The sequence below is a fragment of the Vibrio sp. 10N.247.311.51 genome (assembly GCF_041467855.1).
Lineage (GTDB): Bacteria > Pseudomonadota > Gammaproteobacteria > Enterobacterales > Vibrionaceae > Vibrio > Vibrio coralliirubri.
Window position 1 is genome coordinate 1 of sequence record NZ_JBFSVK010000038.1, and the last position, 42,484, is coordinate 42,484.

At 44.2% G+C, this 42,484-nt stretch carries 35 protein-coding genes; 8 read left to right on the plus strand and 27 right to left on the minus strand.

Going from position 1 to position 42,484, the window contains the following annotated elements:
• Positions 1 to 454: 454 nt before the first annotated feature.
• The 8 genes from AB6E85_RS23590 to AB6E85_RS23625 form a co-directional block, all read right to left on the minus strand.
• Positions 455 to 1,231 carry a phosphoadenylyl-sulfate reductase gene (locus AB6E85_RS23590; RefSeq protein WP_372144441.1) on the minus strand — a complete coding sequence of 259 codons (777 nt, stop codon included), beginning with the start codon at positions 1,229 to 1,231 and terminating at the stop codon, positions 455 to 457.
• Positions 1,224 to 2,951, minus strand: a complete 1,728-nt coding sequence (gene cysI / locus AB6E85_RS23595; RefSeq protein ID WP_372144443.1) for an assimilatory sulfite reductase (NADPH) hemoprotein subunit — start codon at positions 2,949 to 2,951, stop codon at positions 1,224 to 1,226. Before cysI ends, AB6E85_RS23590 begins: the two co-directional genes overlap by 8 nt.
• On the minus strand, positions 2,951 to 4,816 hold the full coding sequence (locus AB6E85_RS23600) for an assimilatory sulfite reductase (NADPH) flavoprotein subunit (protein ID WP_372144445.1): 1,866 nt from the start codon (positions 4,814 to 4,816) through the stop codon (positions 2,951 to 2,953). The genes cysI and AB6E85_RS23600 overlap by 1 nt, the downstream gene beginning before the upstream one ends.
• 123 nt (positions 4,817 to 4,939) lie before the next feature.
• A complete protein-coding gene (locus AB6E85_RS23605; RefSeq protein ID WP_004735813.1) occupies positions 4,940 to 5,170 on the minus strand; it encodes a hypothetical protein in 231 nt (76 codons plus the stop codon).
• Between the two features lie 191 nt (positions 5,171 to 5,361).
• Entirely contained in the window at positions 5,362 to 6,033 is a 672-nt protein-coding gene (locus tag AB6E85_RS23610; protein WP_372144447.1) for a TIGR04219 family outer membrane beta-barrel protein, read from the minus strand.
• A gap of 135 nt (positions 6,034 to 6,168) precedes the next feature.
• On the minus strand, positions 6,169 to 6,390 hold the full coding sequence (gene pspG / locus AB6E85_RS23615) for an envelope stress response protein PspG (RefSeq protein ID WP_017059950.1): 222 nt from the start codon (positions 6,388 to 6,390) through the stop codon (positions 6,169 to 6,171).
• Between the two features lie 206 nt (positions 6,391 to 6,596).
• Positions 6,597 to 7,577 carry a tRNA dihydrouridine(20/20a) synthase DusA gene (gene dusA / locus AB6E85_RS23620; protein ID WP_371723620.1) on the minus strand — a complete coding sequence of 327 codons (981 nt, stop codon included), beginning with the start codon at positions 7,575 to 7,577 and terminating at the stop codon, positions 6,597 to 6,599.
• A 265-nt stretch (positions 7,578 to 7,842) separates the two neighbouring features.
• Entirely contained in the window at positions 7,843 to 8,763 is a 921-nt protein-coding gene (locus tag AB6E85_RS23625; protein ID WP_372144449.1) for a LysR family transcriptional regulator, read from the minus strand.
• Positions 8,764 to 9,099: 336 nt separating this feature from the next.
• Here AB6E85_RS23625 and AB6E85_RS23630 point away from each other — a divergent pair, with 336 nt between their 5' ends.
• The 3 genes from AB6E85_RS23630 (at position 9,100) to AB6E85_RS23640 (ending at position 13,717) form a co-directional block, all read left to right on the plus strand.
• On the plus strand, positions 9,100 to 12,429 hold the full coding sequence (locus AB6E85_RS23630; RefSeq protein WP_372144451.1) for a putative Ig domain-containing protein: 3,330 nt from the start codon (positions 9,100 to 9,102) through the stop codon (positions 12,427 to 12,429).
• A gap of 350 nt (positions 12,430 to 12,779) precedes the next feature.
• Complete coding sequence (gene zur, locus AB6E85_RS23635) at positions 12,780 to 13,238, plus strand: zinc uptake transcriptional repressor Zur (protein WP_017059941.1); 459 nt, start codon at positions 12,780 to 12,782, stop codon at positions 13,236 to 13,238.
• 17 nt (positions 13,239 to 13,255) lie between these two features.
• Positions 13,256 to 13,717: a chemotaxis protein CheX gene (locus AB6E85_RS23640; protein ID WP_017059940.1), complete on the plus strand. Its 462-nt coding sequence runs from the start codon at positions 13,256 to 13,258 to the stop codon at positions 13,715 to 13,717.
• Between the two features lie 141 nt (positions 13,718 to 13,858).
• Here the strand turns inward: AB6E85_RS23640 and pgi are convergent, their stop codons facing one another.
• Positions 13,859 to 15,511, minus strand: a complete 1,653-nt coding sequence (gene pgi / locus AB6E85_RS23645; RefSeq protein ID WP_048610687.1) for a glucose-6-phosphate isomerase — start codon at positions 15,509 to 15,511, stop codon at positions 13,859 to 13,861.
• Positions 15,512 to 15,837: 326 nt separating this feature from the next.
• Here pgi and AB6E85_RS23650 point away from each other — a divergent pair, with 326 nt between their 5' ends.
• Positions 15,838 to 16,257, plus strand: a complete 420-nt coding sequence (locus AB6E85_RS23650; protein WP_004735849.1) for a secondary thiamine-phosphate synthase enzyme YjbQ — start codon at positions 15,838 to 15,840, stop codon at positions 16,255 to 16,257.
• Between the two features lie 173 nt (positions 16,258 to 16,430).
• Here AB6E85_RS23650 and AB6E85_RS23655 read toward each other — a convergent pair whose 3' ends face one another.
• Genes AB6E85_RS23655 through AB6E85_RS23665 form a run of 3 tightly spaced genes read right to left on the minus strand, consistent with a single transcriptional unit; the run spans position 16,431 to position 20,143 of the window.
• On the minus strand, positions 16,431 to 17,636 hold the full coding sequence (locus AB6E85_RS23655; protein WP_372144453.1) for a BamA/TamA family outer membrane protein: 1,206 nt from the start codon (positions 17,634 to 17,636) through the stop codon (positions 16,431 to 16,433).
• Between the two features lie 23 nt (positions 17,637 to 17,659).
• Positions 17,660 to 18,745, minus strand: coding sequence for an alanine racemase (alr, locus tag AB6E85_RS23660; protein ID WP_065677853.1), 1,086 nt, complete (start codon positions 18,743 to 18,745; stop codon positions 17,660 to 17,662).
• Between the two features lie 6 nt (positions 18,746 to 18,751).
• Positions 18,752 to 20,143 (minus strand): replicative DNA helicase, encoded by a 1,392-nt coding sequence (locus tag AB6E85_RS23665; RefSeq protein WP_016767560.1) that lies wholly within the window; start codon positions 20,141 to 20,143, stop codon positions 18,752 to 18,754.
• Between the two features lie 175 nt (positions 20,144 to 20,318).
• Between AB6E85_RS23665 and AB6E85_RS23670 the strand changes: the two genes are divergently transcribed.
• Complete coding sequence (locus tag AB6E85_RS23670) at positions 20,319 to 21,236, plus strand: DUF481 domain-containing protein (RefSeq protein ID WP_016767559.1); 918 nt, start codon at positions 20,319 to 20,321, stop codon at positions 21,234 to 21,236.
• 162 nt (positions 21,237 to 21,398) lie between these two features.
• On the opposite strand, the gene rplI is transcribed toward AB6E85_RS23670, so the two are convergent.
• The 5 genes from rplI to rnr all read right to left on the minus strand — a co-directional run bounded on the left by rplI (position 21,399) and on the right by rnr (position 26,284).
• A complete protein-coding gene (gene rplI, locus AB6E85_RS23675; RefSeq protein WP_010434182.1) occupies positions 21,399 to 21,851 on the minus strand; it encodes a 50S ribosomal protein L9 in 453 nt (150 codons plus the stop codon).
• 38 nt (positions 21,852 to 21,889) lie between these two features.
• Positions 21,890 to 22,117 carry a 30S ribosomal protein S18 gene (gene rpsR, locus AB6E85_RS23680; RefSeq protein ID WP_000090472.1) on the minus strand — a complete coding sequence of 76 codons (228 nt, stop codon included), beginning with the start codon at positions 22,115 to 22,117 and terminating at the stop codon, positions 21,890 to 21,892.
• A 112-nt stretch (positions 22,118 to 22,229) separates the two neighbouring features.
• On the minus strand, positions 22,230 to 22,619 hold the full coding sequence (gene rpsF / locus AB6E85_RS23685; RefSeq protein WP_004741278.1) for a 30S ribosomal protein S6: 390 nt from the start codon (positions 22,617 to 22,619) through the stop codon (positions 22,230 to 22,232).
• 277 nt (positions 22,620 to 22,896) lie between these two features.
• The gene (gene rlmB / locus AB6E85_RS23690; protein WP_010434114.1) at positions 22,897 to 23,637 is read right to left on the minus strand and encodes a 23S rRNA (guanosine(2251)-2'-O)-methyltransferase RlmB; all 741 of its coding nucleotides are present in this window, start codon (positions 23,635 to 23,637) and stop codon (positions 22,897 to 22,899) included.
• A gap of 148 nt (positions 23,638 to 23,785) precedes the next feature.
• Positions 23,786 to 26,284, minus strand: a complete 2,499-nt coding sequence (gene rnr, locus AB6E85_RS23695) for a ribonuclease R (protein WP_372144456.1) — start codon at positions 26,282 to 26,284, stop codon at positions 23,786 to 23,788.
• 247 nt (positions 26,285 to 26,531) lie between these two features.
• Here rnr and AB6E85_RS23700 point away from each other — a divergent pair, with 247 nt between their 5' ends.
• Positions 26,532 to 27,941, plus strand: coding sequence for an amidohydrolase (locus AB6E85_RS23700; protein WP_372144458.1), 1,410 nt, complete (start codon positions 26,532 to 26,534; stop codon positions 27,939 to 27,941).
• A 143-nt stretch (positions 27,942 to 28,084) separates the two neighbouring features.
• Here AB6E85_RS23700 and motX read toward each other — a convergent pair whose 3' ends face one another.
• Both motX and AB6E85_RS23710 read right to left on the minus strand, forming a co-directional pair.
• Positions 28,085 to 28,720 (minus strand): flagellar protein MotX, encoded by a 636-nt coding sequence (gene motX / locus AB6E85_RS23705; protein WP_017063177.1) that lies wholly within the window; start codon positions 28,718 to 28,720, stop codon positions 28,085 to 28,087.
• Between the two features lie 298 nt (positions 28,721 to 29,018).
• A complete protein-coding gene (locus AB6E85_RS23710) occupies positions 29,019 to 30,335 on the minus strand; it encodes an adenylosuccinate synthase (RefSeq protein WP_010434108.1) in 1,317 nt (438 codons plus the stop codon).
• Between the two features lie 172 nt (positions 30,336 to 30,507).
• On the opposite strand from AB6E85_RS23710, the gene AB6E85_RS23715 reads away from it, so the two are divergent.
• Entirely contained in the window at positions 30,508 to 30,696 is a 189-nt protein-coding gene (locus AB6E85_RS23715) for a DUF2065 domain-containing protein (protein WP_010434105.1), read from the plus strand.
• A gap of 170 nt (positions 30,697 to 30,866) precedes the next feature.
• On the opposite strand, the gene hflC is transcribed toward AB6E85_RS23715, so the two are convergent.
• From hflC to tsaE, 8 genes are all read right to left on the minus strand, one after another.
• Positions 30,867 to 31,844 carry a protease modulator HflC gene (gene hflC, locus AB6E85_RS23720; RefSeq protein ID WP_010434102.1) on the minus strand — a complete coding sequence of 326 codons (978 nt, stop codon included), beginning with the start codon at positions 31,842 to 31,844 and terminating at the stop codon, positions 30,867 to 30,869.
• Positions 31,845 to 31,846: 2 nt separating this feature from the next.
• Entirely contained in the window at positions 31,847 to 33,049 is a 1,203-nt protein-coding gene (hflK, locus tag AB6E85_RS23725) for an FtsH protease activity modulator HflK (protein WP_019825650.1), read from the minus strand.
• A 27-nt stretch (positions 33,050 to 33,076) separates the two neighbouring features.
• Positions 33,077 to 34,384, minus strand: a complete 1,308-nt coding sequence (hflX, locus tag AB6E85_RS23730) for a ribosome rescue GTPase HflX (protein ID WP_017059928.1) — start codon at positions 34,382 to 34,384, stop codon at positions 33,077 to 33,079.
• A gap of 44 nt (positions 34,385 to 34,428) precedes the next feature.
• Positions 34,429 to 34,692: an RNA chaperone Hfq gene (hfq, locus tag AB6E85_RS23735; RefSeq protein ID WP_017059927.1), complete on the minus strand. Its 264-nt coding sequence runs from the start codon at positions 34,690 to 34,692 to the stop codon at positions 34,429 to 34,431.
• 193 nt (positions 34,693 to 34,885) lie between these two features.
• The gene (gene miaA / locus AB6E85_RS23740; RefSeq protein ID WP_048612708.1) at positions 34,886 to 35,818 is read right to left on the minus strand and encodes a tRNA (adenosine(37)-N6)-dimethylallyltransferase MiaA; all 933 of its coding nucleotides are present in this window, start codon (positions 35,816 to 35,818) and stop codon (positions 34,886 to 34,888) included.
• A 97-nt stretch (positions 35,819 to 35,915) separates the two neighbouring features.
• Complete coding sequence (gene mutL, locus AB6E85_RS23745) at positions 35,916 to 38,102, minus strand: DNA mismatch repair endonuclease MutL (protein ID WP_372144460.1); 2,187 nt, start codon at positions 38,100 to 38,102, stop codon at positions 35,916 to 35,918.
• Between the two features lie 102 nt (positions 38,103 to 38,204).
• A complete protein-coding gene (locus AB6E85_RS23750) occupies positions 38,205 to 39,920 on the minus strand; it encodes an N-acetylmuramoyl-L-alanine amidase (protein ID WP_372144462.1) in 1,716 nt (571 codons plus the stop codon).
• Entirely contained in the window at positions 39,914 to 40,378 is a 465-nt protein-coding gene (tsaE, locus tag AB6E85_RS23755; RefSeq protein ID WP_004735870.1) for a tRNA (adenosine(37)-N6)-threonylcarbamoyltransferase complex ATPase subunit type 1 TsaE, read from the minus strand. Before tsaE ends, AB6E85_RS23750 begins: the two co-directional genes overlap by 7 nt.
• Before the next feature lie 240 nt (positions 40,379 to 40,618).
• Between tsaE and queG the strand changes: the two genes are divergently transcribed.
• Positions 40,619 to 41,797, plus strand: a complete 1,179-nt coding sequence (queG, locus tag AB6E85_RS23760) for a tRNA epoxyqueuosine(34) reductase QueG (protein WP_372144464.1) — start codon at positions 40,619 to 40,621, stop codon at positions 41,795 to 41,797.
• The last annotated feature ends 687 nt before the right edge of the window (positions 41,798 to 42,484 follow it).

The window sequence follows — 42,484 nt, forward strand, 5'->3', positions numbered from 1 at the left end:
ATATTCATCAACGAGTGCCCACACAGATTGATAGGTTTAAATTGTTAAAGAGCTTCTCTTCGTTGTGACTTACATCACTTCGGAAGAGGCGGCCATTCTAGCGTTTTAATTCTCAGTGTCAAACACTTTTGAAAATTAATTTCTACTTTTAAAAAGTAGAAGCGAATAATCGCTTAAAGCTAGTTGCCTTACTAACATTCTTCGCTGAAGCCTTGTGGCGTCTACCGTGTCAGTGAGGCGGCATTATAGAGATGTTCCTCACATTGGCAAGTGTTTATTAAAGAAAAATGTAAAAATAACGGTTAGATGACGAATAAACACTCAAAGCCTTATTTGTGCAAGTTTAACTACAAAGTACCTACAGAATAACCACAGACTTATCCACAATTGCTCTAATTTTCATCCTAGAAAACAAAAAAACTGCCTTATGGCAGCTTTTTAAATGGCAATGAGTCTAAATCCCAGAGCCATATTGCTCTCCATCGTCTTCATGGAGACCACATTCTCGTTTTAGACCATTAAAACGAGTTTCTTCTTCAGTCATACCCGGTTCCCATTTCTTAGTCGTATGAGTATCTCCAACAGAAAGGTACCCCTGCTCGCGAAGTGGGTGGTAACTGAGACCATGCTCTTCTAAGTAATAATGAACATCTTTATTTGTCCAATCAATTACTGGCAAGAACTTAAACACACCATTTTGGATAGATAAGATAGGCAAGTTTGCACGCGATTGAGATTGCTCTCTTCTCAACCCAGAAAACCAAGTGCCAGCCTCGAGCTCATCCAGCGCTCTTCTCATCGGTTCAACTTTATTAAGCTTGTTGTACTTCTCTATCCCTTCTATACCTTGATCCCAAAGTTTGCCATATTGCGCTTCTTGCCAATTAGGGCTCTGCTGAGAACGAAAAACTTGAAGGTTTAGAGTCAACTTCTGACTTAACTCATCGATAAATCGATACGTTTCCGGGAATAGATACCCAGTGTCCGTCAAAATAACCGGAATATCTGGTTTTGCTTGAGTCACTAAGTGCAGCATCAACGCCGCTTGGATTCCGAAACTAGAAGACACAACATGTGTCCCTTCTAAATGTTCTAGTGCCCACTTAACTCTTTCTAATGCGGTTAGCTGCTCTAACTCAGTATTGATTTGTCCAAGACGAAGTATTTGCTCCGTCTTAGTCAATGCGAGTAGCTCTGCTAACTTCAGTTTTGAAGCGACAGAATTATGCATGCAGATCCCTCTTTGAAATGATCACCTCTTCGATGATGCCAGCTCGGATTGTAAAATCACCGAACCCTTCATTGTCGTTACGTTCCGTAGCCCAACGTCCCACCAGCGAATCAATCTCTTCTAAGATCTGAGCAGAAGTGATGTTCTCTTTATACATCTTCGGGATACGAGTTCCGGCTTTGTTGCCACCTAAGTGCATGTTGTAACGCCCCGGCGCCTTGCCGACTAAACCCAGTTCAGCCAACATTGCACGACCACAACCGTTTGGACAACCCGTGATACGAAGGATGATGTTATCTTCTTCTGGTAATCCATGTTTCTTCAGAATGTCTTCAACATCCGTTACAAACTCAGGAAGAAAACGCTCTGCTTCTGCCATTGCTAAAGGACATGTTGGGAATGCCACACACGCCATAGAGTTTTTACGCTGCTCGGAAACGGCATCATCCATCAAACCGTATTGATGTGCCAGCTTTTCAATTTTTGCCTTTTGGCTCTTAGGTACACCTGCAACAATTAGGTTTTGGTTCGCTGTCATGCGGAAGTCACCTTTGTGGATCTTCGCTATTTCAGCAACACCTGTTTTCAGCGCTTTTCCTGGGAAATCAAGTAAACGACCATTTTCGATGAATAATGCTAAGTGGTGCTTACCATCAATGCCTTCCGCCCAACCGATACGATCGCCACGGCCAGTAAACTCATAAGGACGACTTTCAGAAAACTCAACGCCTGCACGTTTTTCTACTTCTGCTTTGAATACATCAATACCAACACGGTCTAGTGTGTATTTGGTTTTTGCGTTCTTACGGTTCGAACGGTTACCCCAATCACGCTGAGTCGTTACCACTGCAGCTGCTACATCTAACGTTTTATCTAATGGCACAAAACCAAAGTCGTCAGCTTTACGTGCATAAGTAGAGGTATCACCGTGTGTCATTGCTAAACCGCCACCAACTAACACATTAAAGCCCACCAGCTTTCCGTCTTCAGCAATAGCAACAAAGTTAAGATCGTTAGCATGAACGTCCACATCATTTTGCGGAGGAATGACAACCGTCGTCTTGAATTTACGTGGTAGGTAGTTACTACCAAGGATAGGTTCTTCATCCGTTGTTTCTAGCTTTTCTCCATCTAACCAGATTTCTGCATAAGCACGAGTCTTCGGTAATAGATGTTCACTGATCTTTTTCGCCCACTCATAAGCTTCTTGATGAAGTTCAGATTCAACTGGGTTTGTCGTACACAGAACATTTCGGTTTACATCACCCGCTGTTGCAATGGAATCAATGCCAATGTTATTTAGCGTTTGGTGCATCAATTTAATGTTCGGCTTCAAGACACCGTGGAACTGAAACGTTTGACGAGTTGTTAGACGAATTGAACCGTAAGAGGTGCTTTCATCGGCGAACTTATCAATCGCCAACCACTGCTTTGGAGTGATGATGCCACCAGGCATACGCGCACGAAGCATTACGTTGTGTAACGGTTCGAGCTTTTGCTTGGTACGTTCGTTACGAATATCACGGTCGTCTTGTTGATACATACCGTGGAAACGAATCAACTGAAAGTTATCAGCAGTAAAGCCACCGGTTATACGGTCTTGGAGATCTTGTTCAATCGTACCGCGTAAGTTATTACTTTCACGCTTAAGACGCTCATTGTCAGCCAAAGGTCCAAGTACTTGACCTAGCACTTCTTGCTCTATTACTTGCTTGCTCATTAGTACACATCCCTTTGGTAACGTTTCGCTTTACGTAAATCATTAATATATTGTTCAGCTTGCTCTCGGCTCTGGTTGCCATGTTTTTCCGCTATCGTAACTAACGCTTCATGGACATCTTTCGCCATTCGAGTTGCATCTCCACATACATAGAGGTATGCGCCCTCTTGCAGCCATTGCCAAACCTGCTCTGCTTGTTCGATCAAACGATCCTGAACATAAACCTTTTCTTTTTGGTCACGACTAAAGGCAACATCTAGCTTGGTTAGCGCACCAGACTTAAGGTACTTCTGCCATTCAACTTGGTATAAGAAATCTTGAGTAAAGGTACGGTCACCGAAGAACAACCAGCTTTTGCCTTCAGCATCATTATTTTCACGCTCTTGAACGAAACTGCGAAAAGGTGCGATACCTGTACCCGGGCCGACCATGATGATTGGTGTATTGTCGTCTTGTGGTAGTTTGAAGTTATTGTTGTTCTCAACAAACACCTTCACTTCACCACCTTCTTCAAGGCGTTGAGCTAAGAAGCTAGAAGCCCCACCTAAGCGAGACTCTTCACCTTTTTGGTATTCAACCAGACCAACCGTTAAGTGAACTTCTTCATCTACTTCTGCTTGGCTTGATGCAATAGAGTAGAGGCGCGGAGTCAGCTTACGTAACAGGCCAATTAACTCATCAGCCGATAGCTTGGTTTTCTTTTCAGCGAGTACATCGACGATTTGTGTATTACCCGCATATTCACGAAGCTTGTCTTTATCTTCCACCAGCTTGATTAACTTCTTGCTGCCCGATAACTCAGCAAACTTAGTCACAAGTTGAGGATTTGAAGTCGTAATCTCAAATTTACTCACTAGCGCACTATGGATAGATAGATTGTCACCATCGACATCGACACTTTCGATACCCGACAACCCAACCTTAGAAAGGATCTGATTCGCGAGTTCTGAACTGTTTTCATACCATACACCTAGCGCATCGCCGGGTTGGTAGGTAATGCCAGATTCATCAAGATCGATCTCGATATGACGAACATCTTTACCCGAGTCACGACCGGTGATCTTTTGACTGGTTAATAGTGTCGCTGTATATGGATTCTGTTTGGTGTACTGCGAATGACCGGCAGCCGCTTGGCCTACTGGCAACTGAACGATGTCAGCCTCGGCACCTGTCGATAGCGTTTCTTGAACTTGTGATAACGCTTTAGCGCGCCATTCCGTTGCTGACTCTTCGTAATCAACATCACAATCAAGGCGATCGACAAATGATTTAGCACCAAGCTTAGCGAGGAAGTTATCGAAGTCTTTAGCCGTTTGGCAGAAGAACTCATAGCTTGAGTCACCTAAACCAATCACACCGTATTGTAGGTTTGATAATTTTGGCGCTTTCTTCGATTGAAGGAATTCATGCAACTCAATCGCGTTATCAGGCGCTTCGCCCTCACCATTGGTTGAAGCTACGAAAATGACGTGTGTCTCTTTGGCTAAGTTCTTACCTTTATAATCACTCGCATCGAAAAGCTCGACCGCGATTCCTAAGGCCTTGGCTTCTGCCTCTAACGATTCAGCGACGCCTTTAGCATTACCGGTTTGAGAAGCGAAGATAATGCTGAGCTTGCCCGCTGGCTTAGCCGCTACTGCAGCGGCCGCTTGAGCGATTGGCGCAGCAGCACCGACAGGCTGAGCTTGGCTCACTCCCCAAAGGTAACCACTGACCCATGCCAGTTGCTGTGAAGAAAGTTCAGAAACAGTTTGCTGAAGATGACCCAATTGTTGGTCATTAAGTGGTGCTGCTAGCCGAGGTAGCTCATTAGCCCCAGACTGTGCATTATTATTTTGTGAAGACTCTTTCTTATTTAAAGACATGGTCACGACATCCCTAATCATTGCGTGACGATAGATTAACCACTCCTTTTAATAACAAGAAAGAATAGAAAAGTATGTTTTATAACTTTTTGGAAGTAAAAACCGATTGAAACCTAAATTGTCTTACTGGTTTTCAATGCGTACTTGCTGAAAGCCAACCGCCATTGCCGACTTAGATGCTAGGTCTAAATCCGCATAATGACACTCTTCGCCATGAACATCAGTCAGCAGAACAAAGCCGCCGCCCATATGACGAAACTCCACAACCCAAGACCCTTCTTGAATTGAGGGCTCTATGATGGCTTCAACTAACAGGTTTTCTCTATATAAATTTCGTAATTCATTGAGTGTCATATTCCATCCCTTGCTTTGACCTCACTACATAGACCTTATAAGAATAGACGCTAATTAGCTCTCTGTATTAAGGATGGTCGAAAGTGATGAATGTGCTAACTAATTCCAGAAAGATATAATCAATAGATATAAAAAACGCCACTTAATAAAGTGGCGTTCTTAAAATTCGTTCTAAATTTGCTTTATATGGCCTAGAAGCGCACTTCAGCACCAGCAAACCAACCATCGACCATGACAAAACTTTTGCCTAGTTCTGAGCTAAAGAACTCATCCGAATCTAGGTCGATAACACGGTAACCACCACGCAGGGCAATTTCAGATTCTGATACAGGGATTCGATATTGAACACCCGCCATCAAGTCAGTGCTCTTGATACCACTGCTATCACCGAACTCCATCGTACCAATGATATCGAAGTTGGTGTCCGGCACATTGATCTCTGCGTTACCGTAGAAGCTCCACGTGAACTCATCAAACGTCGATGTTTTCGCCCCCGTCGCTTTTGGTTCAATGTAATTAGAGTTTGAGTATTGAGTAAACGTCACACCAGCATCGAAGTTCATCAACTTGTGCTCTAACAGTGTGTAGTAAAACGTGTAGTCGTACTTATCAAAAGCCAACGAGTCCGCATCAATAGAGGTATAACGGAAGCTAGCATTTGGGAGCATTGGGGCATTATGCTCAAATGCGAAATACAACGAAGGTGAGTTAGAGTCGTCATCTTGTTTAACTTCGTTTAGCTTTGTACTTCCCCACCACATATCGGCACCGACTTTAGCCGTGTAAGAAAACTCTTCGGCAGCAGACACTGCTGAACTTAAAGATAGCATTCCCACTAAAGCAATTAATGGCATTTTATTCATTTGAGATAGCTCCAATTCCATATCGTAGTGCTAATTGTATGCACATTCATAGATTATTGGGGAAAATTCTACCACACATCTTAAATTCTCAAACGATAAACCGCTGACGAGTAAAGATTTGACGGCACTATGACCTTAGTAACGTCTCTGGTTAGAACTGTGTACAAAGTTTTTGAAAAACCACACACCGATTGCAATCACGATCAACCAAGGCAGTAACTTAAACACGACGCCCATCATACCTAAGACCAACATGACTAATAACGCGACTCCGGTTGCAGCCAATACCGTCATAAACGTGATACCAGTGACAAGTAGAGTTGCGACGAAAATAAGAACAAAGATTAATTCAAACATAATGGTCTCCCTAATGAGTTAATGACCTATCTTTCCTACTTTCTAACATTGCAGCTTCCATACCAAGTATGCCAATCCAACAAAACCCTTATTTATCAGACAAATAAAAAGCCACACATCTTCATGCATGGCTTTTCGGAAACTTGTGGTGGTAAATTTAGCCTCTAATGGCGAATTTAGCCTTAAGCTTTTAACTTAGAGGGAGATTAAACATTTAACTCTTTAGGGATCTTAGCCAATGCCGTTTGCATCACTTCGATACCTGCACCTTTCTTATGTGCATTTTCACTGATGTAGCGACGCCATTGTCTTGCACCAGGCATGCTTTGGAACAAACCAAGCATATGACGAGAGATATGGCCAAGACTAGCGCCATTTGAAAGTTCACGTTCGATGTACGGGTACATCTCTTCGACAACCTGTGAGCGCTTCTTGATTGGCGTGTCTAAACCAAAGATCTGCTGATCGACTTCAGCCAAGATAAACGGGCTATGGTAAGCCTCACGACCGATCATCACGCCATCAAGGTGTTGCAAATGTTCTTTAGTTTGCTCAAGAGTAGTAATGCCACCATTCACGGCAATCACCAGATCAGAAAAGTCTTTCTTGATTTGGTATGCACGATCGTAATCTAGAGGTGGGATCTCACGGTTCTCTTTCGGGCTAAGACCACTCAACCATGCTTTACGCGCGTGAATAGTAAATTGCTCACAGCCACCTTTTTCAGAAACCGTCGAAACAAACTTAGTTAAAAACTCATAAGAGTCTTGGTCATCGATACCGATACGCGTTTTCACGGTAATTGGGATATCAGTGACTTCTTTCATCGCCGACACACAATCTGCCACCAACTCTGGCTCAGCCATCAAGCATGCACCAAAGCGACCATTCTGAACTCGGTCTGAAGGACAACCTACGTTAAGGTTCACTTCATCGTAACCACGCTCACCAGCAAGCTTGGCACAAGCAGCTAAATCAACCGGGTTTGAACCACCGAGTTGAAGTGCAAGAGGATGTTCTTGCTCGTTATATTCTAGGAAGTCGCCCTTACCATGTAAGATCGCGCCCGTTGTTACCATTTCCGTGTACAGAAGAGTCTGCTGAGAAAGCAAACGGTGAAAGTAACGACAGTGGCGGTCAGTCCAATCGAGCATGGGTGCAACGGATAAGCGGGATGATGGGTGCATATTAGATACCTCTTAGAAATTCAACGATATAGCTCATAGCACACCGCTTTATGTGTTAGCTGTTCTTATGTTGAGAGAATGAACGATCACCTTCAGCTCAACATAAGGCGGGGGATTATACAGCCCTACCAGCATTGCTTCAATCATAAGCAGGCTTGGCACGTTCCCTTTAATCCCAGGTCTAATTGCCAAATCATGAGTTCCTAAATGGTCTCAATAATTTCTATCTACACTAATGTCACTGGCACAATCGCAGTACCACTAACTAACCAGATAAAGCATTAATAGCGGCAGCTTTAACCTTTTCTCTCAACCAGGTAACTGATGGATCAAGACTCCTAGCTTTTGACCAATACACACACGCCTCAACTTTTTGCTCTAAAAAATCATTACCCAAGATTTTTAGATTAAATACGTCTAAGCTGTCAGTTACCATTTTACGAGTAAAAATAGCAAGGTTATTACTGCCTTGAGTTGAAGATAGTAACCCCCAATAACTCGCAACTTGTCTTTTCACTTTACGCTTTTGCAAAAGTTGGACACTAGAGGGCCGTAAGCTCTCGAAAAAACTGTGATTACCAGAGATACTTGAAAGTGTAACGTGCTGATGTTCTAGAAACTCACTCTCGCTTATTAGGCTTGCAGGAAATGCAGGATGATTTTTCCGACAAACAACAACTAACTCATCGTCATAAATCCTGTGAGAATGTATTGATGGTTCAGTTTCGGAAAAGCCTTCTATTGAGAGATCAATCGTACTTAGTCTTAGCATATCCTTGGTTTCTTTTGTACTGTGATTATCAACTAAAATCGTCACATACGGAGCTTCACTTTCAACCACCTTAAAAAGCTCGGGGATTAAAGTATGCTCAAATAGACTGATGGTTGATATTTTAAATACACGCTTACTCAAACTCGGATCAAATCTGGTCCTCGTTGCTGATAGTGCATCTAACTTTAAAATTGCATCAGCAATATCTGGATAAATTTCTAACGCAAATGCTGTCGGTCTAACGCCTAGCTTCTCCCTAACAAAAAGTGGATCATTATAAATATCTCGCAATTTTGAAATACTTTGACTAACTGATGGCTGAGTTATCCCTAACCGCTTCGCTGCCTTAGTATATTTTCTCTCTTCTACGACCGCAGCAAAAATAGCTAACAAGTAGTACTCATTAAAGTTCATACGCGTTACTGATATAAATATTATTATATTTTATGATATCAGTGATTTATCTTTAAAAAGTAGACTTTATACGCCTTTCCCCCACTACACCGCACTGATTTAGTTAAATAATTGATGCTCTGTTTTATTACGCCATGCTCTGTTACATCAATCAAAAGCGACACATCAAAGTTCACAAACTGAAGTTCCACCAACTAGATATAAATTTACTTATATCTGATAGTGCCAATTTTTCCCCTAAAAAACGTAGACTTCGCGATTTTATGAGGTGATTACATCTCATTTAAATATAGCCAAACCAAACACTAAGGCTCACCTACGAAGGACGTAAGAGTAATGAAAAAAATCAGCTTGCTGGCAGCGGCAGTTTCAATGGCGTTAACGGGTTGTGGGAGCGATGACTCAAACTCTTCATCAACACCAACACCAACACCAACACCAACACCACAGTTCACAATCACAGCCATTGATGGCTACCTAAATAATGCCGAAGTTTATATTGGAGATAACTGTGACTCGTTTGTAGGTCGAACCAACTCAAGTGGCCAACTAACACTCGAGCTTACGGATGAAATTGTTGATCAAAAGGTGTGCATTAAAGCCATTGCAAATGAAACGATTGATATGACCCGCGGCGTTGTTGTTGATGAATTTACCCTTGCTGCACCTTCAGTACCAGAAAGTTCTGACGAACCTATGATTGTCAGTCCAATGACTAACCTCGTTGTTGAACAAATTAAGCATGCCGAAGAAAATGGCGCCGAAATGACTCAAGAAGAAGCAGAACAAGCTGTTGTTGAATCTTTCAATACTAATGATGATGTGGTTTATACCTCTGAAGATATCTTTGGCGATTACGTTGCAGTAGCTGAAGGCGAAGGTGAAGAAGCAGAAAAAGCTCAAGCGGTCAACGTTGTTGGTGAAACGTTAGTTGACAATGACGATGTGCTTGACGTTGAAGAGCAGCTAAATGTTGTTTCAGATATTTCACAAGAAACGTCAGACATTATTGCCGATGAGACCCAAGAGCTAAGTGATGATTATTCTCCGATTGTTCATACTGGTGAAAACGGCTATGAAGGTATTGAGACTAACCATCGTCCTACCCAAGCTGAAGACACCAACATTCAACCAGTCGCCTTCGAACTTGGCCAATCACGTAGCTATGAATTAAGTGCACTTTTCATTGATGCTGATGGCGACGCCTTAGTGTATACCGTTGACGCACAAAAAGAAGCAGGCGCTGATATTACGAACGGTGGTACAACTTTAACGGTTACTCCCACTCAAGCTGGTGTGTACGATGTGTTGATCTACGCATCTGATGAAGCATCTCGTTCTTACCCATTAGTGCTAAATGTAACGGCAACAACACCCAATACTGCGCCAGTCTTGAATGAGCACAATACCGTACAGTCCGACCTTGATGCTTTAAATCTAACAGCAACCCAAAGAGTTGATGAACGTGTATCGATTAACGACTTGTTTATCGATACAGACAACGACGTACTGACTTACGACGTGACAGACGTGACAGGGAATGGCTTGAGCATCAATGCTGATAACGAAAGCACTGAGCTGCATATTATTGGAGCACCAGAACAAGAAGGTACATTTACATTCAACGTTACTGCGAATGATGGTTACCATTCAGTTAGCACTGAGCTGAGTCTAAATGTTGAGGAGGCGCCAAATGCTATTCCTGATTTAAACGAAAAAGAGCAGCAGCGCATAGCAGATGAGCTTACAGAGCTTAATTTGCAGGTAGGTATTGCTGTGAATAGTAATATTAGTCTTGAACAGCTATTTATTGATGATGATACGTTAGTGCTGACAGCGCAAAATACTATCGAAGGTGTTGATACAACCATTAATGATTCTACTCTTACGCTAACAGGCACTCCTGAATCTTCAGGTGATAAAACTCTTACAATCTCTGCTTCTGATAATGTGAACCCTCATGAATCGGCATCATTTACTGTACCTGTGGCAAAAGAGGATTCTTCAGAACCTACAGATCCAGTATTACCTGCTCCAACCCCTCGTTTTGAAGACAAGCACTTTATTGGCGGTGAGTGGCGCATGGGTGAGATTGGTGAAGATGAGCATGACCTAGAGATGGGTTGGGCTTCGCTGATGAAAGACCAAGATCAGCACTACTTCTGCTGGGAGAAAAGCAAGGATATTAAGACTCCTGAACAGCTTTCTGAACTAGAGTTACCTGAAAATAAAACACTTGTTATCGATCCAAACAGCGAGCATTGCTGGCCTATTGAAATCCAATCGGATGGCACATTACTTGGTGACGGAGAGACCTACACACCTGTTTATACATCAGAAAACAATGGGGACTACCAAATTGTTTATGAACTTGAAGGTGGTTTGTATTGGTTAGACTCTACTCAAGATTTGCCATTCAGCGCGATGCTACCTGTCCCAGATATGGATCAAACATTCTATCAAAGCATTGACTGGGAAAACGACTCTGATGTAGCACTACGCTTACGCAGTGCAAACTTCACAGTTAATCAACAAAATATTTATGCTGCAGACGTGACAAAGTCAGGAATATTTACTGCTCGTGACTTAGAAGCCTATGATGATTATTTATTGCCAATGGTTTGGGCTGGTACTTGGGAAATTTCAACGTCAGATGATGGTAAAGAGCTACTAAGTTACGATTCATTTAATACTGCAAACTATGAACAGCAATATATGCGCCAATTTAATGATGGTGAATTACGAATTCTTGTTGCTCAGCATGGAGATGAAGACGGAGAAAAGGTAGATATCGTTCTCGAATCACCCGATGAATCATTATTGCGTAGTATCAATGCGATATGGGACCCAAGCTCAACACAACCTAAGCCAACACCAACACTACCAGAGCTCCTTGACCCAAGCTTACTTGACGGCAAAACGTTCTATATGACTGAATACGGTTCATCTACTGGGAATGGGGATTTAGAGCATAGCGTTGTATGGTGTGATGCAGTCAAATTTGAAGATGGCATTTACTACTGGAATAAACGTAATCCATCGAACAATACCACTTGCCCCAAAGATGCTGACTTGATTGAAAGCGGTACATATACCATTGATGAAGAAAACTCAGTAATGGTTGTTCAAGCTGATATTTACTCAACAATTTATACCGTAATTGGAGATGCCAGTGACCTCTCACCGGGCGCTCTATCAGTCATTGCTCATGGCTCTCGTAAAGCTCACTTTACAGATAAAAGTGCGGTAGAAGATCGCCTAAATGCTCAATCAAGCTCAAATAATCAAACTGAAAACACTTTTGATTTTTACTTACCTACAGAACAAGAATACGTGTCTCAGCTCGGTCAGGTTAGTATCAGTTTGACTAACTATAGAGCAATCATTGAGTTTGAAAACGCAATGAATGGGGATGCTGTTACCTGTGAAGTGCTTGAAGATAACTTTGATAACTTTCGGTTAAGCGACGGTGCTGATGCTAGTTATTGGTGGGGTTGGGGAAGCAACCAGTGCTCCGACGATGCAATGGGCAATGCTTCGATTAGCTTCAGCCATTCCCTAACGTTAACTCCAAATAGTATTTATAGCTTTATTGGTAGCACGGAGAGTCGTTACCAAGAATCTGTAAAATACAATACCCGCTGGGATAGCACTCCAGTAAATTAACCATTTTTACTAACGCTATTTTATGTAAGGCCCAACATTTATTGGGCCTTTTAAGATCACAACGGTACATTTGTCTCGATAATCTATTATCTGAGTGAAAAGCCGATTCCACATCAACAGATATCTCACCATACGAGCTTTTACTCATACTTTTTTATAAACCCATTCACCAGATCTCTAATTCAACCTCATTAATCAGTTATGCCTTGAGTCACACTGTCATTTTGAGTTACCTTGTCTTATTCAAAGTCGTGGGTCACAATACGCTCTGTACCTGACTTTAATAGAAATCATTGGCTCCCAAAACGTAGTAACCTAGAAATAAGGTTTGATTAGGGATGTCCGATTGAATGGTGAAAAATTTGGACCACACATTAATAGAGCAAGTTGAAGGGATATGCGCATCGCGAGGCGTTAGATTAACACCTCAAAGAAAGCGAGTGTTTGAGCTCATCCTCTCTAATAAAAAAGCCTCCAGTGCTTATGAATTATTAGAGCAGTTGAAAGTCAGTGAACCACAGGCCAAGCCTCCTACAGTTTATCGCGCTTTGGATTTCTTGTTGGAACAAGGTTTCATTCACCGAGTTGAGTCAACCAATAGCTTCATATGCTGTTGTTCTTGCAATGCCAACAAGCATTTCTCCCAACTACTGATCTGCGATAAATGTGGCACTGTGATAGAACTGCAAGACGATGCGCTTGTCACCCTACTCGCCAGTAACGCTGAGAAGCATGGCTTTCAATTGACGAATCATGTCATTGAATCGCATGGCATTTGCCAATCTTGCTCCTCCGAGATGAAAGAATAAGATTATAGAAGAACATTATGCGCGCTGAATTTGTAAACCCGTTTTTAGCTTCTTTGATGAACGTATTAAAAACGATGGCTTCTCTAGAATTGAAGCCACAAAAACCGAGAGTTAAGAAAGATGAAATCGCTCGTGGTGATGTATCCGGCCTAATTGGTATGGTTGGTACACAATCTCGTGGCTCTATGTCGATCACCTTTGATGAAGGTCTCGCTCTCGAAATCATGGAGAACATGCTCGGTGAACGACCAAACGGCCTCAACGAAGAAGTGACCGATATGGTGGGTGAAATCACTAACATGGTGACTGGCGGTGCAAAACGTATTCTTGCGGAAAGCGGTTTTGACTTCGATATGGCAACACCAATCGTGGTTTCCGGTAAAGGTCATACGATTCGTCACAAGTGTGACGGAGCAATCATCATCATGCCTTTCTCATCTCAATGGGGTAATGCTTTCATCGAGATCTGTTTCGAATAGAAACAACCGCAGTAAAAAATACAAAAGGCTGACGTGCATGCGTCAGCCTTTTTTATTACCTGCGATTTAACCATTACTTGCTCTACAGACACAAAAACGCCAACCCGAAGGTTGGCGTTTTTTTTGGTGCTATCAACTCAATTAAGCTTTAAGCGCTTTAAATGCGTTGATTAGACCGTTCGTTGAGCTGTCGTGAGACGTTACTTGAGCATCGTCAGCAAGCTCAGGAAGAATTTGGTTTGCTAGTTGCTTACCAAGTTCTACACCCCATTGGTCGAAGCTGAAGATGTTCCAGATAACGCCTTGAACGAAGATCTTGTGCTCGTACATCGCAATTAGGTTACCTAAAGAGCGAGGGTTGATTTGCTTAACAAGAATTGAGTTCGTAGGGCGGTTACCTTCAAATACTTTGAAAGGTACTAGCTCAGCCACTTCTTCAGCTGTTTTGCCCGCAGCTAGGAATTCAGCTTCTACTGTCTCTTTTGTCTTACCGAAAGCTAGCGCTTCAGTTTGAGCAAAGAAGTTAGACATTAGCTTCTGGTGGTGATCAGATGCTGGGTTGTGGCTGATAGCAGGCGCGATGAAGTCTGATGGGATCAGCTTAGTGCCTTGGTGAATCAGTTGGTAGAACGCGTGCTGGCCGTTTGTACCAGGTTCACCCCAGATGATAGGACCTGTTTGGTACTCTACTGGGTTGCCTTCACGGTCAACAAACTTACCGTTCGATTCCATGTTGCCTTGCTGGAAGTAGGCAGCAAAACGGTGCATGTATTGATCGTAAGGTAGAATTGCTTCTGACTCAGCGCCGTGGAAGTTGTTGTACCAAATACCGATAAGCGCAAGGATTACTGGAATGTTGCTTTCAAACTCAGTTGAAGCAAAGTGGTTATCCATCTCGTGAGCACCTTCTAGTAGCTCAACGAAGTTATCGAAGCCAACAGATAGTGAGATAGAAAGACCGATTGCAGACCATAGTGAGTAACGACCACCAACCCAGTCCCAGAATTCGAACATGTTGTCAGTATCAATACCAAACTCAGCTACTGCTGTTGCGTTTGTTGATAGTGCTGCGAAGTGTTTAGCTACGTGTGCGTTATCACCCGCTTCAGCCAAGAACCAATCACGTGCAGAGTGCGCGTTAGTCATTGTTTCTTGAGTAGTGAATGTTTTAGATGCAACTAGGAATAGCGTTGTTTCTGGGTTTAGAGGCTTAAGTGTCTCAACTATGTGAGTGCCATCTACGTTAGAAACGAAGTGCATGTTTAGACGAGTTTTGTATGGCGTTAAAGCTTCCGTCACCATGTATGGACCAAGGTCCGAACCGCCGATACCGATGTTAACTACATCAGTGATCTCTTTACCTGTGTAACCTTTCCACTCACCAGAAACGATGCGGTGGGTGAACAATTCCATTTTTGCTAGTACTGCATTCACTGCTGGCATGACGTCTTTGCCATCAACCATTACTGGGTTGTCGCTACGGTTACGTAGAGCAGTGTGAAGTACTGAACGACCTTCAGTCTTGTTGATTGCATCACCACCGAACATTGCTTCGATTGCAGACTTAACTTCAGTCTCGTTCGCAAGAGCAAATAGGTGCTGCATAGTTTCAGCATCGATAAGGTTCTTAGAGTAATCCACTAAGATGTCAGAACCGAAACGAGTAGAAAAGCTCTCGAAACGCTTTGCATCTTGAGCAAACAGTTCTTTCATATCCATATCTTGAGCAGACTCAAAATGTGCAGTTAGAGCTTTCCACGCTTGTGTATGCGTTGGGTTGATATTTTTCAACATGGTATCTATCCCGATGTTACTGTAGGTTTTATTCTAAACGTCACCTGGGTGATGAATAGAACCCCCGATTAGGCGAAAGTTTATATTTTTCTGTGATGACCAAACCGCGTCACCACTGAAAGATTCTTTGTAATTTTTTTTCACGACGTATTATGCCGTATATGAAGAGCTGTACCTTGAGATAAATCAGGATTAGATTTCCTGATACAAGAATCGGTACTGACTCTAGCTCTAACATAATTAAATGTGAGCGATACCTGATAAATTCAAGTTCAAAAGATAGCGTTAAACCACTTTTTTTCCAAATACATTATAAAGGATGGCGTATGTGGATTCAGAAGACTATACACCTAAATGCACGAAAGCGTGGATTTCATCTCATTACTGATGAAATTGAACAACAGATACACGATATCAATTCTTTATCTGTTGGTTTATTACATCTTTTTATCCAACATACCTCAGCCAGCCTCACATTAAACGAGAACGCAGACCCTACCGTCCGTACTGATATGGAGTCGCACTTCAATAAGTTTGTTCCCGAGCGAGCGCCCTACTACAGACACACCTATGAAGGCGATGATGACATGCCTGCCCACATTAAAGCATCGACACTTGGCACCAGTGTGACAATACCGATTAGCAACGGTCGTTTAGCTTTAGGAACATGGCAGGGCATTTACTTAGGTGAGCATCGAGATTGTGGTGGCAGTCGTACTGTGATTGCGACTATTCAAGGTGAGTAATCATAATCACCCAAGAGCAATAAGCTCTTAATAATCATAATGATAGTAAACAAAAAAGGGTGACACGATTATGTATCACCCTTTAATAATAAGAAAAATTTAACGGCTAAAGCTTTGCCTAGTTTAGTTTAGTTTAGTTTAGTTTAGATAGGCTTAGAAAGGCTTAGAAAGGCTTAGAAAGGCTGGTTTATCATAACCCTAAAGGTCCCTTCGTCACCACCTCGCGCCAACTCAGCACGTACAACAATGCCTTCCACTTGGAAACGCACCGCGCCACCTAAGCTCCATTTCATGTCCGAGTGCAGTGTTTTAATATCGTACTCATCAGCAACGCGCCCGACTTCGGCAAACGCCACCCATTGCCACCAAGGCAAATCGTAGTAGTTAATCAGTGGGATATCACCCAAAGGTTGCCAGTCAGGAATCACTCGGTATTCAGCAGAGTAATGAACCGCAGAACGTCCGTGGTAGCGACCCCCGGTATAGCCTCGTAATCGATACAAGCCACCCAATCGAGCTTGTTCCGTTTCCGGTGGACGAGCACAATCTTGCCCAGAGCAGTTATCCCAGGTTGGTGTATCAGCAGTATAGAAATCGAGTGCCACGACTTGTTGGTCGAACAGGTCACCTAAAGGGCCTAATGCGAAGTACTGACTGTTTTGGAAGGTCCACTTGAGCCACAAATCATCGTTAGACCAGCTTTCTGCGCCAGTCGTGAATTCAAGGTTAGTATGAGAGCCCGTGGTTGGGTTACGTGTACTGTCACGGTTATCCCAATCCAATGCCAGACTAAAGCCTGTCGCCTCTTCCGTGTTGTTTAAACCTTCTAGCTCACGTGCCGTATAAAAAGGCGTGAAGATAATCGAGCTGACACCCGATTCGACGGGCGAAGCAAAACTCACATCTTTGATTGGCTGAAAAGCCCCTAGCAAGCCATGTTCTGCAACATTGCCCCAAGGTAGCAAATACTTGAATTCAAACTGATAGTTTTGCTCTAGGCCATCGGCAATGGTTTTATCATCAATAGATGAATCGTTATCGCCTTGAGAGCCTATGTAATAAGGATTGTCGTTGAAGCGCGCTTGGTACATCTGAGTACTGAATAAAACATTCTCAGACAAAGCGTAGTTAAAGGCAGATAGAAAACCGACGTAACTGTCTTTGTCTGAATAAAGCGCCATACCAAACAGAGCGGCTTGAGGTTGCCAAACACCCTTTGCGACACCCGCAACCCCAAAGGTATTGCCCAAAGTTTCAGTACTAAAATAGAAAGGGACAAAGGCTGAATCTTTTTCTTCACTCACAGCGGAAGAAGAAAAGCTGACACCGAGTAATGTAATTGCAGACATTAGCCAGTTTCGAGTCGTTCGCTTGAACATAATTTACTTATCAAGATCCATGATTACTTCACATACTCCATCGCAACACGCGAAGTCAGCTTAGTAACTAACTCGTAAGCGATAGTGCCTATATGTTCAGCCACTTCTTCTGAAGGTAAATCTTTACCCCACAGAGTCGCTTCATCGCCGACTTTATCTGCCGCATCTGGGCCTAGATCAACCGTTAGCATGTCCATTGATACTCGTCCTGCGATCGGGGCTTTTCGACCGTTAACGAACACTGGAGTGCCATTAGGTGCAGTACGAGGATAACCATCACCGTAACCAATCGCGATAACACCAACCTTGGTATCACGTTCACTGGTCCAGTTTCCGCCATAACCCACACTTTCACCGGCTTTCACATCGCGAACTGCAATCAGGTGTGAGGTCAGGGTCATCACAGGCAAAAAACCAAGCTCTTGCGCTGATTTATCCACAAACGGAGAGACACCGTAAGAGATGATTCCCGGACGAACCCAATCAAGATGGCTGTCTGGCCAAGCGAGCAAACCCGCCGAGGCAGCAAGTGAACGCTCCCCTTCACAACCTTCGGTAAGAGACAAGAAAAGCTCTGTCTGTTCAACTGTGGTTGCTCTATCCAGTTCATCAGCACAACCGAAGTGGCTCATGTAACGGAGAGGTTTGGCAACATTCGCACATTGATGCAAACGCTCAACAAAGTTTTGATATTGCTCAGGGCGAACACCTAATCGGTGCATGCCACTGTCGACTTTGAGCCATACCACAACGGGTGTTTCCAAATCTGCATTCTCTAGCGCGCTTAATTGCTCTTCACAATGCACCACCGTTTGAATGTTATTGGTCACCAAGATTGGTAAATCACCCGAAGAGTAAAACCCTTCCAGCAACAAAATAGGTTTAACAATGCCACCAGCACGAAGTTGTAGCGCTTCTTCAATACGCGCCACACCAAAAGCATCAGAGCTTTTTGAGTGCTTGGCGATATGCAGTAAGCCGTGTCCGTAGCCATTGGCTTTCACAACAGACATGACCTTGCACTGAGGAGCCTTCGACTTTATCTGGTTCAGGTTATGTTCGAGCGCGTTTAAGTCAATGCTCGCCGTCGCCGCTTTCATGTAAGTCATTAGCGATTACTCATCATCAAATGCAGGGCCTGCATAGTTATCAAATCGGGAGTGTTGGCCTTGGAACGTAAGACGAACCGAACCGATCGGACCGTTACGTTGCTTACCAAGGATTATCTCAGCGATGCCTTTCAATGAACTATCTGGGTTATAAACCTCATCACGATAGATGAACATGATCAAATCGGCATCTTGCTCAATCGAACCTGATTCACGTAAGTCCGAGTTTACTGGGCGCTTATCAGCACGTTGCTCTAGGGAACGGTTAAGCTGAGAAAGTGCTACGACCGGAACGTTGAGCTCTTTTGCTAGCGCTTTCAATGAGCGAGAAATCTCGGCGATTTCAAGAGTACGGTTATCAGATAACGAAGGTACACGCATTAATTGAAGGTAATCTATCATGATCATAGAGATACCGTCGTGTTCACGAGCGATACGTCGAGCACGAGAACGTACTTCTGTTGGCGTTAGACCCGAGCTATCATCGATATACATATTCTTCTTATCCATCAGAATACCCATACTCGACGAGATACGAGCCCAATCTTCATCGTCTAACTGACCAGTACGAATCTTGGTTTGGTCTACGCGAGAAAGTGACGCAAGCATACGCATCATCAACTGTTCGGCTGGCATCTCTAGCGAGAAGATTAAAACCGGTTTGTCTTGCTTCATCGCTGCGTTTTCACACAAGTTCATCGCAAACGTGGTTTTACCCATCGATGGACGAGCAGCAACAATAATTAAGTCAGAGCCTTGTAGACCTGCTGTTTTCTTGTTGAGGTCGTTGAAGCCAGTATCGACACCTGTCACACCATCTTGCGGCGTTTTGTACAGGATCTCGATACGCTCTAGTGTTTTCTCTAGAATGCTATCAACGTTTTGTGGACCTTCGTTTTCACTTGCACGGCCTTCGGCAATCGCGAAGACTTTACTCTCAGCCAGATCAACAAGTTCTTCCGATGTACGACCTTGAGGATCATAACCAGAATCAGCGATCTCATTCGCAACACCAATCAGACTACGTACCAACGCACGTTGTGCCACGATATCCGCGTAAGCGTTAATGTTCGCCGCACTTGGGGTATTTTTAGCTAGGTCAGCAAGGTAAGCAAAGCCACCCACTTCTTCAAGTTGCTCACGCAGCTCTAGATGTTCAGAGAGTGTAATAAGATCCAAAGGAGAACTTTCTTCAAGGATATCTTTTACCGCTTCAAAGATCAGACGGTGAGGACGACTATAAAAGTCTTTGGCCACAACCTTTTCGGCAACTGTATCCCAGCGTTCGTTATCCAATAACAAACCGCCAATAACAGATTGCTCAGCTTCTAATGAATGTGGCGGGACCTTGATGGCGTCCACCTGATCGTTGGCTGATTTCTGACTTTTGGTATCCACTATGACTACACTCAATAACTAATAATGATCGTTCATTATACCCAAGAACATCCATTTGTAATCCGATCCTATGAGTTTGTTTTATTCTTCAGAAAGAATTTACTTATTGCTGACGGAATTAACCAAGGGTAGCATTACGATCCTTCCATTCATTCACTGTATAACTGGGGTATGCGTGTCCAAATTATTGGCTCTGAGCACTGGTCTTCTGAGCTCTAGTCTTCTAAGCATCGGTCTCCTGAGCACTCCGTTGGCCTTAGCTGATGATACTAAAGCCTCTGTTGATGCTAATACCTCTGTTGATTCTATTCTCGACTCTATAGTAGTACCAGAAACTACAGCTGAGCCGATCGTCGTTGCACCGACACCTGAAGAAAAAGAGTTGGATATCGCACCAAGTGATACGGCTGATACAGAGCTGCCTAACCCACTAAAGACTGAGGTCGAATTTGGATATCAGTCGCATACTGGTAATTCGGATTCACGATCGCTTAACGCACGCCTGAACGGTGAGTATACCGCTGGTCGTCATAGAACCAGTGGCGAATGGAAATACTACAATCTCTATAAAGATGGTGAGGAAGATAAAAGGCAATCGACTTACTCGGCTCAGAGTGACTACAAGTTAAGTCCTAAAACCTACCTTTACGGCAGCTTCAAAGGTGTTGATTCACGATACAGTGCTTACTTTAAGGACTATACCGTTTCGAGTGGTCTGGGTTATCAGTTTTCGAATACCGAAGAGTTTGTTTTGGAAGTGGAAGTCGGGCCGGGTTTTCGTTATCAAGAACCGAATCTCGATGAACTAGACGACGATGACATCATCTTTCCTGAAATTGTTGAAGAAGCGATTTTCCGTGGCAATGTGAATACATCATGGCAGGTGTTGAAGAACTTGCAGTTTAAAGCGGACGTGACGTTAGTGTCTGGTCACAGCAACCTTAAGTTTGATACCGAATTAGAAGCCATCAATGATATCACTGACAATATCGCGCTGAAGATCGCTCACTCTCGTCAATACCACGACAAAGTTCCTGAAGGATTAAGCAAAGAAGACTCTGTGCTGTCGATTAACCTACTCTTTCAATTCTAATTCCATGGCTGGTTGTTCAGCCATCAGAGCTTTTGGATCATAGTAGGCTTTTAACCTAATGTAACCCTCTCTTACCTTTTCCTATATTCCAGACATAAAAAAACACCAGCCGAAGCTGGTGTTTAAAACTTTCAAAAGAAAGAATTCGTCTTGGTACTGAAATTACTCAGCTGCAACGATAGCGATTTTCGCAGTAGCAAAAACTTCAGAGTGAAGTTGGATGCTTACTTCGAATTCGCCGATGTTACGTAGAGCGCCTTCAGGTAGGCGTACTTCGCTCTTAGCTACTGCAACACCTGCCGCTGTAATAGCGTCAGCGATGTCACGAGTACCGATAGAACCGAATAGTTTACCTTCGTCACCAGCTTTAGAAGCGATTGTAACGCCTTCTAGAGTGTTAACGCTCTCTGCACGAGCTTCAGCAGCAGCTAGTTGCTCAGCAACTTTAGCTTCTAGTTCAGCACGACGAGTTTCGAACATAGCAACGTTGTCTTTAGTTGCCATAACTGCTTTACCCTGTGGGATAAGGAAGTTACGAGCGTAACCAGATTTAACGTTTACTTGGTCGCCAAGGCCACCTAGGTTACCGATCTTATCAAGTAGAATAACTTGCATTATCTTAGTCCTCTTAAACTATTATTAACTATTACCGATTACTGATGCTTGTCAGTGTACGGTAGTAGAGCTAGGTAACGAGAACGCTTGATAGCGCGAGCTAGTTGACGCTGGTACTTAGCGCTTGTACCAGTGATACGGCTAGGTACGATTTTACCAGCTTCAGTGATGTAGTTTTTAAGAGTTGCTACGTCTTTGTAGTCAATCTCTTGTACGCCTTCTGCAGTGAAACGGCAGAATTTACGACGACGGAAGAAACGAGCCATGGGCTATCTCCTGATCTTAAATTTAGTAAAGCGGTCTTTCACAATTATCGAAATAACTATCAATGACCTTAAACAAGTTGAGAATTTTTTAAGGCATTAAGCCAAAAAAGAATTACTCAGCAGCTGCTTCTGGTTTAGCTTCTGTACGCTCTTCGCGACGAGGAGCACGCTCTGCACGCTCTTCTTTTTGCTTAAGCATAATAGATTGCTCAGTCACAGCGCCTTTAGTGCGCATGATCATGTTACGTAGAACTGCATCGTTGAAACGGAAAGCAGTTTCTAGCTCGTCAATCACTTCTTGACCAGCTTCAACGTTCATAAGAACGTAGTGAGCTTTGTGAAGCTTGTTGATTGGGTAAGCCATTTGACGACGACCCCAGTCTTCTAGACGGTGGATAGTACCGCCAGCTTCAGTGATAGAACCAGTGTAACGCTCGATCATGCCAGCAACTTGCTCGCTTTGATCAGGGTGAACCATGAATACGATTTCGTAATGACGCATTTGGTTGCTCCTTACGGATTATTAGCTTCCACGAGTGGCCCGGTCGTCCAGAGGAAGCAAGGAACTAAAGATAAATGACCGAGTTTTAAGGACGGCAAATGTTATAGAAAGAACCCGGTATTGGCAAGCGCTATTTGGTGAATAATGAAACAGTTTTTCTGTCGCCATCTAGCCATCCGACAAACCGATGGATTTTGCTATAACAGCCTAAAAAGAAACGCCCACCAGCAAGTGGTGAGCGCTAATAAATTCATAGACTTAAAGCAGCGTTAACGCATTACTGAGCTAAACGCTGTCTTACCGCTTCGAACAGGCAAATACCCGACGCCACAGAAACATTTAAGCTCGATACGCTACCTGCCATTGGAATCTTAATCAGATCATCGCAAGTTTCACGAGTTAAACGACGCATACCGTCACCTTCGGCTCCCATCACAACTGCAAGTGGGCCTGTTAGTTTCGCTTGGTAGATATCATGCGTTGCTTCGCCGGCTGTACCTACGAACCATACGCCTTGTTCTTGCAATGCACGCATAGTACGAGCAAGGTTAGTTACACGTACTAGAGGAACCGTTTCAGCCGCACCACACGCTACCTTGCTAACCGTTGCCGTTAAAGGCGAAGAACGGTCTTTCGGTACGATAACCGCAGCAACACCCGCCGCATCTGCGTTACGCAGACAAGCGCCTAGGTTGTGCGGATCTGTTACACCATCTAGAACCAACAGTAACGGTTGTTCGTGCTGCGCTAGGATGTCGTCTAGGTGAGTTTCATTAAGCTGCTTAGCAGGTTTCACCTTAGCGATAATGCCTTGGTGATTCGCGCCTTGTGATTTTTCATCAAGCGGCTTACGACCCATCTGTTGAATCGACACACCAAACTGCTGCAGTTGGTTCAGTAATGGAAGAAGACGCTCGTCTTGGCGGCCCTTCAATACATAAGCTTCGATAAAGCGCGCAGGATCTTTTTCTAGTACGGCTTTCACCGCGTGAATACCGTAAATAAATTCGTTACTCATTGTCTCAAATTACTCTTATTGCTCAGAGATGAACGACATCAAACCCGATGCATCCATCTCTGTATTGTTTATTTCGAGAGCATGCATCTTCCGCCTGATACTCTCGCATTTAATCAGTTAAAGGCTAACCCTTGTAACCCAAAAAGCTTTAAGACTTGTCAGCCTTTGGCTTACGGCTTGCTGTACGCTTTTTCTTAGCTCGCGCCTTAGCCGCACCGGTTTTATTCGACGACTTTTTCTTAGCTGAACTTTCGCTACTGCCATCTGGTCGCTTAGTGGGTTCAACTAAAGGTTTCGCAGAAACGCCTGGCTGATTGCTCTTCACCGCTGAACGCTTCTTACTTTTCGCCTTTTTCATCGCTTCTGCAGCACGCTTCTTGGCTGTTTTACCTTTGCCGCGTGGCTGACGATCGGTGTCTTCTAGATCGAAGTCGATTTGACGAGTTTCTAAATTAACGGCAGAAACTTTCACTTTAACCGAATCACCCAAGCGATAGATATTACCTGAGCTTTCACCGACTAAACGCTGACCAACAGCATCGAATTGGTAGTAATCATTCGCTAGCGCTGAGATATGTACTAATCCATCGATGTGCAGTTCAGTTAGACGCACGAAGAAACCGAAGCCAGTCACGTTGGCAATCACGCCATCCATCACTTCACCGACATGGTCTTGCATGTATTCACACTTCAACCAGTCGTTTACTTCACGCGTTGCGTCATCAGCACGACGCTCAGTCATTGAACACTGCTCACCGTAGAAGTCCATATCATCGAACGTGTAGTGGTAACCACCGGTAGGCGTCCAACGTTCGCTGTTACGACCGCCTTCTTTCGCAATAAGGTACTTAATCGCACGGTGCAATAGCAAGTCAGGGTAACGACGAATCGGCGAGGTAAAGTGAGCATAGCGTTTAAGGGCTAAGCCAAAGTGACCCGCGTTATCCGCGTTGTAGACCGCTTGCTTCATTGAACGAAGTAGCATGGTTTGGATTAACTCACGGTCTTCACGTTCGTTAATCTGTTGCATCAGTTGTGCATAGTCTACTGGTGATGGTGACAGACCACCTTCCAGCGTTAAACCTAATTCACTTAAGAAGCTCTTGAAGCCCATTAAGCGCTCTTCGCCCGGAGTTTCGTGAACACGGTACAGAGCAGGCTCTTTCGCTTTCTCTACGTAAGATGCCGATGCGATGTTCGCAAGAATCATACACTCTTCGATGATCTTGTGTGCATCGTTACGAATTACCGGTTCAATACGGTCGATCTTACGATCCGCATTGAAGATAAATTTGGTTTCTACCGTTTCAAACTCAATAGCACCACGCTCATCACGCGTTTTCTTGAGAACTTTGTACATCTTGTGCAGTTCTTCAAGATGCGGTACTTCTGGCTCGTAACGCTCACGAAGCTCTTCATTGCCATCTAAGATCGCCCCTACTTTGTTATAAGTAAGACGAGCATGAGAGTTCATTACTGCTTCGTAGTGCTTGTAACCCGACAGTTTGCCTTTGTCTGAGATAGTCATCTCACACACCATACATAAACGGTCTACTTGAGGGTTCAATGAACACAAACCATTTGAAAGCACTTCTGGCAGCATTGGCACGACTTGTGACGGGAAGTATACCGAGTTACCACGGTTAATCGCTTCTTTGTCTAGCGCTGTATCTGGGCGAACGTAGTAACTTACGTCAGCAATCGCTACCCATAGACGCCAGCCGCCGCCTTTCTTCGCTTCACAGTAAACCGCATCATCGAAGTCACGCGCATCTTCACCATCAATGGTAACCAATGGCAGTTTACGCAGGTCTACACGTCCTTCTTTTGCTTCTTCAGGAACATGCTCACCTAGGTTTTCGATTTGCTTATCTACCGCTTCAGGCCACTCTTGTGGGATCTGGTGAGTACGGATCGCAATCTGCGTTTCCATACCCGGCGCCATGTTTTCACCAAGAACTTCGGTTACTTTCCCCATCATGTTACGAGAACGACCACCGCGATCCGTAATTTCAATCACAACCACATTACCCATTCGAGCACCGCCTTTATGCTCAGTAGGGATCTGGATGTCGTGACTAATACGCGAATCATCAGCAACAACGTAAGAATGGCCGTACTCTAGGAAGAAGCGACCAACAAGTGGCGTTTTACGCTCTTCAAGCACACGAACCAAGCGACCTTCACGACGACCACGCTTACTGTTGTCAGTAGGCTGAACCAATACGTAATCACCGTGCATGATGGTTTTCATCTGATGATGCGGCAGCACGATATCATTGTCTTTACCTACACTGCCGTCTGGGCGAACCCAACCATGACCGTCTTTATGACCAATCACATAGCCTTTGATCAGTTCCATCTTCTCTGGCAATGCGTAGCACTGACGACGAGTAAAGATAAGCTGTCCATCACGCTCCATTGCACGTAAACGACGACGCAGCCCTTCATATTGTTCCTCTCCAGCAAGACCCAAAGCTTCGAATAGATCGTTGCGGTTCATCGGAATATTCGCGTCTGTTAGAAACGAAATAATGAACTCTCGGCTTGGTACTGGGTTATCGTAATTTTTCGACTCTCGGTCGGCAAAAGGATCAACAGTGGTTGTCGCTGTCGTATTTTCTGACGTTGGTGTGTTTTTTGACATAGGCGGGCCTGCTTAAGCAAGGAAGGTATATACCCCTAGTATATCTGATGCTAGGGGTAAGCTACAGATATGCTTTAGAAAACACTCAAATAACCTCAGATTGATACATATCTTCACTTTGTGAAACATCGCTTCATAGACGTGGACTATCATCAAAATTTCAAGCAAACGATAAAACAAACGTTTGCGCCATGAATGAAATACACTATTATCCACGCACTTTACCAACTCCTGTTCTGAGTATGATATGAAACTAAAACGCACTTTATTGGCTTCAGCTATGGCGAGCCTAGCGCTGTTCCCATTCGCAAGTTCGGCAATGGAAAAAGCGGACCTGATGATTACCGATGCGATGGTTCTGACAATGAACCAAGACAAAACGGTTTATGAAAGCGGTACTGTTGTCGTCAAAGACAACAAAATCATTGCGGTTGGAGATGCTTCACTAGAGAAACAGTACCAAGCTAAGCAAGTGTTAGACGTTGATGGCGATATCGTTATGCCAGGTCTCATCAATACCCATACTCATGTATCAATGACAGTTTTCCGTTCGTTGGCCGATGACGTGCCAGATCGCCTGCACCGCTACATCTTCCCACTAGAGAAGAAGCTAGTATCGCGAGACATGGTACGCATTGGTGCGAACCTGGGTAACGTTGAAATGGTGAAAGGCGGTGTGACGACTTACGCCGACATGTACTACTTCGAAGATGAAGTCGCAAAAACCGTCGATAAAATCGGTATGCGTGCCATCCTAGGTGAAACGGTGATTAAGTTCCCTGTAGCCGATGCGGCTAACGCCGAAGAAGGCATTAAGTACGCGTTGAACTTCATTGAAGAATACAAAGATCACCCGCGAATCACACCTGCGTTTGCCCCGCATGCGCCTTACACCAACACCACAGAGATCCTTCAAAAAATATCTAAACTATCCCTAGAGTTAGATGTGCCTGTGATGATCCACCTTGCAGAATCACACCGTGAAGTAGAGAAGATCGCCGAGCGCTCAGAAGGCTTATCGCCGGTTCAATACATGGATAGCATTGGCGCACTCAACAAGAACTTGGTGGGTGCACACATGATCCTAGTTGACGATCATGATATCGAACTAGTGAAGAAATCGGATATGGGTGTGGCTCATAACATGAGTGCTAACATCAAGTCAGCAAAAGGTGTATCACCTGCGCTTAAGATGTATGACGAGAACGTGCGTATCGGTTTAGGTACTGATGGCCCAATGTCCGGTAACACACTGAGCACCATTGATGAGTTCAACCAAGTCGCTAAGGTTCACAAGCTAGTTAACAAAGATCGTTCTGCGATGCCACCGATCAAAGTGATCGACATGGCGACCATGGGCGCAGCAAAAGCGCTGCACATGGAAGATAAGATCGGCTCTCTTGAAGCAGGCAAACTGGCTGACATCATAGTGATCGATACTAAGGCGCCAAATATGGTTCCGGTCTACAACCCATACTCAGCAATGGTGTACTCAGCTAACTCAGGCAATGTTCGTCATTCCATCGTTGATGGCAAGATCATCATGCAAGATCGCGACATGCTAACGGTAGACGAAGATAAGATCCGCCAAGAAGCACTCGATTTCACTAAGGTTGTTCGTGAAACGGTGATTGAGTCTGGTGAGGTGGTTCAATAACGCTACCGAATTAGATAAACGGTTTTCCGTTCAGATCAAAAAAGGCCTCGCTGATGAATCTCAGCGAGGCCTTTTTAATACGAGTTTTTTAGATGATTAACGAGTGCAGTCATTAATCATCATTGCTCATTCAATAATCTGTCTTACCAGAACACGTCTCGACGCTTTGCTCGAGCAATAATATTGTCTGGCATTCTCTGTTCCAGACCGCTACGAAGCACAGTAATACGTCTGTGTTGTCTTTGGTCTGCGGTTACCGAGTTATACAACCAACGGTAAGCATCTTCATAATCCAATGGGCTACCGTAGTCACGTAACAAGAGTTCCGCTAAGTGGATACTCGCACTTAAGTTACCCATCGAGGCCGCTTCACGTAGATACGGAATCGCACGCTCTTGATCTTGTTGTACCAAAGTACCACGAGAGTAATAACGACCTAACTGCTCTAATGCAGCGGGTAAACCTTGATGTGCCGCGTTTTCCATATAGTAAAGGCCAAGCTCTACATCTTGTGGAACACACACACCCCAAGCCAACATATCACCGTATAAAAACTCATAAGAAGGCAAGCTAATACGCGTTGCACGAGCAACGATATCTTCAACTAACTGGCACTTATCAGCTTTCACTCGTTCTAGATGTTGATTATTTTCGATTAAATTAATCAGTTCAGCTTCTGTATATATTGGAACGGGCTCTCCCACATCAGCCAAATTTGCATGACTCAAGGGTGAGCTCAGCGCCATTATTAATGAAGCTGCCACAATTCGTAGCTTCATACCTGCACTCTATTATCTGTCGCTAAAGTTATCTATTGAGGGGTGCAGAGGATTTCTACACGCACAAAACAGGGTGAACTTCACTTTCCATGATATCTGTATCGGCAATAACCCCGACGGCTTTAGACAAAACTTGCCGCTAATGGGCAATATTTTGCCTGATGACGCTTAAAAGATCACCATCAAAGAGTGAACGGCTAAATTGCAGGTATTAAAAAGCCGACTTAATAAAGTCGGCTTTTAGAAAACTATTTTATTATCAAAGCACTGTTCGTGCCTGGTAATCACTCAGCGGGCATTATGCGCCGTATGGGTGAACCTTGATGATAGTTTCGTTACGATCTGGGCCAGTTGATACGATATCAATTGGAACGCCAGTTAAGTCTTCGATACGCTTGATGTAATCTAGAGCAGCTTGTGGAAGCGCGTCGATAGATTTAGCACCAAATGTGTTTTCAGACCAACCAGGCATTGTTTCGTAGATTGGCGTCGCTTCTTCGAATGACTCAGCAGCCATTGGAGAAACTTCTAGGATAGAACCATCTTTCATCTTGTAACCAGTACAGATTTTTAGTTCTTCTAGGCCATCTAGAACGTCTAGTTTAGTTAGACACATACCAGATAGAGAGTTGATTTGGATTGCACGACGCATAGCAACAGCATCGAACCAACCAGTACGACGTAGACGACCAGTTGTTGCGCCAAACTCGTGGCCAACATCGCCTAGGTGTTTACCAACTGGGTCTTGCTTCTCAAGGCCATCGTATAGCTCAGTTGGGAATGGACCTGAACCAACACGAGTACAGTAAGCCTTAGTAATACCAAGGATGTAACCGATGTGACGAGGACCGAAACCAGAACCTGCAGCAACACCACCAGCAGTCGTGTTAGAAGACGTTACGTATGGGTAAGTACCGTGGTCGATATCTAGTAGCGTACCTTGAGCACCTTCGAACATGATCTTGTCGCCGCGCTTACGTGCTGCGTCTAGTTCGTCAGTTACGTCGATAACCATCGCAGTTAACATGTCTGCGTAGCTCATCGCTTGCTCAAGAACTTCTTCGTAGCTTACTGTTTCAGCTTTGTAGAAGTGCTCTAGTTGGAAGTTGTGGAATTCCATAACTTCTTTTAGCTTCTCAGCAAATGCTTCTTTATCGAAAAGGTCGCCAACGCGTAGACCACGACGAGCAACTTTATCTTCGTAAGCAGGACCGATACCACGACCCGTTGTACCGATAGCTTTAGCGCCACGAGCGATTTCACGCGCGTTGTCGATTGCAATGTGGTACGGAAGAATTAGAGGACAAGCTTCAGAGATGAAAAGACGTTCACGTACTGGAATACCGCGATCTTCAAGAGGCTTCATTTCTTTTAGAAGTGCGTCAGGCGATAATACTACACCGTTACCAATAACACATTTAACGTTATTACGTAGGATGCCTGATGGAATTAAGTGAAGAACGGTTTTTTCACCGTCAATTACAAGTGTGTGACCTGCATTGTGACCGCCTTGGTAGCGAACCACGTATTTTGCATCTTCAGTTAAAAGGTCAACGATTTTACCTTTACCTTCATCACCCCATTGGGTGCCTAGAACGACTACGTTATTTCCCATCTTTCCAATTTCTGTTGCTAATTAAAAATGGATTCTAGCACTGAATCACACTTCTTGCAGTCACTTTTTGTTCATAAACGTTAACGCTGTACAAAAATAAACCAGCCATAACTGGGGGCAGATGTATAAAGATACTGATATCATTGCTTTTTTACAGACAAAAGGCAGAACCATGTCTCAATCAATTTGGCTCGCTATTGGGCTCGTACTTATTGTTGAAGGGCTTGGCCCCTTGATTGCACCCAATGGCTGGAGAAACATGGTCGCACAACTGAGCGAGCAACCAGACACGCAACTGCGCCGCATTGGAGGCTGTCTTGTGGTGGCTGGAGCGGTTATCGCTTTCATGACCTACCGCTAGTTTCTATAAGTAGAACGCTGTTGAGCGCCTTCCCTCGCCCTCAATAGTGAATCCGCAAGCATGTCTCCTCCTGAAATAAGTCATAGAAAACAAAAAGGCTCCCACAATGGGAGCCTTTTAAGTTTTAACGTATTTTGCTTATTGAGCTAAGCATTCGCTAACGCATCAGCTTATTTTGCTGGAGCGCCGCTTGCTTGATTCATGTATTGGAAGAAGTCAGTCTTCGGATCCAGTACTAGAATGTCGCTCTTATCGCTAAATGATGTCTCATAAGCTTGCAGTGAACGCATGAAGCCGTAGAACTCAGGATCTTTGCTGAACGCATCAGAGTAGATCTTCGCTGCTTCTGCATCCGCATCACCACGAGTGATTCGAGCTGTACGGTCAGCTTCAGCAAGAACTGTTGCCACTTCTAGCTCAGCTTGAGCACGGATAACTTCCGCTTTCTCACGACCTTGAGAACGGTGTCTACGAGCAACCGACTCACGTTCTGCACGCATACGACGGTAGATAGATTCACTGATTTCGTCAGGAAGGTTAATCTTCTTCATACGGAAATCAACAACTTCAACCCCTAAATCAGCCATAGCACTTTCTGCCGTTCCAGACAAAACGTTTTCCATGATCTTATCGCGTTCGCCATCAACTTCTAGTGCTTCTGCAGCCGCTACCGTTGTGACGACTTCGCTATCAGCAGAGTCTGGCAGGATGTCCTTATTACGAGGACCTGACACGATCTGCTTAATTTCACGAGAACCAATTTCAGAACGAAGAACATCTGTCACTTTACGCTCAAGAAGTGCTTCTGCCGTCATGATATTACCGCCGCCAGTACTCAGGTAAAAACGTCCAAAATCAGCAATACGCCATTTTGCGTAAGTATCAATTAGAACGTCTTTTTTCTCTGATGTTACGAAACGGTCAGAACGGCCATCCATAGTTTGAATACGAGCATCAAGTACTTTTACGCGATCAAACATAGGCAGTTTAAAGTGCAGGCCTGGTTCATAGATTCGTGATACGCCGTTGTCATCGAGAACTCGACCAAAACGAATTACCATGCCACGTTCGCCTTCTTGAATCACAAATAGTGACATCAATAGAAGGGCAATCGTCACAACTAATACAGGGATCATTAATTTACGCATTATTAGTATCTCCCTTGGCGTGAACTGTCTGAACGAGTTTGAGTGCTAGGCTTAGGATCCGCTTGAGTTTCTAACTCAATTTGATCGTAAGTTGATGATGCTTTTGCAGGGCGAGTGCCCGACTGAGAACCACCTTGTGCGCCTAGCTTATCAATTGGTAGGTATAGCAAGTTACCGCTTGATTCAGAATCAATCAGGACTTTCGATGTGCTTGAGTACACTTTTTCCATTGTATCTAGATACATACGGTTACGTGTTACTTCAGGAGCAGCTTGGTATTCAGGTAGCAGTTTCTCAAACTGAGCTACTTGACCTAGAGCACCATTAACTGTGCGCTCTGAGTAACCTACCGCTTCTTTCTTCAAACGCTCAGCTCGACCTGTTGCTTTTGGAAGAATGTCATTTCGGTAAGCTTCAGCTTCACGTTCAAAACGCTCTTCATCCTCACGAGCAGCGATAGCATCATCAAATGCATCTTTTACTTGCTCAGGTGGACGTGCTGACTGGAAGTTCACATCAACAATCAGAATACCCATGTCGTAGCTATCAATAATACGGTTCAACGTTTCTTGAGTGCTTTGACGAATCTGCTGACGACCACTTGTCAGGATACTATCCATTAGTGAGTCACCAATTACCGCACGAAGCGCAGAATCGGTTGCTTGGCGTAAACTGTCGTCTGCATTCGTTACACGATACAAGTACTTGTATGGGTCAGAAACACGGTATTGAACACCCATTTCAACGGTCACAACGTTTTCATCTTTCGTTAGCATCGTGCCAGCAGCACGTAGAGAACGGATCGCTTGAACGTTTACTAGTTGCTCATCTTTGATTTCATCGATGAAGCGTGGGTGCCAGTTAAGACCAGGTTCTTCGATACGGTCGAACTGACCCAGTCGAAGTACTACTGCTCTTTCTGCTTCGCCAACGGTGTAGAAACCAGCGAAGAACCAGATAGCAATAGCAATAACGGCAATGACACCAAAGCCAATTGCACCGCCACCACCAATAGATGGCCCGTTACCGTTGCCACCCTTTTTACCAAACTTGCCACCTAACTTTTGACTTAGTTTACTAAACACTTCGTCTAGATCTGGCGGTCCTTGATCTCGGCCGCCGCGATTATTTTTATTACCCCAAGGGTCATTATCGCGGCCGTTATTATCGCCGTTGTTGTTATTTCCAGGCTCATTCCACGCCATTAGAAAGCTCCATCATTTGATATGACGTTATACTGTAGCAGTCTCTTTGGTAACGATAAAGTCACCTAAGAGCGCCCCTTCTCTTTTTTCAAGTTTAGACCAATCTATTTGTTGCATTCGGATATCTATCAACAAGTTACCATTTTCATCATACTCTTCCTGTTGAATACATTTCATCTCGAAGAATAAGCTGCGAATACGGCCCTGATGTTGATGTGGAATACACAACCGGAATTGAACCATCTGGCTAGCTAAACGCTCAGTTAAAGCTTCAAACAGTAGCTCAATACCTTCTCCTTCCATTGCAGAAACCCAAACAGCGCGAGGTGCGCCCTCTTCGTCTCTTTCAATTCGAGGTTTTTGGTCTTCCATGCAGTCAATTTTGTTCATGACTACAAGGGTTGGCACTTCATGAGCATCGATTTCTTCTAATACTTCATGAACAGCCTGAATGTTCTCACGAAAACGGTCATCACTGGCATCAACAACATGTAACAAAATGTCAGCTTCCTGCGTCTCTTGTAATGTTGCCTTGAACGCAGCGACCAAGTCGTGTGGTAGATGACGGATAAAACCTACGGTATCTGCGAGAATTGCAGGCCCGACATCTGCCAAATCAATCTTACGTAGTGTTGGGTCTAGGGTTGCAAACAGTTGGTCTGCCGCATAAACACCAGCACTTGTGATGCGATTGAAAAGTGTTGATTTCCCTGCGTTGGTATAACCAACCAAAGAAATTGTTGGGATTTCAGCTCGATTACGAGCACGTCGTCCTTGTTCACGCTGTTTAGCAACTTTCGCTAAACGACGTAGTATTGCCTTTATACGGTCACGCAACAAACGGCGATCGGTTTCCAGTTGAGTTTCACCTGGACCACGAAGACCAATACCACCTTTCTGCCTTTCAAGGTGAGTCCAACCACGAATCAATCGAGTAGAGATATGACGAAGCTGAGCGAGCTCAACTTGTAGCTTACCTTCATGAGTTCGCGCACGTTGTGCAAAGATATCTAAGATCAAACCCGTGCGATCAATCACACGACATTTACACAATTGCTCGAGATTTCGCTCTTGGGCAGGAGAGAGGGAGTGGTTAAAAATCACAATTTCAGCACCGGTTAGCTGAACAGCTTGTGCGATTTCTAGGGCTTTACCTTCTCCAACGTAGTATTTAGGGAGTGGGGATTGTCGGCTACCAGTAATCACTTGTAGCGTTTCTACCCCCGCTGAGGAGACCAGCATTTCACATTCGCTTAGATCTTCCCATTCTCCCTCTTGCGTGAAGTTGATATGAACAAGTACGGCTCGCTCGCCGGATTCATAACGGTCAAACAAGCAACCAACTCCTTATTACAGCGCAAGCTGTATCAATTGAACGATTAATCTTCAGTCTTCTCTGGACGATCAGATGGCGTGCGTTGCTCGCCGCTGTGGTGACTAACTGCGCGAGCAGGTACCACAGTAGAAATCGCATGCTTGTAAACCATTTGGTTTACTGTGTTCTTCAATAAGATCACGAATTGATCGAAAGACTCGATCTGACCTTGCAGCTTAATGCCGTTAACAAGATAGATAGAGACTGGAATGCGCTCACGACGGAGTGCATTTAGGAATGGGTCTTGTAGCGATTGCCCCTTAGCCATTTTATTTTCCTTATTTGTATTTTGTTGTAATTATTTAGCTAGTGGTGCACAAAAAGGTGCGGCCTTTGCATCTGAGCTAAATGAATAAAAAAACTCCGTTGTTATTGAAAGGCTGTGATTTTTTAAAAGCCTCAATAACGGATCCTTTCCAGAGTATATTCACGCAAAAGCGATCACATTATACACAGCAATACTAATCAGATGCTATTGCATCTGAAAGAGTTTCTAACGCTTGATCAATGTTTTCGCTATCTAACCAAGTTAAATCATCCCAACTGCGCAACCAGGTGATTTGTCGCTTGGCCAACTGACGGGTTGCACAGACACCACGGAAAACCGCTTCGTCTAAATCACAATTACCGTCTAAATAATCCCACATCTGCCTATAACCAACGCATCGGATCGATGGCAGTTCAGGGTGAAGATCTTCTCTGGCGTACAACGCCTTCATTTCATCTTCAAATCCCGCTTCTATCATCTTCTCGAAACGCAGCTCAATGCGGCGATGGAGTTCAGTCCTTTCCTTGGGAGCTATTGCAAATTGTTTTACACGAAATGGCAGGCTATCGCCTTTCGTTTGAGTTAGCTCTGTTAATGTTTTACCCGAAATTCGGTAAACTTCCAATGCCCTTGAAAGCCTTTGTGGATCATTTGGGTGTATTCTTTCAGCGGATACGGGATCTATCTCTCTTAATTGATCGTGCAATGCCTGCCAACCTTGTTCGATAGATTCCGCTTCAATCTGCTTACGAATCTCTTGATCCGCGGCTGGTAATGGCGATAAACCTTCCAACAATGCTTTGTAGTACAGCATTGTGCCGCCAACAAGTAACGGGATTTTGCCTTCCGCTACAATCTTATTCATTTCATTGATCGCATCACGACGAAAATCTGCCGCAGAATACGCTTCGCTTGGATCCAAAATATCAATCAAGCGATGAGGCGCGAGCGCAAGCTCTTCCGCATCCGGTTTAGCGGTACCAATATCCATGTCTTTGTAGATCAATGCCGAATCGACACTGATGATCTCTACAGGGTATTTCTGACGTAAGCGGATAGCTAAATCTGTTTTTCCCGACGCCGTTGGGCCCATTAAAAACAACGCTAAAGGTAATTTTTCAGTCATGATATTTTGTATTTGCTTCTCTGTTTTAGCGCTTTTTAGCAAAGGGCTTTGTGTCGCGACGTATTCAGCTAAAAAGACAAAGGTCGTCGCGAAAAAATTAAACCGTAAACGCGGCTATAGTCGCTGAAAAGTCGATAGGATTAACAAACTCTGGATCATCTAATGGAAGTAGACCATGCCAAAGTTGTTCTAGTTCCCCAACTAGTTGAACCGCTTCAGATAAAGTGTAGTCGCTTTTTACTTGTGCCGTTTGAATCCCGATCCAGTTGACCAATGATGGCAATAGGTCGTTAGAAACATTAGCCGAGTGATTATCAACAATCTGAGCGTTTAATGAAGCCGCGTAAGATAACAGATCTGGGATCAAAATTTGTAAGTTTTGCTGCCTTAAAGGAGAAGGCACGCCCATCACCATTACCGCCTCGCTGTTTCGCGCCTTAAGCTCAATCCCCAGTAATGCTAGAGTTTGGCTCAGTGCCTTAGCAACTTCGACAAGTTCACTACCCAGCTTAATCGATAAGGGCACCAATAGTGGCTGGCTTTTTAACGCGCCACCTCGAGTATCAAGCTGACCAACAACACGTAATAACTCAGCCTTAGCCAAGGAAACCAACACACTGCCGTTCTTATTACCCATCACCAGATATTGACGTTCCACAATCGAGACCGCTTTACCCAAGTCCGTTACAGGTGCTCTTGGCTTCAAGTTAACGGGATTCTGTTGAGCAGGCTTAGCTTCTTTGTCTATGTTATCTCTGGTTTTGACTGGTGCCACACGCTCTTGAGAAGATGAAGGCTGCACAACTTGATCATCAAAATCAGGCGTTTTCAGAAGCTCTTTGTAGGCTCTCACTTCTCGCTTAGAGGGCGCGGGTTCACCATGATGTTGGTGTGGCTCTTTCTCTTTTTTAGGTTCAGGTCGAGACTCTATCCACTCTTGACGAGGAGACCCGGTAAAACTGCTTTCACTAGCAGACGAGCTTCGGCCAGCAGATGAACTTGAGCTGGTTGATGGAGCATAGTGTCGCCCGCCATCATTAACGCTGTGTTGAGGTTTATCATGAACCTGCTCAGATTCGGCTTTTCTCGGGTAGGATGGTGTTTGCTCAATAGCGTGTCGCACCCTATCCGAAACTTGGGTTTGATCCGAACTGCTAGGCATTACGCTTTCTGGCTCAGCGAAACTTGCAACACCATCAACTTGAGAACTCGTACTATCTTGTTGATGATATGTCACTTCTGATTGATGAAAAGCCGACTGATTGATTGGCGCAGCATCGATCTGCTTGCTCTGTGCTAAACCATCGCTCAATGCTTGGTAAATAAAGTCATGCACAAGGCGCGCTTGATGAAAACGTACTTCGTGCTTTGCAGGGTGAACATTCACGTCCACTTGATGTGGGTCTAACTCAATAAATAACACATACGTTGCGAATTGGTCTGGACGCAGGCTGGTTTCGTAGCTTTGACGAATCGCATGATTGATCAGTTTGTCACGCATCATACGACCATTCACATAGCAGTATTGCAGGTCGCTTTGTTGTCTTGCTCCTTCTGGCGTGGTGATCCAGCCATGAAGTTTTAGGCCTTGATGCTCAAGTTCGATCTTAAGCATATGACGAACAAAAGGATTGCCACATACCGCAGCGATTCGCTTTTCTGCTTGAACTTGTGTTTTTGCAGCGCGGTACTGACGAATCATTTTACCGTTATGACGAAGGTTGATCGTCACATCAAAGCGACTTAATGCAATACGCTTGAGCAACTCATCAATATGGGTGAATTCTGTTTTCTCGGTGCGTAAGAATTTGCGGCGTGCTGGCGTATTAAAGAACAGGTCCAACACCTCAACCGAAGTGCCAATAGGATGCGCCGCAGGCTGCAGTTTCACCTGCATATCACGGCCTTCACTGTGTGCAGCCCAAGCTTGGTCTTGAGTGGCAGGGCGTGAGGTCATGGTTAAGCGCGCAACCGAGCTAATACTCGCCAGCGCTTCACCACGGAAGCCTAGGCTGACGATCGCCTCAAGATCATCAAGAGTGTGGATTTTGGAGGTAGCATGACGACTCAGTGCCAAGGCAAGCTCATCTTTTACGATGCCTTTACCATTGTCACGAACGCGGATCATCTTGGCGCCACCTTTCTCGATATCAATATCGATACGTGTCGCACCAGAATCCAAACTGTTCTCAACCAACTCTTTTACAACAGAAGCGGGTCTTTCTACCACCTCACCCGCTGCGATTTGGTTAGCTAACCGAGCTGGCAGTATTTTGATCGTCATATTTATAGCTACCTTACTGCCATTGATGGAAACGCTGCTACGTTTGCACTAGTTCTTATTTTTTATCATTGATATACCTGAAGCCGTTTAGCATTCCCAAGACTACTTGTGAGGAATAATCAACACTTGGCCGATAGCTAGACTGTCAGATCGTAGCTTATTCGCTTGGCGAATGCTGTTGACGCTCACGCCGTATTTCGAAGCTATCTTGCCAAGGTAATCACCTCTTGCAACTTTGTGTTTGCGCAGAGGAACATCTTTAACTTCAACCGTAATACGTAACTTTTGGCCTACTCTCACCGTCTCTGATTTCAAACGGTTCTCACGTTTAATATCAGCCACCGACACTTTATAGCGGCTAGCGATCTTACCTAAGTACTCTCCAGACTTAACCGTGTGAGTGATGGTCTTAGTTTTAACCGCATTGCTTGATGATGAACTTGAAGCGCTGCCTGGAATCTTAAGTACTTGGCCAATTGCTAGGCTGCTCGATTTCAGATTGTTGAACTTCATCAACGTCCGTGTTGAGGTACCATATTTACTCGCAATCACAGACAAAGACTCACCACGAGAGACTTTATGTTGGCTCACGCTGCCCGTTGATGACGTTGCGTTAGACAAGACAATCCCTTCAGGCGGGTTAGCCTTCAAATACTTAACGACCGCTTTAGTCACTGCTCGTGCCAATTTATCTTGGTGCGAACGTTGGAAAAGAAGCTTCTCTTCCGTCGGATTCGAAATAAAACCTGTCTCTACCAGTACTGATGGGATCTGTGGTGAACGTAATACCGCTAAGCTGGTGTTAATCGGCTTGCTGTTGTGCAGTTTCGCAACCTTACCCATTTCAGACAGAATTGCCGTTGCCAGTTTGTAGCCCTCTTTTTGAGAGTGGCTAAACTGCAAATCAAGCAGGGTTTGGTTTACGTTCTTATCATCAATATTGCTTGTGAACGCTGCACCGCTACCACCAAGCAATTCAGACTGTTTCTCTTTATTCTCAATCCAACGAGAGATCTCTGTATTTGCGCGTCGAGTGTTCAATACAAACACTGAACCACCTCTTGGTTGAGGCGTCGTAAAGGCGTCGGCGTGAATAGAGATCATCAAGTGAGCTTCATTCTCACGAGCAATCGCAACACGTCGGTTCAGGTTTACAAAGTAATCGGCATTACGCGTTAAGCGTGTCTTTATTCCCGGCACTGCATTTAGATGTGCTGCGAGCTTTTTAGAAATGCTTAGAGTCGCATCTTTTTCGTATTTACGCGTAGGACCAATCGAACCTGGGTCTTCACCACCGTGGCCAGGGTCAATCACAATGAGAATGTCTTTCTGGCGCTTAACCTGATTAATGTTCTTACTGACCGTTGGCTTACTCGGCTTCGATGTCGCTTTACTTGCCGCACCATGAGGTAAGTCGATCACCAAACGGTGCCCGTACTGACCACCCGGAGTCGGGCTCAGTTTGAACAACTCGGCTTTAGACGACTTCTTTAACTCAAAAACCAAGCGATAGGTGTTTTTGTCTGGCGGTGAGCTCTTACGAATCTTAGATAGAGCAGGGCTATCTTTCACCTCGACCGGTAACTTAGTCGCAAGACTGGTATTTTTTAAATCAACCACTAAGCGACTCGGGCTACTCAGGGTGAAATAGCTAAAGTCCGCTTCTGATTTTAAGTCGATAACCACACGAGTTTCTTCTGGAGAAGGCCAAACCCTTAAACTTTTCAGTGAGTTTGCAGAAACAAGTGAAGAAAACAGTATAGAAAAAACAGCAGCCATCATGGCCACTGTTGAAATAAGGCGTTTAGAAATCAACATAACTCCAACTGACTAAGTAAGCGCTGTCCGTATTCACTATTAGCGGTTAAAGAAACAATACGGTGATCGTCTTGGTAACGAATATCAATATCCAAATCGGCTTCTGGTAGCATCCCATAACCTTTCTCAGGCCATTCAACCAAACAGATAGCATCCGGAGTAAAGTAGTCACGAATTCCCATGAACTCCAATTCTTCAGGATCGGCTAAGCGATAAAGATCGAAGTGATATACCTGCCAATCTGCAAGTTGATAAGGTTCAACTAGAGTATACGTTGGGCTTTTTACATTTCCTTGATGGCCAAGTGCTTTTACAAAGCCACGACTGAAGGTCGTTTTACCTGCGCCAAGATCACCATGCAGATAAATAGTCGTCTGCTGTGAGCAAAGATTAGAAAGCTCCGTTCCTAATTGAATCGTTGCTTGTTCATCTTTCAAAGTAAATTGTTTCGTGCTCATGAATACGTTCTCTAAAAATTGATCGTTGACTATATAAAAATCAAAAGAACAAGAATAGTAAACCGTGATGCTTTTGGGAGACAAGCACTCAAGTGTAAGTTCTATGAAAAATACTGCTCAAAACGCGTCTGTTCTGGTCAACACCACTAAGATCCGTTAAGATCCGCCCCCATTTTTGCCGAACCTAATTTTAATTAGCCTTATCTCTAATTGTAAAACAGAGAAAATAAGAATTAAGCCATGAATCTAGACCATCTTGCTGAAAAAATTAAAATCTGGGGAAAAGAGCTAGGCTTTCAAAAAGTTGGCATCTGCGATGTTGACTTAAGTGAACACGAAGCCCCTCTTCAAGCATGGCTAGATGCTGGCAACCACGGCGAAATGGATTGGATGGCTCGACATGGGATGATGCGTGCACGTCCTAATGAACTTCACCCAGGCACAATTCGAGTGATCAGCGCTCGAATGAACTACTTACCACCAGAAGCTCAGTTCGCCTCTAACCTAAACGATACCACTCAAGGCTACATCAGCCGTTATTCGTTAGGCCGCGACTATCACAAATTGTTCCGTAACCAGTTGAAAAAGCTGGGACAAAGAATAGAGAAAGAGGTCGAAGGTTTAGACTCACGTCCTTTCGTCGACTCAGCGCCCATTTTGGAAAGACCGCTCGCTCAAAAAGCAGGGTTGGGCTGGACAGGTAAACACTCATTAATTCTTGATAAAGACGCTGGCTCTTGGTTCTTTCTAGGGGAGCTGTTAGTTAACATCCCTCTTCCAACGGATGAACCCAGTATTGATGAGTGCGGCAAATGCACCGCATGTATCACTTCTTGCCCAACGGGTGCCATTATTGCTGATGGCGTAGTGGATGCTCGTAAATGTATTTCGTACTTAACCATTGAATATGATGGTGTGATCCCTGAAGAGTATAGAGATGCCATTGGTAACCGTATCTACGGTTGCGATGATTGTCAGTTAGTTTGCCCGTGGAATCGTCATGCCGAACTCACAGAGCAAACCGACTTTCACCGCAGAGAAGATTTCCAAGAAGCCGATCTGGTTTCACTTTCAAGTTGGGACGAAGCAACCTTCCTAAAGAAAATGGAAGGCTCAGCAATAAGACGTATCGGCCACACCCAGTGGTTACGCAACATCTTTGTTGCGATGGGCAATGCACCATTCCAACAACGCATTGTTGAAACGCTGGAATCCAATCAAGGAAAAAACGATATGTTGGATGTACATATTGAGTGGGCTTTGAATAAACAACTACAGCAGTTACCCAACGCTAGCAGTCTGCAAGAAGATAGCTCTACGCAGAAAAATAACGGTGTACAAAAAAGTAACAGCAAAATCCTCACCAAAAAACACAGACTGATACGGATTGTTGAGAAAGGGCTACCAAGAGACGCCTAGCCCTTTTGGCATCAAGGATTGGCAGCGACACCCACATCGGCAGTCCAATATTTAAGACAACTCGTTGCACATAATTTTAGAACAATGTTTGACCTTGTTCTCAATTCTAACAATGTGGAAAAAATTCAGAACTCTCGTAAACTTCCGACACTCGCACAAAGTTAAACACAGTACCGATAAATGATTAAGATCAAAAAACAACAAGTTAACGATCTTTTATCAAATTCAAGATAAGCATTCAACTTGATAAAAAACAACAAGTTACGATCGCCACAATTCAGCTAATATATTGAAAACAAGAAAGATCTTTTAGGAATATGTAAAGAATTAAGACTGAAATAACTTTATCAACCAAGTTATCCACACCTAACATTTTGTGGATAAGTCTGTTCATAGATGTGAAAAACCTCAAGTATCTGCTTCAGAGACCTGATGTTTACTAGCATTCCAGTTGCTAAGAAAAATTTAAGACAAAAAAATATCCACCATGATGGAGGATTATTTGCTTTTTGGGGGGATTATGCTTCGCAGCATTAAAGAAAGAGCGTGACCCTTAAGGTCGCCTTTAAACTCTGTGATCTAAAGAAAAACACGGTGGTTTAAAGAGTCTTAATAGCTTTTTAGAAGAAAGCTGGAGCGATACATCGGGTTCGAACCGATGACCTCAACCTTGGCAAGGTTGCGCTC

Excerpts from the sequence above, each read along its gene's own strand:
- AB6E85_RS23590 (WP_372144441.1), bottom strand. The coding sequence starts at position 1,231 with ATGCATAATTCTGTCGCTTCAAAACTGAAGTTAGCAGAGCTACTCGCA.
- cysI (WP_372144443.1), bottom strand. The coding sequence starts at position 2,951 with ATGAGCAAGCAAGTAATAGAGCAAGAAGTGCTAGGTCAAGTACTTGGA.
- AB6E85_RS23600 (WP_372144445.1), bottom strand. The coding sequence starts at position 4,816 with ATGTCTTTAAATAAGAAAGAGTCTTCACAAAATAATAATGCACAGTCT.
- AB6E85_RS23605 (WP_004735813.1), bottom strand. The coding sequence starts at position 5,170 with ATGACACTCAATGAATTACGAAATTTATATAGAGAAAACCTGTTAGTT.
- AB6E85_RS23610 (WP_372144447.1), bottom strand. The coding sequence starts at position 6,033 with ATGAATAAAATGCCATTAATTGCTTTAGTGGGAATGCTATCTTTAAGT.
- pspG (WP_017059950.1), bottom strand. The coding sequence starts at position 6,390 with ATGTTTGAATTAATCTTTGTTCTTATTTTCGTCGCAACTCTACTTGTC.
- dusA (WP_371723620.1), bottom strand. The coding sequence starts at position 7,577 with ATGCACCCATCATCCCGCTTATCCGTTGCACCCATGCTCGATTGGACT.
- AB6E85_RS23625 (WP_372144449.1), bottom strand. The coding sequence starts at position 8,763 with ATGAACTTTAATGAGTACTACTTGTTAGCTATTTTTGCTGCGGTCGTA.
- AB6E85_RS23630 (WP_372144451.1), top strand. The coding sequence starts at position 9,100 with ATGAAAAAAATCAGCTTGCTGGCAGCGGCAGTTTCAATGGCGTTAACG.
- zur (WP_017059941.1), top strand. The coding sequence starts at position 12,780 with ATGGTGAAAAATTTGGACCACACATTAATAGAGCAAGTTGAAGGGATA.
- AB6E85_RS23640 (WP_017059940.1), top strand. The coding sequence starts at position 13,256 with ATGCGCGCTGAATTTGTAAACCCGTTTTTAGCTTCTTTGATGAACGTA.
- pgi (WP_048610687.1), bottom strand. The coding sequence starts at position 15,511 with ATGTTGAAAAATATCAACCCAACGCATACACAAGCGTGGAAAGCTCTA.
- AB6E85_RS23650 (WP_004735849.1), top strand. The coding sequence starts at position 15,838 with ATGTGGATTCAGAAGACTATACACCTAAATGCACGAAAGCGTGGATTT.
- AB6E85_RS23655 (WP_372144453.1), bottom strand. The coding sequence starts at position 17,636 with ATGTTCAAGCGAACGACTCGAAACTGGCTAATGTCTGCAATTACATTA.
- alr (WP_065677853.1), bottom strand. The coding sequence starts at position 18,745 with ATGACTTACATGAAAGCGGCGACGGCGAGCATTGACTTAAACGCGCTC.
- rplI (WP_010434182.1), bottom strand. The coding sequence starts at position 21,851 with ATGCAAGTTATTCTACTTGATAAGATCGGTAACCTAGGTGGCCTTGGC.
- rpsR (WP_000090472.1), bottom strand. The coding sequence starts at position 22,117 with ATGGCTCGTTTCTTCCGTCGTCGTAAATTCTGCCGTTTCACTGCAGAA.
- rpsF (WP_004741278.1), bottom strand. The coding sequence starts at position 22,619 with ATGCGTCATTACGAAATCGTATTCATGGTTCACCCTGATCAAAGCGAG.
- rlmB (WP_010434114.1), bottom strand. The coding sequence starts at position 23,637 with ATGAGTAACGAATTTATTTACGGTATTCACGCGGTGAAAGCCGTACTA.
- rnr (WP_372144456.1), bottom strand. The coding sequence starts at position 26,284 with ATGTCAAAAAACACACCAACGTCAGAAAATACGACAGCGACAACCACT.
- AB6E85_RS23700 (WP_372144458.1), top strand. The coding sequence starts at position 26,532 with ATGAAACTAAAACGCACTTTATTGGCTTCAGCTATGGCGAGCCTAGCG.
- motX (WP_017063177.1), bottom strand. The coding sequence starts at position 28,720 with ATGAAGCTACGAATTGTGGCAGCTTCATTAATAATGGCGCTGAGCTCA.
- AB6E85_RS23710 (WP_010434108.1), bottom strand. The coding sequence starts at position 30,335 with ATGGGAAATAACGTAGTCGTTCTAGGCACCCAATGGGGTGATGAAGGT.
- AB6E85_RS23715 (WP_010434105.1), top strand. The coding sequence starts at position 30,508 with ATGTCTCAATCAATTTGGCTCGCTATTGGGCTCGTACTTATTGTTGAA.
- hflC (WP_010434102.1), bottom strand. The coding sequence starts at position 31,844 with ATGCGTAAATTAATGATCCCTGTATTAGTTGTGACGATTGCCCTTCTA.
- hflK (WP_019825650.1), bottom strand. The coding sequence starts at position 33,049 with ATGGCGTGGAATGAGCCTGGAAATAACAACAACGGCGATAATAACGGC.
- hfq (WP_017059927.1), bottom strand. The coding sequence starts at position 34,692 with ATGGCTAAGGGGCAATCGCTACAAGACCCATTCCTAAATGCACTCCGT.
- miaA (WP_048612708.1), bottom strand. The coding sequence starts at position 35,818 with ATGACTGAAAAATTACCTTTAGCGTTGTTTTTAATGGGCCCAACGGCG.
- mutL (WP_372144460.1), bottom strand. The coding sequence starts at position 38,102 with ATGACGATCAAAATACTGCCAGCTCGGTTAGCTAACCAAATCGCAGCG.
- AB6E85_RS23750 (WP_372144462.1), bottom strand. The coding sequence starts at position 39,920 with ATGTTGATTTCTAAACGCCTTATTTCAACAGTGGCCATGATGGCTGCT.
- tsaE (WP_004735870.1), bottom strand. The coding sequence starts at position 40,378 with ATGAGCACGAAACAATTTACTTTGAAAGATGAACAAGCAACGATTCAA.
- queG (WP_372144464.1), top strand. The coding sequence starts at position 40,619 with ATGAATCTAGACCATCTTGCTGAAAAAATTAAAATCTGGGGAAAAGAG.